Raw genomic sequence first — 56,526 nt, 5'->3', positions numbered from 1 at the left:
GAGGTAGGCGCGGGTTTCGCCGTCCGGGTAGCGCCGGGCAATGACGAAGCGCAGCAGCGGCGAAAACAGCTGGTCGTACTCCCGCGCGCGCTGGCCGCTGCGCCGGGTCTGCGAAATCACCAGCACCTCGAAGCTGCAGTCGCCGAGCTTCAGGGTCTCGCTGCCTTTGACCTCCAGTTCCAGGGTCGTCTTCGGGAAGGGTTTTGAGTCGGCCACCGGGATGTAGGTCAGGCTGGCGCTGGCGCCCTTCTTCAGCTCCAGTTCCCAGGCCTCCAGGTCGGCGCCCAGCATCATGTTGGCGCCGCGCTGGGAAAAGCGGCTGACCGCCAGCAGGCCGTCGTAGTAGAGGTCGGTCTGCACCACGCCGTCCGGGTAGCGGGTGCGGGCCTGCACGAAGTGGTCGTCCAGGTGCCGCACCTCGGTTTCGGCGGTGCTGCCGCGCAGGAGGAAGCCCTTGGCGACGGTGGCTTGCGTGGGGCAGGCGGCCTGCGCCGCGGCGGGGGCGGCGATCAGCATGCACAGGGCAAGTGCGACGGCCCCCTTGGTCATAAGAGAAGGCATAGTCCGGTAAGATCCTGTTGGTCTGTCGCTGGGTGAATTCGCCGGCCAGCATACCCGGATCGCGTGCGCGCCGAAAGGCGGGGGCCGTCGGCCGCCCAGGGGAAAAGCGGAGGTTGAGGTGTCGGCGCGGGGGCGCTATCCAGCAGCATGATCGAGTTCTTTGCCGCCATCGCCGTCTTCCTGGCCGCCCATGTGCTGCCGGCGGCCACGGGCCTGCGCGCCCTGCTGATCGACAAAATGGGCCGGCCGGCCTACCTGGCGCTCTATTCGCTGGTCTCGCTGGCAAGCATCGCCTGGGTGATCGCCGCGGCCCTGGGCGCGCCCTACGTCGAGCTCTGGGCGCCCAGCCGGGGGACGGCCCTGGTGCCGCTGATCGCCATGCTGCCCGCCTGCATCCTGCTCGCCGGGGCGCTCTGGCAGCCGAGCCCGCTGTCGGTCTCCTTCCGGGGTGGCCTGGCCGATCCGCGCCGCGCCGGCCTGGTGGCCCAGGTCCGCCATCCGGTGCTCTGGGCCTTCTTCCTCTGGGCCGCCAGCCACCTGGTGGCCAACGGCGATCTGGTGAGCTTCATCCTCTTCGCCAGCCTGGCGGCCTTCAGCCTGGCCGGCATGAAGCGCATGGAGCGGCGCGCGCGGGCGCGGCTTTCAGAAGCGGACTATGCGGCGGCGACGGCCCAGACGGCCGGCGGCCCGGGCGCGCGGCTGCGGCGGGTGGTGCGGCTCTTTGCTCTGATCGACCTGCTGGCCGGGGTCCTGCTCTACGCCGCGCTGCTGCACCTGCACGAGCCCGTCATTGGGCTCAATCCCCTGGCTTGGCTTTAGGGGGCCTGGCTCCGCTAGCGCCTAGTCTTCGCCGGTGTAGAACTCCGGCCAGTCGCGCTTGACGATGGGGCTGTCGGTGGCGAAGGCGTGGCAGGTCTCCAGCAGGCCCGGCCGCTGACCGGGCGGCCGCTTGGCGGCCTTGGCGGCGCGCACCGGATAGAGGGTCTGGAAGGCGACCGTGGCCATGGCGATCAACAACTCGACCAGATGGGTACAGCCTTCGACGCCGCCCAGCTGGCGGCGCACCTGCTGGGTCCAGCCGGCCTTGATCTCGCTGCCGATCATGCGCTTGAAGTTCGGGGTGATGTTGGGGCAGAGGCGGAAGGGACTGAAGTCGGTCACCGCCTCGATGTCGTGGACCTTGAAGTCTTCGTCGATGGTCAGGCGGATCGACATGTCGTGCAGCGCCTCGCCCGCCGGGATTTCGCCGCGGTCCCGGTTGCTGAAGGGATAGGTCTTGGTGTCGACGATGCGCCCTTCGATGTCCCACAGGCCGTCGGCGCGCTGATAGCCCTGGAAATCGTACTTTCGATTATGCAGACAGCTGCGCTCGGCGGGGGGCGAGAGGGGCATGACCGGGTACCACGTGGTTCTGGACAGGGAACCCGCGACTATAGGTCGCCGGGCCCCCCCGTCAAGCAAGGGGCGTCAAGCGAACCCGGGCAAGTCAGCCGTTCAGCTTGGGGGTCAGCCGGTGCCGTAGCCGGTGTCGAAGATGAAGGCCTCGCGCTGCTGCAGGTCTTCTTCCAGTTCGCGCTTGGCCGCGGCGTAGAGGTCGCGCAGCGAGACGATGCCGACCACCTCGCCGTCCTCGACCACCGGGACGTGGCGGTAGCCGGAGGTGCGCATGCGCTCCAGGGCCAGGGAGGCCAGGTCGTCGGGGCCGACCGTGTCGGGATCCGCGGTCATCACCGCGCTCAAGGGCGTGCCGTCGGGATCGAGGCCGCGCGCCACGACCCGGATCAGCAGATCGCGTTCGGTGAAGATGCCTTCCAGCCGTCCGCCGCTGCCGACGAGCACCGCGCCGATATGGCGCTCGGCCATGTTGCGGGCGGCAGCGCGGACCAGGGTGCTGCTGGGCAAAAGCTCGATCTTCTGCTGATCGACAATATCGGGCACAACCTTACGGTGCATGTCGTTTCCTCCCGCTCGCAAAGGCCAATTTGGAAGACTCAGGGAATTCAAGGGCCTGAGCCTGTGTTGCAAGGCGCTATACGGGGTGCAATTGCTTGCACGGAGACTCTACCGGTCTCTTGATACAACCAATTGTGCAGGGCATCGGAATCGGGGTCAAGCGGCACCAAAGGGGCATCGGCTCAACCGGCGCGCGAACCAGGCGCCGGCGTGATCAGCCTTGTGCCGCCTGCTTGCCGCCGTCGTCCTTGGCCGCCGCGTCGTCGGTCGGGCTGATCCGCACCGAGGTGATCTGGTTGCGCTTGCGCCCCAGGATCTCGAACTTGAAGCCGTGGAAGGTGAAGACCTGGCCGGCGTCGGGGATGCAGCGGGCCTCGTGCAGGATCAGGCCGGCGATGGTGGAAGCCTCCTCGTCGGGCAGGCGCCATTCGAAGCGGCGGTTCAGGTCGCGCAGGGTGACCTTGCCGTCGACGATCATGGTACCGTCGCGCTGCAGCTGCACGCCCTCGATGTCCACGTCGTGCTCGTCGGAGATGTCGCCGACGATCTCCTCCAGAATGTCTTCCAGGGTGACGATGCCCAGCATTTCGCCGTACTCGTCGACGACGATGGCGAAGTGTTCGTGGCGGCTGCGGAAGGCCTGGAGCTGCGACAGCAGGTCCGTGGTTTCGGGAATGAACCAGGGCGCCGCGGCGATGGCCTTGACGTCCAGCTTGTCCAGGTCGGTGCCGGCCGCCTGCACGGCGCGCAGCAGCGCCTTGACGTGCAGCACGGCGACGATGTTGTCCGGGTCCTCCTGCCACAGAGGGATGCGCGTGAAGGGGCTGGCCAGCACCGCCTCGACGATCTCCGCCGGGGGCAGGTCGACGTCGATGGCCACCACCTCCTTGCGGTGGACCATGATCTCCTCCACCCAGACGTCGCCGAGGTCGAGGATCGAGCGCAGCATCTCTCGCTCGTGACGTTCCTCCTCGCCTTCGCCCTGGTGCAGGTCGATGGCGCCGCGCAGCTGTTCCTCGGAGGCCTCGGCGGTCAGCGCGTGGCGGACCTCGACGCCGAACCCTTTCAGCGCCACGCGGACGATCATCTGGATGACCAGCGAGAAGGGCTTCAGCACCACGACGATCACGTGCATGACCGGCGCGACGGCCAGGGCCGCCCGGTCGGCGTTCTGCAGCGCGTAGGTCTTGGGCAGTACCTCGGCGAAGACCAGCACCAGGATGGTCATGCCCAGGGTCGCGTAGACCACGCCGGTGTCGCCGAACAGGGTGATCAGCACGCTGGTCGCCAGCGCCGAGGCCAGGATGTTGACCAGGTTGTTGCCCAGCAGGATGGCGCCGATGAGGTGCTCCTTCTCGTGCCAGAGGTCGTTGACCACGTTGGCGCGGCGGTTGCCGGACTGGGCGAGGTTGTGCAGGCGCGGGCGCGAAGCGGCGGTCAGCGCCGTCTCCGAGCCGGAGAAAAACGCCGAGAAGACCAGCAGCGCCAGGATGGCGCCGAAGGTGATGGCGAGGTCGATGTCCATGGGCGATCTATTCAGGTTGCTGCAGAGGCGTCATGTGTTGCGGGCGGCCCCGAACGCTGGCCCCAAAACGCTGGCGTTCATGGGCCGGGCTCTCCGCGTTCAACTGCCGAGGGTGGCGCGGGTCGTCACGCCGGGGGCTTCGTTCTCCCGGGCGAGCTGGTCGGCGTCGTTCAGGGCCGCGGTCAAGAGGGCGCGGACCTCGTCGAGCTCGACGGTGTTGTCCAGATAGGCCTCGCCGATGCCGCGCACAAGCACGAAGGTGATGCGTCCGCCGCTCACCTTCTTGTCGCGCGACATATGGGTGATCAGGCGCTCCACGTCCCAGTGGCGCGGCGCCAGGTCGGCAAAGCCGGTCGGCAGGCCGACGGCGGCCAGGTGGCGGCGCACCCGGTCGGCGTCTTCCGGCGGGCAGTGGCCGCGCTGCACCGAGAGGTCGAAGGCCATGACCATGCCCACGGCGACGCCTTCGCCGTGCAGCAGCTCGTCGCCGTAGCCGGTCTCGGCCTCCAGGGCATGGCCGAAGGTATGGCCGAGGTTCAACAGGGCGCGCTGGCCGCTCTCGCGCTCGTCGGCGGCCACGACGTCGGCCTTGGCGCGGCAGCTTTCCAGCACGCCGTGCTGCAGCTCGGCGCGCTCGCCCTGGACCAGGTCGGCGCCGTGCGCCTCCAGCCAGTGGAAGAAGCCGGCATCGCGGATCAGGCCGTACTTCACCACTTCGGCATAGCCCGCCAGCATCTCGCGGCGCGGCAGGGTTGTGAGGATCGAGGTGTCGGCCAGCACCAGGCGCGGCTGGTGGAAGGCGCCGATCAGGTTCTTGCCCTGAGGCGCGTTGATGCCGGTCTTGCCGCCGACGGAGCTGTCGACCTGGGCCAGCAGGCTGGTGGGGATCTGCACGAAGTCGATGCCGCGCAGGGTCACCGCCGCGGCGAAGCCGGCGAGGTCGCCGATCACGCCGCCGCCCAGCGCCACCAGGGTGGTCGAGCGCTCGACCTTCATCTCGAGCAGGCGTCCGACCAGGGCGCCCAGCTGGTCCAGGCTCTTGGAGCCGTCGCCCGGCGGCACGACGAGGCTGTCGTGCTGCAGGCCGGCGTCGTCGAGGGCGCGCTGCAGGCGCGCCAGGTGCAGCTCCGCCACGTTGGCGTCGGTCACGACGATCACGCGCTCGCTCTTCAGCACCGGGCGCATCAGCTTGCCGGCCTCGGCCAGCACCGTGGTGCCGATCAGGATGTCGTAGCCGCGCTCGCCCAGCTCGACGCGCAGGGACTGGTGCGGGCTCATTGCGAGGCGCTCCGGGGCGCCGCGCCCTGTGCCGCCGCGCCGCTCTCCTCGAAGTGGCGCCGCAGTCCTTTTATGACGCGCGCCAAGGTCGTTTCCGGCGGGCCGTCGACTGAATCGACCACGACATCGGCCTCGGCGTAGACGGGGTAGCGCTGCTCGATGAGGTCGTTGAGAATCTGGCGCGGGTCGCCACGTTTCAACAGCGGGCGGTTGTTGCGCCGGGAGGTGCGGCGCAGCAGCAGATCGACGTCGGCGCGCAGCCACACGGAGGTGGCGCGCTCGCGGATCAGCTGGCGGGTCTCCGGGTCCAGGAAGGCGCCACCGCCGGTGGCCAGCACCATCTTCGGTTCGTCGAGCAGGCGGGCGATGACCCGGCGCTCGCCGTCGCGGAAGGCCTCCTCGCCGTGGGCGGCGAAGATGTCCTCGATGGAGCAGCCGGCGGCGGCCTCGATCTCCTTGTCGGCATCCACGAAGGGCAGGTCCAGCGAGGCGGCGAGCAGGCGGCCGATGCAGGATTTGCCGGCGCCCATCAGCCCCACCAGGGCAATGGTGCGTGGCACGGCCAGGGGGCTGTCCCCGGCTTCCGCCACCTCTCCGCTTGTATGAACCACCAAGACTCGCCTGCTGATCGTTGCAACGTTGAAAGACCCTAGGTAAACTGCCGCATTCGCGCCAGATTCGGACCTTACCATAAAACCATCTTGACGGCACAAGTAGACAGTGTTGCCCGACCAGCGGCCGGCTCCGGCGCGGAAAAGCGTGACACTGCTGCCATTCCTGTTCACGCAGTCTTCAGCCGCACGCGACGTATTTGATGAAAAAGACCACCCTTGTTGCTCTTGTCGTTCTTGCCGGTCTCATTGTCTCCGGCGGCTTCTTTCTGCTGACCTGGGACATCCCGCCGCCCTCGGCGCCGGTCGAGAAGGTGCTGCCCGATGAACGCTTCCCCCGCTAGCCGAGGGCGCCGCCAGCTTCCGCGCGCCGCCGCCCTGTGTTGCGCGAGCGCTCTCTGGGCCGCTCTCTGGGCCGCCGCCCCCGGCGCTGTGGCGCAGGAGGCCCCGATCTCCCTCTTCCCGCCGACCGTGGCGCCGGATACGCCGCCGGCCACGGAGGGTGACCAGCCGTCGCTGCCGTCCGAGCGCGCCGCCGAGACACCCCAGGTGGAAGGCGCGGGGGCCGAGGGCATCGAGATCGACCGCCTGGGCGAGCTGGACCCCGAGGCGCTGGGCATCCTGGACCTGGGCAGCGGCGGCATGGGCCCGCGAGTCTGGGCCGGCAGCGCGCGCCCGCTGATCGAGGCCCTCGTGGCCGGGCTGCCCGCCGACATCGCCTCGCCGACCCTCCACAGCCTGGCCGCTCGGCTGCTGTTGACCAGCGCGCCGCCGCCCGGCGGCGGGGCGGCGCCCCCCACTGGCCCGACCGTGGCCGATGCTCTCGCCACGGTCCAGAAGACCGAAGCCGGCGAAAGCGACTTCCTGCGGCTGCGCGCCGAGCGGCTCTATGCCCTGGGGGCGCTGGCCGGCTTCAACCGCCTGCTGGCCCTGGTGCCGCAGCGGGTCGAGGACCCCTGGCTGGCCCGGGCCAAGGTCGACGGCCTGCTGCTGGCCGGCAAGGAGAGCCGGGCCTGCGGCGAGGTGCCCTCGGGCCTGGCCCGCTACCCGCAGGACCTCTTTTGGGCCAAGGCCCAGGTCTACTGCCAGTTTCTCGCCGAGCAGAGCGACCAGGCGCTGCTCGGGCTGGACCTGCTGCGCGAGCAGGCGCCGGACAGCGACCTCGCCTTCTTCACCCTGGCCAACGGCTTCATCAGCGGCACGCCCGGCGCGGTCGAGGCCGACGGTCTGACCCCGCTCAACCTGGCGATCCTGCGCAAGACCGGCGGCGCGGTCTCGCCCGAGACCGTGGCGAGCGCCACTCCGGCGCAGCTGCACGGCATCGCCCAGCTCACCGGGGGCGACCACGCCGTCCACGCCGCGGCGGTGGAGCGCCTGGCGGAGGTCGGGGCCCTGCCGGGCGAGCGCCTGGCCGGGGCCTACGCCGCCTTCGAGTTCACCGATGCCGACCTGGCCGACGCCCTGGTGCAAGCCGAGAAAATGGCGGCCCAGGGCGATGCCGTGCGCGGCCGCGCCCTGCTGTACCGGGCCGCCAACCGCGAGAACATGGCGGCGGCCAAGGCGGAGATCCTGCGCGCCGCGTTGCTCTCAGCGGAGGCGGACGGCCGTGCCAACGCCATGGCCCGCGCCCTGACGCCGCTGCTCGGCGAACTGGCGCCGAGCCCGGAGCTGGCGTGGTTCGCGCCCCTGGCGGCGCGCACCCTGTACCGCATCGGCCAGTTCGAGCGTGCCGGCGGTTGGATGTCGGTGCTGCGCATTGACGGCCTGAAGCATCCGGAATCGCAAGCGGCCTACGACGAGTTGACGCCGCTGCGCCGGCTCGCCGGCGGGACCGAGCCCCTGAGCGCCGGGCCCCTGAACGCCGAAAGCGCCGCGGCGGAGAGCCCGGCCGCCGCCGAGCAGCGCCTGCTGGCGCTGATGCTGTCCCGGGCGCTGGGGCAGAAGGAGCCGCTGACCTGGAACCAGCTTGCCCGCGACGAGGCGGCGACGTCGCGGCCCCTGGAGCGTCTGCCCAGTCTGCTTGCGTTGGGCGACGCGGCCGCGGAAGGCAAGCGCGGCGAGAGCGTGCTGCTGGCCGTGGAGGCGCTGGGCGTCGCGGCGCCGGCCGACAGCCATCCCCTGGCGCTGGGCTACGCCGTCTCGGCGCTGGCCGCCGTCGGCCTCGGCAACGAGGCCCGCGCCCTGGCCATCGAGGCGGCGCTGGCCGCCCGGCTCTAGGCCGATTCCATGCCCTCCGGGCCCGCCAGGAGCTCCAAGGCCGAAGCGCTGATCGACGCCTTCCTCGAAATGCTGGCCGCCGAGCGCGGCGCGGCGGCTAACACCCTGGAGGCCTACCGCCGCGACCTGGCGGCTTTTGCCGAGTTTCTCGGCAAGCGGCGGGCCCTGGAGGCGGCCACGGCCGACGACATCCGCGCCTTCCTGGGCCGTCTCGCCCAGGCGGGCATGGCGCCGCGCACCGCCGCGCGCCGGCTCTCGGCCCTGCGCCAGTTCTACCGTTTCCTGCTGAGCGAGAATTTGCGCGGCGACGACCCCAGCGCCGAGGTCGACAGCCCGCGCCAAGGCCGCGCCCTGCCGAAGATCCTGAGCGAGGAGGAGGTCGGCGCCCTGCTGGCCGAGGCGCAGGCGGGGGAGGGGCCCGAGGCGCTGCGTCTCGCCGCCCTGGTGGAGCTGCTCTACGCCACCGGCCTGCGGGTCTCCGAGCTGGTCGGCCTGCGCCTCGCCGCCGCCCAGCGCGACCAGCGTCTGCTGATCGTTCAGGGCAAGGGCGGCAAGGAGCGCATGGTGCCGCTCAGTCCGGCGGCGCGCGAGAGCCTCTCGGACTACCTGGCCGCGCGCGACCACTTCCTCGCGAATTCGGGAAAAGCGCCGGGGGGGAAAGGCGCCAAGGCGGTGAAGGCGGTCTCGCCCTGGCTCTTCCCCTCGCGCAGCGCCGCGGGACACATCACCCGCCACCGGGTCGCCCAGCTGCTGAAGGATCTGGCCCGCCGGGCGGAGATCGACCCGGCCAAGGTCTCCCCCCACGTGCTGCGTCACGCCTTCGCCAGCCACCTGCTGGACCACGGAGCAGACCTGCGGGCCCTGCAGAAGATGCTGGGCCATGCCGACATCTCGACCACGCAGATCTACACCCACGTGCTCAGCGAGCGCCTGAAATCCCTGGTTCAGGACCATCATCCTCTGGCGGCCGGTCGGAATCGGCCGGGTTGAGCGGGCGCGTCGATTCTTCCGGTTGACAAGACCCATTGGTATGACCAGTTTCCGCAGCTGAGTTGGCTGGGCTTTAGCGCCCCCGGGCAGGCCGACATTCAGCAATAGCGTTCTCTGACAAAGCAGGGGAATTTCCATGAGCTTTACCATCGTCGAGCAGGCTCCCGCGCGCCTGAACCGCAGCGAGCTGGCTGTCCCGGGCAGCAACCCGAAACTCTTCAAGAAAGCGGCGGAATCCGATGCCGACGTCATCTTCCTCGACCTGGAGGACGCGGTGGCGCCGGACGACAAGCCGCAGGCGCGCAAGAACATCATCAAGGCCCTGAACGAGATCGACTGGGGCAACAAGACCATGTCGGTGCGCATCAACGGGCTCGACACCCACTACATGTACCGCGACGTCATCGACATCATCGAGCAGGGCGGCGAGCGCCTGGACCTGATCATGATCCCCAAGGCCGGCACCGCCGCCGACATCTATGCCGTCGACATGCTGGTGACCCAGGCCGAGGAAGCGGTCGGCCGCAAGAAGAAGATCGGCTTCGAGATGATCATCGAAACCGCGTTGGGCATGGCCAACGTCGACGAGATCGCCAAGGCCTCGCCGCGCAACGAAAGCCTGCACTTCGGCGTCGCCGACTACGCCGCCTCCACCAAGGCCCGCACCACCGTCATCGGCGGCCCGAACGAGCTGTACGGCGTGCTGACCGACCCGGACGACAAGGGCGAACGCCTCTATCACTGGGGCGACATGTGGCACTACGCCGTCGCGCGCATGGTGGTCGCCGCCCGCGCCGCCGGCCTGCGTCCCATCGACGGCCCCTTCGGCGACTTCTCCGACCCCGAGGGCTTCCGCGCCCAGGCGCGCCGCGCCGCGGTGCTGGGCTGCGAGGGCAAGTGGGCCATCCACCCGAGCCAGATCGGCCTGGCCAACGAGGAGAACAGCCCCTCCAAGGCCGAGGTCGACAAGGCCAAGCGCATCCTCAAGGCCATGCGCCAGGCCCAGAAGGAAGGCAAGGGCGCGGTCTCGCTGGACGGCCGCCTCATCGACATCGCCTCCATCAAGCAGGCCGAGGTCATGGTCAAGAAGGCGCGCCAGATCGCCAAGGGCTGATCCGGCCCCTTCCAGACCTTTCGGTGCGACCTTTCAGAGCCGGCGGTCCCCTCTGCGTTGGGGGAGCCGCCGGCTTTTCCGTTCGGCCGTCGTGATCGGCCTCACTTGATTTGCCTCGCTTGATTCCGGAGAAAAATTGCGGCAAAGGGTTTCGCCGGCCGCCTCGCGCCCTACATTTTCGGGCGACAGTTAGGCGTGCCAGACGCGAAATGCTGTGTTAGATAGAGGCCCATGCACAATTTTCTCGACTTCGAAAAGCCGATCGCCGAGCTCGAAGGCAAAATCGAAGAACTGCGGCATCTCTCCGACGACGGGGAGATCAACATCGCCGACGAGGTCGAAAAGCTGCAGGGCAAGGTCGACCGCCTGCTGCGCCAGACCTACGGCAAGCTTTCCGCCTGGCAGAAGACCCAGGTGGCCCGCCACCCCGACCGCCCGCATTTCCAGCACTACATCTCGGCCCTGTTCGAGGACTTCACGCCGATGGCCGGCGACCGCCTGTTCGGCGAGGATCACGCCATCGTCGGCGGTCTGGGCCGCTTCCGCGGCTATTCGGTCATGGTCATCGGCCACGAGAAGGGCGCCGACCTCAATTCGCGCGTGAAGCACAACTTCGGCATGGCCCGGCCCGAGGGCTACCGCAAGGCGCAGCGCCTGATGCGCATGGCCGAGCGCTTCGGCCTGCCGGTCATCACCCTGGTCGACACCGCCGGCGCCTATCCCGGCATCGGCGCCGAGGAGCGCGGCCAGGCCGAGGCCATCGCCCGTTCCATCGAGGTTTGCCTGAACGTCGAGGTGCCGCTGCTGTCGGTGATCATCGGCGAAGGCGGCTCCGGCGGCGCCATCGCGCTGGCCGCGGCCAACCGCGTCTACATGCTGGAACACTCGATCTACTCGGTGATCTCGCCGGAAGGCTGCGCCTCGATCCTCTGGCGCTCCGGCGAGCAGGCGCAGGAGGCCGCGGAGGCCCTGCGGCTGACGGCCCAGGACCTCTTACGCCTGGGCGTCATCGACGACATCATCCCGGAACCCCTGGGCGGCGCCCACCGCGCGGCCAAGATGACCATCAAGGGCGTCGGCGACAAGCTGGAGGCAGGCCTGCGCGAGCTGGTCCGCGACAACGGCCTGCAGTTGAAACAGGCCCGCCGCCAGAAATTCCTGGATATGGGCCAGAAGGGCCTCGGCTGAGCCTCTCCGCCCGGAGGCTTCTCCCCACCAAATTGCAGAGCGTTGCGGCGATCGCAGCCGCCGAAGCCGGAATCGCGGCCTTTCTCCCCGGGCCGCCGGTCCGGGGCACGCGCGCCGCAACCCTTCGTCGCAATTTGGCACAGCATGGCTCTTGAATCACACCGGCGAAGGGGGACTAATAGACGGACCACCTGCGCAACAAGACTGGAATGCCGCGGCCAGCCCGCAGGTGGGGGAGGCTTTTCATAAACGGAACGGGAGAACTCAAAAGATGCTTCTCAAGAACTTTAGACGCGCCGCGCTGGGCTTCGGCTTGGCCGTGGCGCTCACCGGCGGCGCGCAGGCCGAAAAGGTCCTGCGGGTCGGCAACGACGGCGAACCGCAGTCCATGGACCCGCACTACATCTCCACGGTGCAGACCAGCCGCCTCTCCGACGACATGATCATCGGCCTGCTGACCTACGGCCAGGACGGCCAACCGATCCCCGGGGCCGCGGAAAGCTGGACCATCAGCGAAGACGGCAAGACCTACACCTTCAAGATCCGCGACCACGTCTGGTCCGACGGCACGCCGGTGACAGCCGGCGACTTCGTCTATGCCTGGCGCCGCCTGCTGGCGCCCGACACCGGCGCCGAATACGCCTCGCTGCTCTACATCGTAAAGGGCGCCGAGGACCTGAATACCGGCAAGGCCGGCCCCGAAGCCCTGGGTGTCGAGGCGGTCGACGACCAGACCCTGCGTGTGGAACTCACCGCAGCGGCGCCTTATTTCCTGGCACAGCTTGCCCACCAGACCGCCTTCCCCGTGCCCAAGCATGCGGTCGAGAAGTACGGCCGCGACTGGACCAAGCCCGAGAACATCGTCGTCAACGGTCCCTACATCCTGACCGAATGGCAGCCGAAGGTGCAGGCCACCCTGGTCAAGAACGACAAGTTCTATGACGCCGACAACGTCGCCATCGACAAGGTCATCTACTACGCCATGGAAGATCGCACGGCGATGCAGAAGCGCTTTCGTGCCGGCGAGATCGACATTGCCCGCGACATCGCCTCCGAGCAGATTGACTGGCTGCGCGAGAACATGGCCGACAGCCTGCGCATCGCGCCCTATGCCGGCATCTACTACTACGTCTTCCGCTCCGACAAGGAGCCCTTCACCGACGCCCGGGTGCGCAAAGCGCTCTCCATGGCGATCAACCGCGAAGTCATCACCGACAAGGTGCTGCGCACCGGCGAGCTGCCGGCCTACAGCTTCGTGCCGCCGGGCACCGGCAACTACGGTGAGCCAAAGTACGCCGACTTCAAAGGCAAGTCCTACGGCGAAGCGGTAAAGGAGGCCAAGGCCCTGCTGACCGATGCGGGCTACGGCCCGGACAAGCCGCTGAACATCACTCTGCGCTACAACAACTCCGAGAACCACAAGCGCATTGCCGTGGCGGTGCAGAACATGTGGAAGCAGATCGGCGTCAATGCAGAGCTGTTCAACACCGACGGCAAGATCCACTACGCCGACCTGAAGCAGGGTGATTTCCAGGTCGCCCGCGCCGGCTGGATCGCCGACTACAACGACGCCCAGAACTTCCTTTTCCTCATGGAGAGCAAGAGCGGGCCGATCAACTACTCGAAGTTCAACAACGAGAAGTTCGACGGCCTGATGGCCGAGGCGGAAGCGGTCTCGGACCTGGGCCAGCGCGCCAAGATCCTGGGCGAGGCCGAGGCAGTCGCCATGGACGGTCAGCCCGTGGCGCCGATCTACTACTACGTCTCCAAGCAGTTGATCTCGCCGAAGGTGATCGGCTGGGTCGACAACGCGCCGGACAAGCACCCGACGCGCTTCCTGGACCTGGAGCAGTAATCGCAGCTTCCTGAAGATGGACGGCGGATCCTTGGACTGGGGGTCCGCCGTCCCCTTCGCCGTTCTTCCAAGGGAGTCTGCTGGTGCTGTCCTATGCGCTGAGACGACTCGTGACCGCGGTGCCGACGCTTTTCGTCATCATCACCGTGGCCTTCTTCATGATGCGGCTGGCCCCGGGCGGGCCCTTCGACTCGGACCGCGCGCTGCCGCCGGAGATCGAGAAGAACATCAACGCCGCCTACGATCTCGACAAGCCGCTGGTCGAGCAGTACCTCATCTACCTGGGCCGTATCCTCAAGGGTGACTTCGGGCCTTCGCTGAAGATCCGCGATTTCTCGGTCGGCGAGCTCATCGCCTCCGGCGCCCCGGCCTCCATGGAGCTCGGTTTCTCGGCCATCCTCCTGGCCCTCGTCATCGGTGTCAGCTTCGGTACCCTGGCGGCCCTGCGCCAGAACAGCGGCACCGACTTCTCGGTCATGTCGGTCTCCATGATCGGTATCGCCGTGCCTAATTTCGTCATGGCGCCGCTGCTTTCCCTGGTGCTGGGCGTCTATTTCGACCTGCTGCCGACCTCCGGCTGGGGCAGCGGCGAGCTGCGCTACAAGGTGCTGCCGGTGGTCGCCCTGGCCCTGCCGCAGATCGCCTACGTCGCGCGCCTGACCCGCGGCTCCATGGTCGAGGTGCTGCATTCCAACTTCGTGCGCACCGCCCGGGCCAAGGGCCTGCGCGAGCAGCTGGTGGTGGTGCGCCATGCGCTGAAGGGCGCGATGATGCCGGTGGTCTCCTACCTCGGGCCCGCCACGGCGGCGGTGATGACCGGCTCGGTGGTCATCGAGACCATCTTCGGCGTGCCCGGCATCGGCACCTACTTCGTCAACGCGGCGCTGAACCGCGACTACCCCCTGGTGATGGGCGTGGTCATCGTCTACGCGGTGCTGATCATGCTGCTCAACCTGGTGGTCGACCTGCTCTACGCCGTGCTCGACCCCAAGGTGAGGTACGGCTGATGATCCACACCACGGCACCCGGCGACGGCCTGGCCGCCCTAGAGGAAGTCAAGGGGCGCAGCCTGTGGCAGGACGCCCTGGCGCGCCTGCTGCGCAACAAGGCGGCGGTGGTCTCCATCGTGGTGCTGGGCATCATCGCGGTCATGGCGATCTTCGCGCCGCTGTTGAGCCCGCACCCCTACGACGAGATCTACTGGGACCGCATCCAGGCGGGCCCCGATTTCGCCAACGCCCACTGGTTCGGCACCGACGGCAACGGGCGCGACATGTTCATCCGCGTGCTCTACGGCGCCCGGGTGTCGCTGGCCGTCGGCCTGCTGGCCACCACGGTCTCCCTGGTCATCGGCGTGACCTATGGGGCCATCGCCGGCTTCATGGGCGGGCGTATCGACAACCTGATGATGCGCATCGTCGACGTGCTCTATTCGCTGCCCTTCATGTTCTTCGTCATCATGCTGATGGTGGTCTTCGGGCGTAACATCTTCCTCATCTTCGTCGCCCTGGGCGCGGTGGAATGGCTGACCATGGCGCGCATCGTGCGCGGCCAGACCATCTCGGTGAAGCGCAAGGAGTTCATCGAGGCGGCCCAGGCCGGCGGCGTCTCCAACACCAAGATCATCTTCCGTCACGTGATCCCCAATGTGCTGGGGCCGGTCATCGTCTATATGACGCTCACCATCCCCCAGGTGATCCTGACGGAATCCTTCCTCTCCTTCCTGGGCCTGGGCGTGCAGGAGCCGCTGACCTCCTGGGGCGTGCTGATCTCTGAAGGCGCCAAGGTCATGGAGTTCGCGCCCTGGATGCTGTTCTTCCCGGCGGCCTTCCTGGCGGTGACGCTCTTCGCCTTCAACTTCATCGGCGACGGCCTGCGCGACGCCCTCGATCCGAAGGACCGCTGAGATGAGCAACATCCTAGAGGTCAGCAGCCTGGACACCCGCTTCGCCACGCCGGAGGGCGAGGTGCACGCGGTCAACGATGTCTCCTTTCACATCGAGGCGGGCGAGAGCGTCGGCGTGGTCGGCGAGTCCGGCTCCGGCAAGACGCAGATCTTCCTCTCCATCATGGGCCTCCTGGCCAAGAACGGGCAGGCCACGGGCTCCGTGCGCTACCGCGGCAAGGAGATTCTCGGCCTGCCGTCCCGCGAGCTGAACAAGATCCGCGGCGTCACCCTGTCGATGATCTTCCAGGATCCCATGACCTCGCTGAACCCTTACCTGCGGATTTCCAAGCAGATGACCGAGGTGCTGGTGGAGCACAAGGGCGCCGGCGAGGCCGAGGCGCGGCGGCGGTCCATCGAACTGCTGGACCGGGTCGGCATTCCCTCGGCCAAGGATCGCTTCGATCTCTATCCGCACGAGTTCTCCGGGGGCATGCGCCAGCGCGTGATGATCGCCATGGCGCTGCTCTGCGAGCCCGACCTGCTGATCGCGGACGAGCCGACCACGGCGCTGGACGTGACCATCCAGGCGCAGATCCTGGACCTCATGGCCGACCTGAAGCGTGACTTCAACACCGCCATCATCATGATCACCCACGACCTGGGCGTGGTCGCCGGGCTCTGCGACCGGGTCATGGTGATGTACGCTGGCCGGGTGGTGGAGACCGGCGGGGTGCGCGATATCTTCTACCGGCCGCAGCACCCCTACAGCCTGGGCCTGCTGAACTCCACGCCGCGCCTCGACGAGGCCGGGGCCACCCAGCTTTCCACCATTCCCGGCCAGCCGCCGAACCTGCAGGCCCTGCCGACCGGCTGCGCCTACCAGGAGCGCTGCCCTTACGTCTTCGAGGCCTGCCGCAGCCGAGAGCCCGCCTTGCAGTCCTTCGGGGAAGGCCGCGCCAAGGCCTGCCATCTGGAACGCCTGGAAGGAAAACGCCTGAAAGAAGGGGAGCCGGCATGAGCGAGACCCTGCTGTCGGTCGACGACCTGAAGGTCCACTTCCAGATGCGCGTCGGCGGCATCTTCGTCGGGCGCTACCGGCCGCTGAAGGCGGTGGACGGGGTCAGCTTCGACCTCCAGGCCGGCGAGACCCTGGGCATCGTCGGGGAGTCGGGCTGCGGCAAGTCGACCTTGGGCCGCGCCATCCTGCGCCTCATCGAGCCGACCGCCGGACGTGCCGTCTGGCTGGGCGACGACCTCGCCGCGCTGGATCCCAAGGCGATGCGGGCCCGGCGCCAGGACATGCAGATCATCTTTCAGGATCCCCTGGCCAGCCTCAACCCGCGCATGACCGTGGGCGAGATCATCGCCGAGCCGCTGCGCACCTTCGAGCCGGGCCTGGGCCGCCAGGCGGTAAAAGCGCGGGTGAAGGACATGATGGCCAAGGTCGGCCTCTTGCCGCAGATGATCAACCGCTACCCGCACGAGTTCTCCGGCGGCCAGTGCCAGCGCATCGGCATCGCCCGGGCCATGGTGCTGGGACCGAAGCTGATCGTCTGCGACGAGCCGGTCTCGGCCCTCGACGTCTCCATCCAGGCGCAGATCGTGAACCTCTTGATGCGCCTGCAGCGGGAATTCGGCCTGACGCTGATCTTCATCAGCCACGACCTCTCCGTGGTGCGCCACATCAGCCACCGCATCATGGTGCTCTACCTGGGCAAGGTGATGGAGATCGCCGACCGCGAGGCGATCTACTCGCGCGCGCGCCACCCCTACACCCAGGCGCTCATCTCCGCCGTGCCGATCCCCGACCCGGACAAGGAGCAGGCGAAGCAGCGCCTGGTGCTGCAGGGCGACCTGCCCTCGCCGCTGGCGCCGCCTTCGGGCTGCGTCTTCCGCACCCGCTGTCCCAGGGCGACGGAGCTCTGCGCGCAGCAGGCCCCGCCGCTGGAGGAAGACGGCAGCGGCGACCTGCATAAGGTCGCCTGCCACCACTGGCGCGAGTGAGCGACCTTTTCAGGCCGCTTGCCCCGCGGCTTTGAAGCCGCCCTGGATCTTCTTGGCCTGCTTCATGGCCTTGGTCGCTTCCTTCGAGGTCACCGCGACCGTAGTGTGCAGATCGGTGACGCCGCCGGTCGCGGCCGCCACGAAGAGTACCGACATGAGGTCGGTGAGGTTCTTGTCGCTCTCCATGACCACCAGGAAATCGTACTCGCCGAAGGTGACGTAGTAGTTGAGCAGCTTGCCGCCCGCGGCCTTGACCAGACCGGCGACAGCTTCTGCTCGGTCCTCTGGCTTTGCGACCATGCCTCTGATCGCTTCGCGGCTGTAATGGCCTTGTGTGATGTAGATCGTCATCTGTTCTCTCCCGACCTTGTCCCGATCAGAACCAGATGGTTTGCGAACCGACGTTCTAGAGGTTAGCACCGGCGCGGCGCGGCCCACAGCGGAAACCGCGCAGCTAGGCCAAAGCGTGGCGGCGGCTTGACCGGCCCCCACTCCGGCCCGGATACTTCCTGCAAAATGCAACGGGAGGGAAGAGTCGCCATGACACGGCTGACTGAGGCGCAGGAAGGCATCCGGGAAAAGGCGCGGGAACTGGCCGAGGCGGTGATCGCCCCGCGCGCGGCGGAGGTCGACCGCGAGGAGGCCTATCCCTGGGACAACTGCCGGGCCCTGCGCGAGGCCGGCTTCTTCGGCATGACCATCCCGAAGGACTACGGCGGCCCGGGCCTCGGCTTCCTGGAGGTGGCCCTGGTCATCGAGGAGATGGCGCGGGTCTGCGGCGTCACCGGGCGCATCGCGGTGGAGGCCAACATGGGCGCGGTCAGCGCCATCATGGCCTACGGCAGCGAAGCGCAGAAGCAGATCGCGGCGAAACAGGTGCTCTCCGGCGACAAGCCGGCGATCTGCATCACCGAACCCGGCGCCGGTAGCGCCGCGACCGAGATGACCACGCGGGCCGACAAGAAGGGCGACCGCTATATCCTCAACGGCGGCAAGCACTGGATCACCGGCGGCGGCGTCTCGCAGCTGCACCTGATCTTCGCCCGTGTCTTCGAGGACGGGGTCGAGCAGGGCATCGGCGGCTTCATCGCGCTGCGCGATCCGGAAAAGGGCACGCCCAAGGGCCTGCGCATCGGAAAGCGCGAGCCCACCATGGGCCTGCGCGGTATTCCCGAGACCGAGATCCTCTTCGAGGACCTGGAGATCCCGGAGGACAGGCTGCTGATGCCGCCGCAGGGTCTCAGCCGCGGCTTCGGCGCGCTCATGTCCGCCTACAACGCCCAGCGCGTCGGCGCGGCCACCGTGGCCCTCGGCATCGCCCAGGGCGCCTACGAGCAGGCCCTGGCCTACGCGGGCAAGCGCGAGCAGTTCGGCCGCCCGATCGCCGAATTCCAGGGTCTGCAGTGGATGCTGGCCGACATGGCGACGCAGCTCGCCGCCGCCCGCGCCCTGATCCACAAGGCCGCCGACTGCGGCAAGGGTTTCCCCGACGTGCTGGAGGCGGCGCAGGCCAAGGTCTTCGCCTCGGAGATGGCGATCAAGGTCACCAACGACGCCCTGCAGGTCTTCGGCGCCGCCGGCTACTCGCGCAACAATCCGCTGGAGCGCATGGTGCGCGACGCGCGCATGTTCACCATCGGCGGCGGCACCGCGCAGATCCTGCGCACGGTCATCGCCTCGCGCATCCTGGAGCGCAAACTGCCGCAGACGCGCGACGGCTACCTGAACCTGCCGCGGGCGGGGGAGTAGCCGCACAAGCCGTCATGCTCGGGCTTGACCCGAGCATCCATTTCCATGAAGGACCGGCTCGTGGAGGCGGCACCATGGACCCTCGGGTCAAGCCCGAGGGTGACAATTATGTCTGGGAATGAGGGTAGGCTAAGCCTTCAGCCCAGCTTGCCGTGGCAGTGCTTGTATTTCTTGCCGGAGCCGCAGGGGCAGACGGCGTTGCGCGAGACCTTGCCCCAGGTGGAGGGGTCGCGGGGATCGATCTCGGCGGCGGCGGCGCGGCTGGTGGTCGGCTGGGCCACGGCGCGCGGCTGCGGCGCTTCCGCCGGCTCGGCCCCGGCGCCCGCCGTCGCCATGGCGACGTCCTGGCGGCCTTCGTGCATTTCCTGCTGCGGGCGCGGCACGTCGATGGGCTCCTGTGGGCGCAGCTCGACGCGGCTCAGCAGGCTTATGGTCTCCTCGCGCACCTCGGCCAGCATGCTCTCGAAGAGGTCGAAGGCCTCGCGCTTGTACTCGATCAGCGGGTCGCGCTGGCCGTAGGCGCGCAGCTGCACGCCCTGGCGCAGGTGGTCGAGGGACAGCAGGTGGTCCTTCCACTGGCGGTCCAGCACCAGCAGCAGGATCTGCTTTTCCAGGCCGCGCATGACCTCGGGGCCGAAGTTGGCGGTCTTGGCCGCCATGCGCTGCTTCACCGTGCTGGCGATGCGCTCCTTGATCTCCTGGTCGGCGATGCCCTCTTCCTTGGCCCAGTCCCGGATCGGCAGGTCCAGGCCGAAGAGACGCAGCACCTCTTCGTGCAGCGAGTCGACCTGCCACTGCTCGGAATAGGCCTGGGCCGGAATGAAGCGGCTGACCAGGGCATCGATGACGTCGGCGCGCATCTCCTCGACGGTTTCCTGCACGTCGTCGGCGCGCATCAGGTCCTTGCGCTGCTCGAAGACCACCTTGCGCTGGTCGTTCATGACGTCGTCGTACTTCAGCAGGTATTTGCGGCCTTCGAAGTGGCGGGCCTCGACCTTCTGCTGCGCCTTTTCCAGGGCCTTGTTGACCCAGGGGTGGACGATGGCCTCGCCCTCCTGCAGGCCCAGCTTCTGCAGCATGGAGTCCATGCGCTCGGAGCCGAAGATGCGCATCAGGTCGTCTTCCAGGGAAAGGAAGAACTTGGAGGCGCCGGGGTCGCCCTGGCGGCCGGCACGGCCGCGCAGCTGGTTGTCGATGCGCCGGCTCTCGTGGCGCTCGCTGCCGACGATGTAGAGGCCGCCGGCGGTCAGCGCCTGCTGCCTGGCGGCGGCGATCTCGGCCTCGATCTCGGTGATCTTCTTTTCGCGGGCGGCTTCGTCCTCGATGTGCGCGGCTTCCTGCGCAATGCGCATTTCCAGGTTGCCGCCCAGCTGGATGTCGGTGCCGCGGCCGGCCATGTTGGTGGCGATGGTGACGGCGCCGGGCACGCCGGCCTGGGCGATGATGAAGGCTTCCTGCTCGTGGAAGCGGGCGTTGAGCACCTGGTGCTTGATGCCTGCCTTCTTCAGCATCTCGGCGAGCAGCTCCGACTTCTCGATCGAGACCGTGCCGACCAGGATCGGCTGGCCGCGCTCCTGGCAGTCGCGGATCTGCTCAAGGATCGCCTGGTATTTTTCCTTGGCGGTGCGGTAGACCTCGTCGTCGGAGTCCTCGCGGACGACCTCGACGTTGGTCGGGATCTCGATGACTTCCAGGTTATAGGTCTCCAGGAACTCGCCCGCCTCGGTCATGGCCGTGCCGGTCATGCCGGCCAGCTTGGGATAGAGGCGGAAGTAGTTCTGGAAGGTGATGGAGGCCAGCGTCTGGTTTTCCTGCTGGATGGTCACGCCTTCCTTGGCTTCCAGGGCCTGGTGCAGGCCTTCGGAGTAGCGACGCCCTTCCATCATGCGTCCGGTGAATTCGTCGATGATGACGACCTTGTCGTCCTTGACGATGTAGTCGGTGTCGCGGCCGAACAGCTTGTGGGCGCGCAGCGCCTGGTTGGCGTGGTGCAGCAGGCTGACGTTCTGGATGTCGAAGAGGCCGCCCTCTTCGATATGGCCGGCCTCGCGCAGCAGCTCTTCCATGTGCTCGGCGCCGACTTCGGTAAAGGTCACGGAGCGCGCCTTCTCGTCCTTCTCGAAGTCTTCCTCCGTCAGGCTGGGGATCAGCTTGTTGACGGCGATATAGGCCTCCGAGGAGTCCTCGGCCGGGCCGGAGATGATCAGCGGCGTGCGGGCCTCGTCGATCAGGATCGAGTCGACCTCGTCGACGATGGCGAAGTTGAACTCCCGCTGGACCAGGTCCTCCAGGCGGAACTTCATGTTGTCGCGCAGATAGTCGAAGCCGAACTCGTTGTTGGTGCCGTAGGTCACGTCGGCGGCGTAGGCGGCGCGGCGCTCGTCCTCGCTCAGGCCGTGGACGATGCAGCCGGTGGTGAGGCCCAGGAAGCGGTAGATCTGGCCCATCCACTCGGCGTCGCGCTTGGCCAGGTAGTCGTTCACCGTGACCACGTGGACGCCCTTGCCGGAGAGCGCGTTGAGGTAGACCGCCAGGGTGGCCACCAGGGTCTTGCCTTCGCCGGTCTTCATCTCGGCGATCTTGCCCTGGTGCAGCACCATGCCGCCGACCAGCTGGACGTCGTAGTGGCGCTGGCCGAGGGTCCGCTTGGCGGCCTCGCGCACCGTGGCGAAGGCGTCGGGAAGGATGTCGTCCAGGCGCTCGCCCTGGGCCAGGCGGCCGCGCAGCTCGGCGGTGCGGGCGCGCAGGGCCTCGTCGCTCAGTTCCTGGAGCTGCGGCTCCAGGGCGTTGATCGCCGTCACCGTGGGGTTCAGACCCTTCAGGAAGCGGTCGTTCGCAGACCCAAAGAGCCGCTTGGCGAGCACGCCGAACATGCGAGATCCTTACGATTTGGTGAGTGGCGGCCGGAGCCCCCTTTTTTACGTGGTGTGACACATAGGGCCCCGGCTTCAGGCTGTCAACGATGCTCCCGGGGGTGTCGCCCGGGGCCGCCCGCGCTCTACCCGGGGTCGATGCGCCGGCAGGCGCCGGAACGCCTGGATCCGCCCCCGCCGCCCCCTTGCGAACCCTTGTGATATGGCCCGCGCCGTGCATGATGCGTAGCCATGGCGCGTCGCAGACCCCAGAGGATTTCCCCTTTTGCGCAGAGGCCCCGGATTTCCGGCCTTTTCAGGCGCCGTGGCCGCGCTGCGGCCGTGCTGCTGCCGACCCTGCTTTCGGTGCTGATCGCGGGGGCCGCGGGCCGGCCGCTGCAGGCGCAGGAAGGGGGCGATCCCCTGCCGCTGACCCTGCCAACGCCGGGCGGCGAAGGCGAGGCCTCCGAGGCCGAGGTCGCCCGCCTGAAGGACGCGCTGAAGGAAATGAACGCGCAGAATCCCGTGGTGGCGCGGGTCAACGGGCACGGCATCCGCTGGGCGGAGGTGGTGGCCTCGGCCCAGGACCTGCCGCCGCGCTACCGCGATCAGATCGAGTCGGTCTTTCCGGCCCTGCTCGACCGCCTGGTCGACCTGCGCCTGCTGGCCGACGCGGCGCGGGCCGAGGGCCTGCGCGACGATCCCGTCGTCCGCGAGCGCCTGGCGAGCTTCGAGGACCGGGTCCTGTCGAGTGTCCTGCTGGAGCGCTATCTGAACGAGAAGGTCTCCACCGCCGACCTGCGGGCGCGTTACGACGCCCTGGTGGCGGCGCGGCGCGGCGACCAGGAGATCCGCGCCCGGCACATTCTGGTCGAGAGCGAGGAAACGGCCGAGGAAGTCATCGCCCGCCTGAACCAGGGCGAAGTCTTCATCTCCCTGGCCAAGGAACTGTCCACAGGAGCCTCGGCCGCGCGCGGCGGCGACCTGGGCTATTTCCATCCCAGCCGCATGGCGCCGGCTTTCGCCGCGGCCGCCCTGGCGCTGGAGCCCGGCGAGTACACCGCCGCGCCGGTGCGCACCGAATTCGGCTGGCACGTCATCCTGCTGGTCGACCGGCGCGCCGATAACATTCCTTCCTTTCTGGACATGCAGGACAAACTGCGCGAAGAGGCTAGGAAAGAAGCCGTCGACCAGCTGGTCTTCAGCCTGCGCCGCGAGGCCTCTGTTGAGATGTTTCCCGAGGACGGCACGTCCGGGGCGGGAAGCGCCCAATGAGCCGCCGCCCCGCAGTCTGCGAGAGAGAATTCGAGCCCGTGGAAGTTTCCGCAAAAAAAGCATAGTCGGGCCGTTGTTCATCGGGCCGCCGGGGTACGCGGCCCTTCAAGGAGAATTTTTTCATGTCTAAATCGTCTTCCGTCGTCGCCGTGGTCGTCGCCCTGCTGGTAGGGGCCGCCGGGGGCTATGGCATCCAGACCTACCTGGCCAAATCTGGCATGACCGGGCCGGGCATGGCCGGATCTTCCATGAACGAGCCGGAGGCCGCCGCGGAGTCCGAAGAGAGCCAGATGGCCGCCGAGGGCGAAGGCGCCGGCGATGAAGGCGATCCCATCGCCATCGTCAACGGCCAGAACCTTTACGAGTCCGACCTCGTCGCCTTCCTCCAGCGGCTGCCCCCGCAGCTGCAGGCCCAGGCCCAGATGCTGATGCCGCAGATCCTGGAGCAGGTGGTGAACAACGAACTGGCGACCCAGGCCGGCCACAAGGCCGGACTGGCCCAGGACGCCGAGGTGATGAGCCAGCTCGGCAAGGTCGAGGACCTCATCGTCGGCCAGACTTACCTGCAGCGCGCCATCGACGAGCAGGTGACCGACGACAAGCTGGAGACGGCCTACCAGAAGTACCTGGAGGAGAACCCGCCGCAGCGTGAGCTGAAAGCGCGCCACATCCTGGTGGAGACCGAGGACGAGGCCAAGGCGGTCATCACCGAGCTGGACGGCGGCGCCGATTTCGCGGAACTGGCCAAGGAGAAGTCGACCGGGCCGAGCGGCGCCAACGGCGGCGAGCTGCCGCCCTTCCAAGAGGGCCAGATGGTGCCCGAGTTCTCCGACGCCGCCTTCGGCATGGAGGTCGGCACCTATTCAAAGGAACCGGTGAAGACCCAGTTCGGCTTCCACGTCATTCTGCTGGAAGAGAGCTCCATGACCGAGCCGCCGACCAAGGAGGCCGTCGAGGGTGAGCTGCGCGACCAGCTTTCCCAGGAGGCCGCCGCGGCGGTCATCGCCGAGCTGCGCGAGGGTGCCGAGATCGAGGTCCTCTTCGGCCAGCCGGAGGAAGAGGCGACGCCGCAGGGCGGCGGCGAGGCCGATACCGATCCCGCGCCGGAGAACAACTAGGCCGGCCCAACCCAACCGACCAGGGATGCTGAAGATGCCTGCGACGACCTGCCGGGAAGCTTTGCCATGGCTTTAGAGGTCTCTCCCCTTGCGCCGAAGCGCTTTCCGGGCCTGCCGGAGATCGACGGCCTGCAGTTTGCGACGGCCGCCTGCGGCGTAAAGTACAGGGGGCGGCCGGACGTCTGCCTCATGGTGCTGGATCCGGGCAGCACGGTCGCCGGCGTCCTCACCCGTTCCAAGACCGCCTCGGCGCCGGTGGAGTGGTGCCGGGCGCAGCTGCCCCACGGCCGCGCCCGTGCTGTCATCGTCAACTCCGGCAACGCCAACGCCTTCACCGGCAAGACCGGGGAGACCTCGGTCAAGCGGGTGGTCCAGGCGGTTGCCGGCGCCCTGGGGTGCCGGCCGCAGGACGTGCTGGCGGCCTCCACCGGCGTGATCGGCGAGCCGCTGCCCACCGAGCGCATCATCAAGACCGTGAGGGGCCTGCCAAAAAAGCTGAAGGCCGACGGCTGGAAGACCGCGGCGCGGGCGATCATGACCACCGACACCTATCCCAAGGGTGCGCTGCGCAAGGCGGAAATCGGCGGCAATCCGGTGACGCTGGCGGGCATCGCCAAGGGCTCCGGCATGATCGCGCCGGACATGGGCACCATGCTCTCCTTCGCCTTCACCGACGCGCGCCTGCCGGGCCCGGTGCTGCAGGCCCTGCTGCGCCAGGCGGCGGACAGGACCTTCAACTGCATTACCGTCGACGGCGACACCTCGACCAGCGACACCCTGCTGCTCGGCGCCACCGGCAAGGCGAAGCATCCGCGCATCAGTGATCCGCGCGATCCGCGCCTGGCCGATTTCCGCCGGGCCTTGGAGGACCTGCTGCGCGACCTCGCCCAGCAGGTGGTGCGCGACGGCGAGGGTGCCAGCAAGTTCATCACCATCAACGTGCGTGGCGCCGCCTCGCAGGGCGCGGCCCGGCGCATCGGGCTGGCGATCGGCAATTCGCCGCTGGTGAAGACGGCCATCGCCGGCGAGGATGCCAACTGGGGGCGTATCGTCATGGCCGTGGGCAAGTCCGGCGAGCGCGCCGACCGCGACCGCCTGTCGATCGCCATCGGCGGCGTGCAGGTCGCCGAGGCCGGCGAAGTTGTGCCCGGCTACGACGAGGCGCCGGTGGCCGCCCACATGAAGGGCAGCGACATCGACATCGATGTGGACATCGGCATCGGCCGCGGCCGGGCCACGGTCTGGACCTGCGACCTGACCCACGGCTACATCTCGATCAACGCCGACTACCGGAGCTGAGCGCCGTGAACGAGGCAGCGGACGACGCCGGATGCTGGCAGGCCGACGAACGCGCCGCGCCGGCCAGGCCGATTCTGCTGGTCGCCGCGGCGGCGCTGGTGGACATCGACGGCCGGGTGCTGATCGCCCAGCGCCCGGAAGGCCGTTCCATGGCCGGCCTCTGGGAGTTTCCCGGCGGCAAGGTGGCCGAGGGCGAGACCCCGGAAGCCGCGCTGGTGCGCGAACTGCACGAAGAGCTGGGAATCGACACGCGGCAAAGCTGCCTCGCGCCCATCGCCTTCGCTTCCCACGCCTATGACGACTTCCACCTGCTGATGCCGCTCTTCGCCTGCCGCAAGTGGGAGGGCCAGCCGCACGGCCGCGAGGGACAGGCGCTGGCCTGGGTGAGGCCGGCGCGGCTCAGCGACTACGACATGCCCCCGGCCGACGTGCCGCTGGTCGCCCTGCTGCGCGACCTGCTGTAACACGGCCCGGCCCTGGCGCCGTTGCCTTCTGCGACATTTCCGTGAGCGAAACGAGAAAACTTGCTACTGGCGGTTGCTGGCGGGTAGAATGTTCAGTGCAAGTTTCTGCTCAATATTTTTATGTGATTGCTCAAGTGTCTCGTGTCTACGCTTATTAGCCGCAATATTACACTCGCGGATCGGCGAACGAGCATCCGCCTGGAACCAGAGATGTGGGACGCACTGACCGAGATCTGCACTCGGGAAGGGCGCAGCCTGCACGACATCTGTGCCCAGGTGGACAAGGAGCGTGACCAGTCCGGGCTCACCGCCGGCGTGCGGGTCTACATCCTCAACTATTTCCGTGACGCGGCGACCGAGGAAGGCCACGCCCTGGCCTTGCAGCGCCGCAACCACAACAGTGGCAACAGCGGCAAGAGCGACGGTCACGGCTGACCGGTTTTCGCGCGGGCGCGGACGGAGGGTGAATCAGCGCTTCGGGTCGGCCTTGTCGCCGCTCGGCAGTTCCGCGCTGTCCAGCGCCTCGGCCAGGCGCGCCTGCGCGCTGCCCGGGGCGAGCGGGCGCTGCTGGGAAGCGTGGGGCGTCCAGCCGGTCAGGTAGAGAATCTCAAAGGTGGCGGGGATACGCCCCTCGCTGTCCGCGTGGCGCTCCTGGTACAGCGCGGCGGCGCGCAGCAGGGTTTCGCGCCGGCTGAAGCCGCGCCGCCGGTTGCGGTCGGCGCCGCTCTCCCCCATGCCGCGCAGGTCGCCCATCAGCTTAAGCGCCGTGGGATAGGTGACGGTGATGCTGTCCATGTCGGCGACCGGCAGGGCGAAGCCGGCGCGCTGCAGCAGGCCGCCCAGGTCGCGCAGGTCGGCGAAGGGCGAGACGCGCGGCGAGACGCCGCCCTCGACCTCGCTTTCGGCCTGCATCAGCGCCGCGCGCAGCTCCTTCAGGCTCTCACCGCCGATCATCGCGGCGAGGAACAGGCCGTCCGGCTTCAGCATGCGGGCGATCTGCAGCAGCGTGCCCGGCAGGTCGTTCACCCAGTGCAGGCTGAGCACCGAGAGGACGAGGTCCAGGGAGCCCTCGGCGAAGGGCAGGGCCTCTTCGTCGGCGACCAGGCTGGGCGCGCGCGCCGCGGCCAGGCGGGCCATGGCCGGGGAGAGGTCGGCCTGGACCAGGGTCTCGATGCCGCCCAGGCCCGCCGGGTATCCGGCCAGCAGTTCGGCGACCACGCCGTGGTGGCAGCCCAGGTCCAGCGCCAGGGGGAAGCGGCGGCGAATGTCCTGCAGCCGGTCGAGCAGGCGCTCGGCCACCTCGCGGATCAGGAAATCGTGCTCGCCGATCGCGGCCGCGGCCCGCTCGCGGTGGCGGCGCAGGCTGGCGCGGTCGAAGATCTCCGGCGAGGCATTGGAGAGGCTGTCGCTCATGGCCGCACTATGGCGCGCCGGGCCGTCTGCGGAAAGGCTCCACCCGGCAACACCGCAGATTGACCGGCGACCAGGGCTCGGCCACCATCGCGGGATGTGGGGGATCAAGCAGACGATTGCGACAGAAGCGCCGCCGCGCGGGCAGGCGCCGGGGCCGCGCTTCCCCCTGCTGCGCCCCGTGGTGCGCGCCCTCGACCTGGTGCTGCCGCCGCGCTGCCTGGGCTGCGGCGACCTGGTCGAGAACCAGGGCGCGCTCTGCCCGGCCTGCTGGTCGGGCATCACCTTCCTGGCCGAGCCGCAGTGCCGGCGCTGCGGGCTGCCTTTCGCCTATGACGAGACGGCGGGTGACGAGACGGCGGGTGACGGGACGGCGGGCAGTGCCGAGGGGGGCGGCCTGGCGTGCGGCGCCTGCCTGGCCGAACCGCCGCCTTTCGAGCGGGCCCGCGCGGTGATGCGCTACGACGAGGGCAGCCGGCCGCTGCTGCTGGGCTTCAAGCACGGGGATCGCACCGAGGCGGCCGCGCCCTACGCCGCCTGGATGGCGCGCAGCGGCCGCGACCTGATGGCGGCGGCGGAGGTCGTGGCGCCGGTGCCGCTGCATTGGCGCCGCCTGTTTTCCCGGCGCTACAACCAGGCGGCCCTGCTGGCGCGGGCCCTGGCGCGGCGCCAGGGCCTGCCGGAGGTCCCGGACCTGCTGCTGCGCCGCCGGGCGACGCCCAGCCAGGGGCGCCTCACCCGCAGTGAACGCCAGCGCAACGTGGCCGGCGCCTTCGCGGTGAACCCGCGCCGCGCGAAGCTGTTGAAGGGCCGCCGCCTGCTGCTGGTCGACGACGTGATGACCACCGGCGCGACGGTCGCGGCCTGCAGCCGCGCCGCCTTGAAGGCCGGGGCGGCGGCCGTCGACGTGCTGCTGCTGGCCCGGGCGCTGCGGGATTGAGCGGGCGCCCTGAACAAGGCCCGGTCTGGACAAGCGCGGGGGGCGACACCATCTTCTCCCCTTGGGCCCCTTTGCGGGGCCGGGTCAGTCGATGGGATGGGTACCAGGACACCATGGCGAAGGTTGAGATCTATTCGAGCATGCTCTGCGGCTTCTGCTACCGGGCGAAGAAGCTGCTGGAGCAGAAGGGCGCGGAATTCACCGAGATCGACGTGATGGTGAACCCCAAGCGCCGCTCCGAGATGGTCGCGCGCAGCGGCGGGCGCACCTCGGTGCCGCAGATCTTCATCGATGACCGCCACATCGGCGGCTGTGACGAGCTCTTCGCCCTGGAGTCCAGCCACAAGCTCGACGCGCTGCTGCAGCCCGGCGCCTGAGCGCCCCTATTCCCCAGCTTCCGTTTCCTCTTCTTCCGCCGGGGCTCGCGCGCAGAGCCGCTGCACCGCCGCGGCTTTGGGCTGTTCGACAACCACGTTCTCGTAAGCGATGACGTCCAGGCGGCCCTGGAAGGCTTCCAGCAGTTCGCCGGCATACAGCAGGAAGTGCGGGTTGCTCGGCTTGCCGAAGCGCTCGTTGCCCTTGGCGAAGGTTTCGTAGATCAGCACTCCGCCGGGGGCCAGCGCCGCCGCCAGCGGGCCGAAGAGCGGCCGGTGGAGGTAGTTGGTGACCACGATGCCGCCGAAGCGCCGTTCGAGGAAGCTCGGCGGCGGGCCGCCCTCCAGGTCGCAGGTCAGGGCTTCCAGGCGCGGATCGTCGGCCAGCGCGCCCAGGCGCGAGAGGTCACGGTCGACCGCCAGCACCGGGTGGCCGCGCTCCAGGAACAGTCGGCTGTGCCGCCCGCCCCCGCAGGCCAGGTCCAGGACCGGCGCCCCAGCGGGCACAAGGGGCGCGAAACGCCGCACCCAGGGCGAGGGACCGCCGCTTCCCGGGTGTTTTTGCCCGCCTTCCGGGCCTTTCGTGGTGCTTTGACTATCGGCCTGTTTCACCCTATTTCTTTCCTGTAAGGGTTCTTGATTGGCCCCTTGGCGGACCTGTGATGGGAACTTCCGGATCGCAATGATCGTCTACGACCTCAAATGCCGTAAAGACCACGTCTTCGAGGCGTGGTTTCCCGATAGCGCCAGCTTCACCGCCCAGGCCGAGGCGGGCAAGGTCGTCTGCCCGGTCTGCGGCAGCAGGAAAGTGACCAAGGCGCTGATGGCGCCGGCGGTTGTAACGAGCCGGCGCGGCAAGGCCGAGCCGGCGGACCGCGCCCAGGAAACGCCGCAGGAGTCGCCCCGGGAGAACGGTCCCGCCGCCGCGGCCCTGGCCGACAGCGAGAAGGCCGGCGAGCTGCGCCGCATGTTGCGCGAGTTGCGCGACCATGTGGAGAAGAACTGCGACTACGTCGGCGACCAGTTCGCCGAGGAAGCACGCAAGATCCACTACGGGGAAAGCGATCCGCACGGGATCTACGGCGAAACCTCCGATGCCGAGGCCAAGGAATTGCAGGACGAGGGCATCGAGGTGGCGCGGGTGCCCTGGCTGCCCCGAGAGAACTCCTAAGAGGGAAAACTCCCAGGGGCGAAGTCTGCCAGGCCCTCAGCCCTTTCCTGCGGCCTCAGGGCGCGCGGCCACCAGCATGTAGTTCACGTCCAGATCGCGCGGCGCCAGGCGCCAGCTGTCGGTCAGCGGATTGTAGGCGACGCCGGTCATCTCCGTGACCTCCATGTCGGCCTGGCGCAGGGCGCGGGCCAGTTCCGAGGGGCGCAGAAAGCGGCGCCAGTCGTGGGTCCCCCGCGGCAGCCAGCGCAGCAGATACTCGGCCCCGACGATGGCCAGCAGAAAGGCCTTCGGCGTGCGGTTCAGGGTGGCCAGGATCATCAGGCCGCCGGGCCGCACCAGGGCCGCCGAGGCGCTGAGGAAGGACTCCACGTCGGCGACGTGCTCGACCACCTCCATGTTCATGACGGCGTCGAAACGCCCACCGCTCTCCGCCAGGGCCTCGACGCTGCCGTGGCGGTAATCGATGTTCAGCCCCGCTTCCGCCGCGTGCAGGCTGGCGATCCGGATGTTCTTCTCGGCGGCGTCCAGGCCGGTGACCTCAGCGCCCAGGCGGGCCAGCGGCTCCGACAGCAGCCCGCCGCCGCAGCCCACGTCCAGCAGCTTCAGGCCTTTGAGGGGGTTCTCGGCCAGGGGATCGCGCCCGAAATGGGCGCAGAGCCGGTCACGGATGAAGGCCAGGCGCACCGGGTTGAAGCGGTGCAGCGGGCGAAACTTGCCCTCCGGGTCCCACCAGGCCTCCGCCATGGCGGAAAACTTGGCGATCTCCTCCGCATCGACGCTCGCCGCGCCGGCGCCAGGCTGTCGTTCCGTCTCACCCATGCTTCCCTGCCTCAAACCTGTGCCTCGATCCTGCGTCCTGCACCCGTCGCGGGCGGCCGAAACCCGCCTTGCTCTTGCACTGCGGCATCGCTGCGAGTATGGATAGCCGCCGCTTTTCGGGCAACCGCCAAGGCTAGGCGCCGAAGCCCGGACGGGGACGCTGAGATCCGCCCTATCCGAGGGACTCTATCTCGCAGCATTTCGGGGGCAAGACGGCTGGGACGACCATGGCCCGTATTGTGATGAAGTTCGGGGGCACTTCGGTTGCCGATCTGGAGCGCATCCGCCGCGCGGCCTCGCGCGTGAAGGCGGAGGTCGAGCGCGGCAACGAGGTTGCGGTGGTGGTCTCCGCCATGGCCGGGGTGACCAATTCCATGGTCCAGCTGGTCAGCGACGCCGCCAACCTCGCCGATCTGCGCGAATACGACGTGGTGGTCTCCTCCGGCGAGCAGGTGACCTCCGGCCTCATGGCCGTCGTGCTGCAGTCCATGGGGGTGCCGGCGCGCTCCTGGATGGGTTGGCAGATCCCGATCCGCACCGATGATTCCCACGGCTCCGCGCGCATCGAGGAAATCGACGTGCAGGACATGGTGCGCCGCTTCGGCGAGGGCCAGGTGGCCGTGGTCGCCGGCTTCCAGGGCATCGACCCCCAGGGCCGCATCACCACGCTGGGCCGCGGCGGCTCGGACACCTCGGCGGTCGCGCTGGCGGCGGCCCTGCAGGCGGAGCGCTGTGATATCTACACCGATGTGGACGGCGTCTACACCACCGACCCGCGCATCGTTGCCAAGGCCCGCAAGCTGGATAGAATCACCTACGAGGAAATGCTGGAAATGGCCTCCCAGGGGGCCAAGGTCCTGCAGACCCGCTCCGTCGAGATGGCCATGAAGCACCACGTGCGGGTTCAGGTGGTGTCCAGCTTTGAAGATTCTCCCGGAACCCTAGTCGTCGACGAGGATGAGATCGTGGAACAAGCCCTTGTATCCGGCATCGCCTACAGCCGCGACGAAGCCAAGATCACGCTGCTGCGCGTGCCGGACCAGCCGGGCGTCGCCGCCAAGATCTTCGGCCCGCTGTCACAGGCGGCCATCAACGTCGACATGATCGTGCAGAACGTCTCGGCCGAGACCGAGCGTACCGACCTGACCTTCACGGTCAGCCGGGCCGACCTGGGGCGCGCCGAGCAGGTGCTGCGCGACCGCCAGGCGGAGCTCGGTTTCGACCAGCTGTTGTCCGATCCCAATGTGGTGAAGGTTTCCGTCATCGGCGTGGGCATGCGCAGCCACGCGGGCGTCGCCCAGCAGATGTTCACGGCACTGGCCGAACGCGGTATCAATATCCAGGTGATCTCCACCTCCGAAATCAAGGTCTCGGTGCTGATCGCCGAGGAATACACCGAACTGGCGTTGCGCGGTCTCCACACCGCCTACGGCCTGGATGCGGCCTAGAACGCCTCACGCAACACGGCGGAAACGCCGGGGGACCGGATCATGACGGGCCCGACAGGCACGGATCACGGCTGGGCGGGATCGCGCCGCTTGCTGCGGCTGCTGCGCGATCTGATGAAGGGCGGCGGCTCCAGCCAGGTGCGTCTGGACAAGGTCGTCGACCTGATCGCCCAGGATATCGTCGCCGAGGTCTGCTCCATCTACGTGATGCGCAGCGGCGAGGTGCTGGAACTCTTCGCCACCAAGGGCCTGAAGCCGGCCGCCGTGCACAAGCTGCGGATCCGGGTCAACCAGGGCCTGGTCGGCCTCATCGCCGCGCAGGCGCGCCCCGTCGCCCTGGCCGACGCCCAGAGTCACCCCAACTTCGCCTACTTCCCGGAGACCGGTGAAGAGGTCTACCAGTCCCTCATGGGCGTGCCGATCATGCGCGGCGGGCGGCTGCTCGGCGTGCTGGTGGTGCAGAACCGCACTCAGCGCAACTACACCGAGGAAGAGGTCGAGGCGCTGGAAACCGTGGCCATGGTCCTGGCCGAGCTGCTGGCCGGCGACCGTCTGCTGGACCTCACCGCCGCCACGCCGGGCGGCGAGGGCGGCGCCATGCCGGGCCGGCTCAGCGGCATGGTGCTGAACGAGGGCCTGGCCATCGGCACCGCCGTGCCGCATCAGCGCGGCATCGTCATCACCCAGGTGGTGGCCGAGGATCCGGATGCCGAGCTGACGCGCCTGGACGACGCCCTGGGCGAGATGCGCGACGCCCTGGACGTCATGCTGGCGCGCAGCGAGGTGGCGCGCGACGGCGAGCACCGCGAGGTGCTGGAGACCTATCGTATGTTTGCCGACGACCGCGGCTGGCTCAGGCGCATGCACGACGCCGTGCGCGGCGGCCTGACCGCCGAGGCGGCGGTGCAGAAGATCCAGAACGAAACCCGCGCGCGCATGGCCGCCATCAAGGACCCCTATCTGCGCGCGCGCCTGGCCGACCTGGACGACCTGGGCAACCGCCTGCTGCATCACCTGCTGCGCCTCGACGAGCGGCAGCGCGAAGAAGAGCTGCCGGATGACATGGTGCTGATCGCCGCAGACCTGGGGCCGGCCGAACTGCTGGACTACGACCCGAGCCGCCTGCGCGCGGTGGTCCTGGAGCATGGGGCGCCGACCTCCCACGTCGCCATCGTCGCTCGCGCCCTGCAGATCCCCATGATCGGGCGCTGCGCCGGCATCACTACGGAGGTGCGCGAGGGCGACCAGATCATCGTCGACGGAGAGACCGGGCAGGTGCTGCTGCGTCCCAGCGAAGCCGTGCGCGCCGGCTTCGTCGAGAGCATGGCCGCCAAGGAACGCCAGAAGGAAGCCTTTCGCGCGGTGCGCGACCTGCCCTCGGTCTCGCGCGACGGCGTCGACATCACGCTGCTGATCAATGCCGGCCTGATGATCGACCTGCCGCACCTGGAGGAGGGCGGCGCCGAGGGCATCGGGCTCTACCGCACCGAAGTGCCCTTCATGATCCGCGACTCCTTTCCCGACGTGCCCACCCAGACCGATATCTACAGCCGCATCCTGGACGCGGCCGAGGGTAAGACCGTGGTCTTTCGCACCCTCGACGTGGGCGGCGACAAGGTGCTGCCTTACTGGCGCGGCCACGACGAGGACAACCCGGCCATGGGCTGGCGCGCCATCCGTATCGGCCTCGACCGCCCGGCGCTGCTGCGCCGTCAGCTGCGCGCCCTGCTGCATGCGGCGGCCGGGCGCAGCCTTTCGGTCATGTTCCCCATGGTCAGCGATGTCGCCGAGTTCGAGGCGGCCAAGGAGCTGCTGCAGCGCGAGATCGACCGCGAAAAGGCCTTCGGCGACCGCCTGCCGGCGGAAATCAAGATCGGCGCCATGCTGGAGGTGCCGGCGCTGGCCCTGCAACTGCCGCAGCTGCTGCCGCGCTGCGACTTCGTCTCGCTGGGCACCAACGACCTGGTGCAGTTTCTCTTCGCCGCCGACCGCAACAACCCGCGGTTGGCCCGGCGCTATGACACACTGTCGCCGGCGGTGCTGACCTTCGTGCGCAATATCGCCCAGCAGGCTGCCGAACACGGCGTGCCGCTGACTGCCTGTGGGGAGATGGCCGGCCACCCGGTGGAGGCCATGGCGCTGATCGGTTGCGGCGTGCGCCGCCTCTCCATGGCGCCCCAGGCCGTCGACCAGGTAAAGACCATGGTGCGCGCCCTGGAAGTTGAGCCGCTGCAGGACTCCATAAAGCAATTATTAACTTTGCCGGATCACAGTATTCGGGAGAAGTTAAGGTCTTACGCATCGGATCGCGACATCCCGATCTAACGCGTTGCTGCGGCAGAGAGAAAATTGTTAATGTTCAGGCATGCAGTGCCGGCGAAGACGACTGCCAAGCGCGTAGCGGTCTCGACGCGCCAAAAAATTGGCGCCTGATCACAGATTTGGCGCAGTCCCCAGTCCGGAACTTGTGAGAACCCGTGGCACACCCGTTGAAGAAGAGCGAACGTAAGCGCGAAGAGCCCAAGCTCGGGGAACCGACGCAGGGTGAACCCAAACTGGGGGAACCCAAGCTGGTCGAGCGGGAAGACGCGCCTGAGATCGCCATCAAGCAGGAATTCCAGGGCGAAAGCGTGTCGGATACCCTGATCCGGGCACGCCAGCAGGTCGGCCAGGACCTGCGCTCCATCGCCGAAGTGCTCTGCATCCGCTATTCCTACCTCGACGCCATCGAGCGCGGCCAGTACGAGAACCTGCCCGGCGCGACCTACGCGGTCGGCTTCGTGCGCAGCTATGCCGACTACCTCGGCCTGGACGGCGAACAGGTGGTCGAGCGCTTCAAGAGCGAGGTCGAGGGCCTGGACAGCCAGACCAAGCTGCATTTCCCGACCCCGGCGCCCGAGGGCAAGATGCCCGGCGGCGCGGTCTTCCTGGTGGCGGCGCTGCTGTTCGCCGGTGCTTACGGTGTGTGGTTCTACCTGTCCAACAACGGCGAAAGCCTCGGCGACCTGGTCGCCCCGGTGCCCGAGCGCCTGCAGGAACTGGTCGACGGCGACCCCCGCGCCCAGGGCCACGGCGCAGACCGCGGGCGCCGCCAAGGGGACCCCGGCCCCGGCGGCCCCTGCGGCCCCGGCGGCCGAGACGCCGACGCAGAGCGCCGCCCTGCCGGCCGAGGCGCCGGCCTCCGATACGTCAGAAACGGCCGCGACGGCGACCCCGGCCGAGGAAACCCCGGCCCGGGCGGCACCCGAAGGCGCCGCGCCGGCCCCTGAAACCCCGGCGGCGCCGCCCGCCGCCGAAGAGAGCGCCCCGGCGATCGCCGCGGACAGCATGGTGACGCAGCCGACCGCTCCCCAGGCGGACCCTCTGGCGGCCCCCCAGGCGGCCGACATCTCAGGCGCCGCCGCGGAAAGCGCACCGCAGGTGGCCGTGGCGGCCCCCGAAGCGCCTGAGGCGGCTGAAACGCCGGCCGCGGCCGGCGAGACTCCGGCGAGCAGCGAGCCCTACGCGATTCCGGCGGCGCCGGACAACGGCACCCCGGCGACGGCCTTCCTCACCAACCACGAGCCGCAGGTCTACGGCGCCGAGAACGCCGACGCCCGGATTGTCCTCAAGGCCAGCCAGGACGCCTGGGTGCAGGTCCGTGACCGCCAGGGCACCCTGCTGCTGACCCGCGTGCTGCGGGTGGGCGACACCTACCAGGTGCCCAATCAGGACGACCTGACCCTGCTGACCGGCAACGCCGGCGGCCTGGAGATCCTGGTCGACGGCCGCGCCCTGGCCCCGCTGGGCCCGGTCGGCGCCGTCCGCCGCAATATCCCGCTGAATCCGGAAGCACTGCTGGGCGGCGCGAGCAACTAGCAGGCGTCCCTTTCGGGCGAATCCAAGGACCCGAGGCCGGTCCCCGAAACGGGGCGCCGGCCTCTGTCATTTCCGGCTGCCGCCTTGAAGTTTCCGGCGTTTCGGCGCATGTTGCGCTCAGGTGCCAACCGGGGCGCCGCGGCCTCTGCCGCCGGCCCGCCCGCGTTACATTTTTAGGACAGTAGGCATGAGCGTTCGCCCCTATCGCGATATTCTGCGGCGCAAGTCGCGCCAGATTCACGTCGGCAAGGTGCCGGTCGGGGGCGATGCACCGATCACCGTCCAGTCCATGACCAACACGCTCACCAGCGACGTCCAGGCCACCATCGAGCAGGTGCGCGCGTTGGAGATGGCCGGGGCCGACATCGTGCGGATCTCCTGTCCCGACGAGGACTCTACGGCGGCGCTGAAGAAGATCATTCCGGAGGTGACGGTCCCCATCGTCGCCGACATCCATTTCCACTACCGCCGCGGCATCGAGGCGGCGGAGGCCGGCGCCGCCTGCCTGCGCATCAATCCGGGCAACATCGGCTCGCGCGAGCGCGTGCGCGAGGTGGTAAGGGCGGCGCGCGACAACAACTGCTCCATGCGGATCGGCGTCAACGCCGGCTCGCTGGAGAAGGAGCTGCTTGAGCGTTACGGCGAGCCCTGCCCCGAGGCCATGGTGGAGAGCGCGCTGAACCACGCGCGCATCCTGGAGGACGAGGACTTCTTCGAGTTCAAGATCTCCTGCAAGGCCTCCGACGTCTTCCTGGCCGTGGCCGCCTACATGGCGCTGGCCGAGGCCTGCGACTACCCGCTGCACCTCGGCGTGACCGAGGCCGGCGGCCTGAGGAGCGGCACCATCAAGTCGTCGATCGGCATCGGCAACCTGCTGTGGGCCGGCATCGGCGACACCATCCGCGTGTCGCTCTCCGCCGACCCGGTGGAGGAGATCAAGGTCGGCTTCGACATCCTGAAGGCGCTGAACCTGCGCCATCGCGGCGTCAACGTGATCTCCTGCCCTTCCTGCGCGCGCCAGCAGTTCCAGGTCATCAAGACCGTCGAGGTGCTGGAACAGCGTCTTTCCCACATCACCACCCCGATGACCGTCTCGGTGATCGGCTGCGTGGTCAACGGCCCCGGCGAGGCGCTGATGACCGACGTCGGCTTCACCGGCGGCGGGCGCGGCACGCACCAGGTCTACATCAACGGTCTGCCCGACCACCGCCTTAAGGACGGCGACATCGTCGACCATCTGGTGGAATTGGTCGAAGCCAAGGCGGCGGAGATTGAAGCGGCAAAGGCCGCCGAAGACGCCGAGGCGGAGGCCGGGTCCACGGCCCCCGCCGCGGCCGCCTCTTAGCCCCTTTCTGGAGCAGATCGCTTGAGCAGCCTGCAACCCGTCAGGGGCACCCACGACCTTTTGCCCGAGGCCATGCGCCGCCACCGCAAGGTGGTGGACAGCTCACGCGAGGTCGCCGCGCTCTACGGCTTCCACGAGATGGCGACGCCGATCTTCGAGTTCACGGAGGTCTTCAAGCGCACCCTGGGCGACACCTCCGACATCGTGACGAAGGAGATGTACACCTTCGCCATGGGCAGCGGTAAGGGCAGTGCCAAGGACGAAGAGAACGCCACCATCACCCTGCGCCCGGAAAACACCGCGGGGGTGGCGCGGGCCTTCATCTCCGGCGGCCTGGCCCAGCAGGTGCCGCTGAAGGTGTTCTACGCCGGGCCGATGTTTCGCCACGAGCGCCCGCAGAAGGGCCGCCAGCGCCAGTTCCACCAGATCGGCGTCGAGCTGATCGGCGTGCCGCAGCCGCTCGCCGACGTGGAGGTCATCGCCTGCGGGGCGCAGATTCTGGAAGTGCTGGGCCTGAAGGACGCGGTGACCCTGGAGCTGAACACCCTGGGCGATCCGGACAGCCGCGCCGCCTACCGCGAGGCCCTGGTGGCCTACTTTTCCGCGCACGTCGATGCGCTTTCCGAGGACAGCCGCGAGCGCCTGACCCGCAATCCGCTGCGCATCCTCGATTCCAAGGACGCGGGCGACCGCGAGCTGGTCGCCGGGGCGCCGCTCTTCGCGGACTACCTCAACAGCGAAAGCCGCGATTTCTTCGCTGAAGTCCTCCAGGGCCTCGACAACCTGGGCATCGCCTACACCCTGAACCCGCGGCTGGTGCGCGGCCTCGATTACTACTGCCACACGGCCTTCGAGTTCACCACCGACCGCCTGGGCGCGCAGAGCGCGGTCATGGCCGGCGGGCGCTACGATGGCCTGATCAAGACCATGGGCGGGCCGCAGACGCCGGGCGTCGGCTGGGCCTCGGGCGTGGAGCGCCTGGCCATGCTGCTGGAAGCGGACATCGCGGCGCCGCGTCCCATTGCCGTGGTGCCGGTGGGCGAGGCGGCGCAGGCGACGGCGCTGAAGGTAGCCCAGGGCCTGCGCCATGCCGGCTTCGTGGTGGAACTCGGCTATTCGGGCAACCTGAAGAAGCGCCTGCAGCGCGCCAACAAGATGAACGCCCGCGCCGCCCTGCTGTTCGGTGACGAAGAGCTGGCGGCAGACAGCACCACGCTGCGCGACCTCGATTCGGGGGAGCAGGAACTCGTCCCGCTGAATAGCCTGGCCGAGCGCCTGTCCCGCCTGTCTTAGCGGGCGCGCCATGTCCCTCTCGGCGCCGGAGACCACGGAAGATCCCCTGAACCGTCTGCTGCTGTTCGGCGTCAACGCCCGCACGGTCGCGGCGCCGCTGCGCGACGCGCTCTTCGCCGAGGACCCGGACCAGGCCAGCCTCATCGCGGCCGTGAAGAACCTGAACTGCGAAGAAGCGCTGGTGCTGGCCACCTGCGAGCGCCTCGAGTTCCTGGTGGTGCCGCGGCCGGGCCAGCGGGTCGCCGGCGCGCTGCTGCAGCTCATCGCCGCCGCCGCCGGCTGCGCCCCGGCCGACCTGGCCGGGCAGAGCTACAGCCACATGGGGCCCGACGCCCTGCGCCACCTGCTGGGCGTGGCCGCCTCCCTGGACAGCCAGGTGCTGGGCGAGCCGCAGATCCTGGGCCAGGTGAAGCAGTGCTACCGCGCCGCCCAGGAAGCCGGGACCGCCGGGCCCTTGCTGGCCGCCGCCGCCCAGGCGGCCTTCGCCGCGGCCAAGCGGGTGCGCCGCGAAACCCCGGTGGGCCAGCAGGCCAGCTCCATGACGCTGGCCGCGACCCAGGTGGCGCGCGACCTCTTCGGCCGCTTCGACGGCCTGAACCTCCTGTGGGTGGGGCTCGGCGAGATGGGCGAGATGCTGAGCGACGACTTCGCCGCCGCCGGGGTGACACAGCGCCTGCTCATGCACCCTTCGCCGCACCGCGCCGAGGCCATGGCCCGGCGTCTGGGCTGCAACTTCGCGCCCTGGGAAGAGCTTGAACAGCACCTTGCGGAAGCCGATATCGTCATCTCCGACGCCGGCACCGGCCGCTTCACCCTGGGCCACGCGCAGGTCGCCGCGGCCTTGAAGCGGCGGCGGCACCGTCCGGTGCTGCTGATCGACGCCGGGGTGCCGGCCGACATCGAGCCGGGCACCGGCGATCTGGAAGACGCCTTCGTCTACGACCTGGACGACCTGGAGCGCCTGGCCAGCCGGCAGTCGGGCGGCCGCGCCGCGGCCAGCGCTATGGCCTGGGGCATCGTCGAGGACGAATTGGCCGCCTTTCTGCGCGCCCAGGCCGAACGCCCGGCCATCCCCTCGGTGGTGGCGCTGCGCCACCATTTCGATGCGGTGCGTCAGCAGGTGCTGGAAAGCGGCGAGACCGATGCCGAAGCGGCGACGCGCCTGCTGGTCAACAAGCTGCTGCACGACCCTTCCGAGGCCCTGCGCCGGGCGGTGGCGGAAGATCCCGCCCTGGCCGTGCAGCTGGAAGACATGATCCGCCGCCTCTTCGACCTGCCGCAAGGCGGGGCCGGGGCGGACAAAGACTAGGTAGGACCCCCGTGAACCTGGACGACAGCCTGAACCGCGTACTCAGCCGCTACGACGAGCTGCAGGAGCTGGTGGCGAGCCACCCCAACCCCGGCTCGGCCGATCATACGGCCATGCTGAAGGAATACTCCGACCTCACCCCGGTGGTGCAGGGCATCGAGGAACTGCGCGGCGCCCAGCACGAGATGGCCGACCTGGCCGAGTTGATCGCCGACCCCGGCTCGGACGCCGAGATGCGCGGCCTGGCGGAGAGCGAGTTCCACGAGCTGAAGGCCAAGCTGCCGGATCTGGAGCACAAGCTGAAGATTCTGCTGCTGCCCAAGGACGAGGCCGACGAACGCAACGCCATCCTGGAAGTGCGCGCCGGCACCGGCGGCGACGAGGCGGCGCTCTTCGCCGCCGACCTGCTGCGCATGTATCAGCGCTATGCGGAGTTGCAGGGCTGGCGCTTCGAGATGATGGACGCCTCGGAGAACGAGCTCGGCGGCTACAAGGAGGCCAGCGCGCAGATCTCCGGCCCCGGCGTTTTCGCGCGCCTGAAGTTCGAATCCGGCGCCCACCGGGTGCAGCGCGTCCCGGTGACCGAGTCGGGCGGGCGCATCCACACCTCGGCGGCCACCGTCGCCGTCCTTCCGGAGGCCGAGGAAGTGGACGTGCACATCGAGGAAAAGGACCTGCGCGTCGATACCTACCGCTCCCAGGGCGCCGGCGGCCAGCACGTGAACACCACCGACTCGGCGGTGCGCATCACCCATCTGCCGAGCGGCGTCGTGGTGCAGTGCCAGGACGAGAAGTCGCAGCACAAGAACCGCGCCAAGGCCATGAAAGTGCTGCGCGCGCGCCTCTACGAGGTGCAGCGCCAACAGCAGATCGACGAGCGTGCGGCCAGCCGCAAGAGCCAGGTCGGCAGCGGCGACAGGTCGGAGCGCATCCGCACCTACAACTTCCCCCAAGGCCGCGTCACCGACCACCGCATCAACGTGACGCTCTACAAGCTGGACAAGGTGCTGACCGGCGAGGCGCTGGACGATCTGATCGATCCGCTGATCGCCGCCGACCAGGCCGAGAAGCTGGCGGAGCTGCAGTGACTCTCGCTGAGGCCGTCGCGCAGGCGGGCGCGCGCCTGGCCGCGGCCGGTATCGAAGACTCCCGGCGCGAGGCGCGCCTGCTGGTCTGCCGCCTGCTGGGCGGCGGGCCGGAACTGCTGCTGGGCTCCCCGGAGCGCGCGTTGACTGACGGCGAGACCGGGCGCATCGAGGCGGCGGTGAACCGCCGCGCCGCCCGCGAGCCGTTGTCGCGCATCCTGGGGGAGCGGGAGTTCTGGAGCCTGCCCTTCGCCCTCAACGCGGCCACCCTGGACCCGCGCCCGGACAGCGAGACCCTGGTGGAGGCGGTGCTGGCGGAGGTCGCCGAGCGCGACGCCGCCCTGCGTCTGTTGGACCTCGGCACCGGCAGCGGCTGTCTGCTGCTGGCGCTGCTCAGCGAGCTGCCGGCGGCGCAGGGGTGCGGCATCGACCTCAGCGCCGAGGCGGTCGCCCAGGCCGCCGCCAATGCGCAGCGCCTGGGCCTGGCGGCGCGGGCGCGCTTTCTGCGGCATTCCTGGGACGACGGCCTGGCGCTGGCGCCGACGCCTTGGGACGTCATCGTCAGCAATCCGCCCTACATCGCCAGCGCCGAGATCGCCGCCCTGGCGCCGGAGGTCGCGGGCTACGATCCCGCCGCGGCGCTCGACGGCGGCGCCGACGGACTGGAGGCCTATCGAAGCCTGATCCCGGCCGCCGCGGCGGTCCTGGCGCCCGGCGGATTGCTCGCTCTGGAGATCGGCCAGGGGCAGGCGGCGGCGGTGGAGGAACTGCTCGTCGCGGCGGGGCTCAGGCCGTTGCGGCGTGCGCGCGATCTCGCGGGAATCGAGCGCTGCCTGCTGGCCGTCGCAGCGGCGGGGGGCTGAACCGTGAGCAGGCCGCCAAAGCGCGGAATAATGCGGGTTCCAAGGCTGAAGAGAGCCGTGGATAAGTGAAAAAAAGAGTTGGAAAGCCGGGCAAAGCCCTCTACGTTGAATGGGCCGAGCCAAATGGCTCCCGCGTCTCGGGGAGACGCAACACCACCCAAAATTAACTTGTGTGTGGTTTAGAGCTAGCGAAATCGCCAAGTGAGCGATTCCGCAGGGCGCGAGTGGCAAGAAATCCATTCTGAAGCAAAAAAGCGAACGATGAGACAAGGTTCCAATAGCGGACGTCGGCCGCGTGGCCGCACAAATCGCAAACAGCACAGTGGTGGTGGCGGCGGCGGCGGACAGTCGCGGACCCACACATTCGACAGCAACGGCCCCGACGGTCGAGTCCGCGGCAATGCCCGTCAGGTCTACGAGAAGTACCTGACCCTGGCGCGGGATGCGACTTCTGCCGGTGACCGGGTCGCCGCTGAAGCCTATTACCAGCATGCGGAACACTATTTCCGCATCCTCAGCGACAGCACCGATCCGCAATCGGGCGGCCGCCGCCAGGAAGAGCGTCAGCCGCAGCAGCCCTATAGCGGCGCCGAAGGCGAGGAAGCCAACGGCAACGCCGTGGCGGATGGCGGGGAAGCGGCGAAGGACAACGGCGTGACGTCCGCGGCGGATCAGCCGGCGGCCGAGCAGCCCGAAGTCAGCCAGCCTGGCGCCGAGCAGCCCGAGATCGAGGCCGTGCCGGCTTCCGCTGGGGCCAACGGCCAGGACGGCGGCCAGGACGCTGGCGGCGAAGCCCCACAGAAGCCGCGCCGCAGCCGCGCGCGCAAGCCGCGGGCCAGCGAAGACGGCCAGCCGCGCAAAAAGGAAGCTTCTTCCGAAAGCGAGAGCGATCCGGTCGTTCCCTGAAGGCCGTATCCCTTAATTTCATTGTGCTGATTTTGCGGCCGGAGATCCGCTCCGGCCGGCTGCAGGAAGCCGGATAGGTCTCTCTGCCCGCCGGGTTGCGGCGACCCTCTAGGCGTCGCCGACCGTGTCGCCGACCGTTATTTCGCCGCCTTCCACCACCTCCGCATAGACCCCCATATCCATGTGGCCGAAGCCCTTGCGCAGGGTCAGCGGGATGTTCATGTCGCGCTCGGCGGTCTGCGGGTTCACGTTGGTGGCCGCGCAGCGCTGGATGCGCTCGATGATCTTCAGCTTGGCGCCGCCGATACGGATCTCCCGGTCCAGCCAGGCGAACTCGCCCCAGGCCGGCAGGCCGTCGATCAGGATGTTGGCGCGGAAGCGGCGTGGATCGACCGGCTGGCGCGCTACGCGCTCGAAGTCGCGCAGGCTGGCCAGATTGATGAGGGAGACGGGCGCGGGCCGGGCGGCCTCCTGGCCGATCTCCTTGAACGCGGGCGTGCCGCGCGGCGAGCCGGCCAGGAAGCCGGCGAAGAACTGGTTGAGCAGCATCTGCCCGGTCTGGTCGCTGGGCTTGGCCGTGACGACCTGGCGGCCCTGGCGGCTGATGGTGAGCGTCGGCCCCCCCGAATTGTCTCCCGGATCGTAGGCGATGCGCAGCTGGGCCAGCCGCTCCTCCTGGGTCAACTCGAAGAAGCCGGGCTTGGCACCGGTACCGCGGCCATAGGCGATGGCGTAGCGGCGGTCTTCGGGGATTCCCTCGCCCGGCGTCAGCATGACCCGTTCCAGGGGCTCGCCGTTCAGCCCCTTCACGGGGTAGCGGTAGATCTGTTCCACGGTGGTCGACATCGGGCCTGAATTTCCCTTCTCGGCCCGGAAAGGGGCACGCGGTCGTTACGGCTTTGCTGCAGCGCAGTTCATCGCGCCGCCCGCCGCCCTGTCAAGCGGCGCCCCGGCCCTGCGGCGTTCGGCCCGCCCCGGCGGCCTGTCGGACAGACCACGCACCCCTTCCGGGCCCCCGCTGAGGCCGGAAAACCAGCCAACTCCCTCTTTAGCGTTGCTATTGATAATCATTTGCAATTAAGAACGAATCGCCTTAGGGTCCCCCTCATGCTCTTCGCTGCCGTGCTCAAGGAGACATTCCCCAAGGGGAAAGACCGGGGGCTTCGGCGGGGTAAGCATTGATCTCTCCTGATCCTACTTTTGGGCAATGACCCGCCCCGGCCCCGCAGCAGCGGCGCCGGGGCTCTTTTTTTCTCGGACGGCGCGAATGGCCATGACGTGGTCGCCTGGGGCGAAAGCAAATCGGAAGTTATGCGCTAAAGGTTCCCGGGTCTGTCGCCGCCGGAGCTAATATCCGTAAGAAAAGTGAATATAGAATCGCCGGCAGGTCGGTTTGACCCGACGCATTGCCTTTGTATAGGCTCGCGGCCTGAGTAGTTCTTTAGCTGATATAGAGCGGTGGCAGGGGAACGCGGCCGCGCAAATATAACGGGAGCGCCTCATGTATAAGAAAATCATGGTTCCGGTCGATCTGCGCCACGCGGACAAGCTGGACAAGGCCGTGGCGACGGCCGCCGACCTGTCGAATCACTACAAGGCGCCGGTGCAGATGGTGGCGGTGACCGCTTCCGCGCCCTCTTCGGTGGCCCACAATCCCAAGGAATTCGAGGCCAAGCTCAGCGAATACGCCGCGGCGCAGGGCGCCAAGTACGGCATCGAGATCGGCGCCCACGCCATCGTCAGCCCGGACCCGACCATCGACCTGGACGACAAGCTGGGCCGCGAGGCGCACGAGATCGGCGCCGACCTGATCATCATGGCCTCGCACGTGCCGGGCTTCGCCGAGCATATCTTCTCCTCCAATGCCGGCTACCTGGCATCCCACACGGACATCTCGGTCTTTATCGTGCGCTAGGGCAACCCTCGATCAGGAGGACTCACCTGATCGAGGGGAAACTGATCTATCGTTGAAGTTTGGAGCAACCTATCCGCGCCCGTGCCGGCGCGGGTTGCTCCAGCGGAAAAAAGGCTCCGCCGGGCGGCGGAGCCTTTCTCAGTTCGGAGTGAGAAGGGCGGCTCGCGTCGCCCTTCTTCATTCCGGGGGGATTAATTCGTGGTCTGCGCCGAGTCCTTGCGCGCCCGGTTCAGCCCGATCAGCAGGCTGACGCACATCAGCAGCAGCACGATGGTGAAAGGAAAGCCCGTGGAGACCGCCATGGCCTGCAGGGCGGTCAGCGCGCCCGCGCCGCCGACCAGCAGCAGGGCCGCGGCCACCAGACCCTCAAAGGTGCACCAGAAGACGCGCTGGGACACCGGGGCGTCGGTCTTGCCGCCGGCGGTGATGGTGTCGATGACCAGCGAACCGGAGTCCGAGGAGGTCACGAAGAACACGATCACCAGGATGATGCCGAGGATCGAGGTCAGCCAGGCCAGCGGCAGGTGCTTCAGCATCTCGAAGAGCTTCAGCTCCAGGGAGGCGGACTGCACCGAGGCTTGCGGATCGGCGATCACCTGGTCGATGGCGGTGCCGCCGAAGACGGCCATCCAGAAGATGCTGACGATGGTCGGCACGAAGACGACGCAGATGATGAACTCGCGCACCGTGCGGCCACGCGAGACCCGCGCGATGAACATGCCGACGAAGGGTGACCAGGAGATCCACCAGGCCCAGTAGAAGGAGGTCCAGCCCTGGGAGAAGTTGGCGTCTTCGCGCCCGAAGGGCATGGACAGCGGCACGACTTCCTTGACGTAGGCGATGCCGCCGGAAACCACGGTCTCCAGAATCGCCGCCGTCGGGCCGACGGCGAGGATGAAGACCATCAGCAGCAGGGCCAGCGCGATGTTGATCTCCGAGAGCACCTTCACGCCGCCGTCCAGGCCGCGCAGCACCGAGATGAGGGCGGCGGCGGTGATCGCCGAGATCAACAGCACGCGCGCGCCGTTGCCCGTCGGTGTGTCGAAGAGGAAGTTCAGGCCGGCCAGCGCCTGCTCGGTGCCGAAACCCAGTGAGGTGGCGAGGCCGAAGAGCGTCGCGAAGACGGCCAGGGTGTCGATGATGTGGCCGACCCAGCCCCAGACCGCCTCGCCGAAGATCGGATAGAAGGCGGAGCGCAGGGTGAGCGGCAGGTTGTAGTTGTAGGCGAAGAAGGCCAGGGCCAGGGCGACCACGGCATAGATCGCCCAGGGATGCAGCGCCCAGTGGAAGATGGTCGCGGCCATGCCCAGGTTGCGCGCCGCCTCGATGTCGCCGGCCGCCGCGCCCAGCGGCGCCCAGTCCGTGCGCACGCCGTTCTCCAGGACGGTGCCGCCCATGGAGGAACCGAAGTGGGACATCGGCTCCGACACGCCGAAGAACATGAGGCCGATGCCCATGCCGGCGGCGAAGAGCATGGCGAACCAGCCGAGGTAGGAATACTCCGGCTTGGCGTCGGCGCCGCCCAGGCGCACCGACCCCAGAGGCGTAATCACCAGCACAATGCCGAAGAGGACGAAGATGTTGGCCGAGAGCAGGAAGAACCAGTCGAAGGTCGAGGTCAGGAAGGGCCTGAGCCAGCCGAAGAACGCGGTCGCCTCCGTCTGGAAGGCCAGTGTCAGCAGGACGAAGATGGTGATGCTTAGTGCGGAAACGACGAAGACGGGATTGTGAATATCGAGGCCGAAGGGCTGTATATTGTCTTGGCCGACTTCGTATTCAGTAACCTCGGGATTGCTCATGCTTTGCCCCCCTTTGACTTTCAGGCATCTTAAATAGAGATATAGAAATCCCACAGTACTAGTGCTGGTATTCCAGCATTATCAGGCCTACATGACTGTGCAATAACTGTCGCTTGGTATGTTTTGCCTGTTCTTATTGTGAGCGGCCATCCTACAATCTTTCGAACCTAGCAAATCGCTCAATACAGTATCAATGGTTGTCAATTCGCGACAGCCGGTGGTGCCCTTTCAGAGCGATGGCGGCGGGCAGGCGCGCTCCCGGCCGCGTTCTGCCGGCGGCTTTCCCGGCAGCACCGGGGGCGGCCGGAAAGGTGGCTTTTCCGGCGGATTTTTTTGCCCCTTTCAGCTCTTGTGTCTTTTTTGCAACAGCCCCATATCTCCTAAGGAAGCCGGGCCGCCACGGCCGGCAAAGGCGGGCGCGTGCCACTGGGATGGGCGCGATCGCTGCAGTATTATGGATCTGGTCACCTGCATGCCGCTCACCGGGTGCGGGAAAGGGGAAATAGATGGATCTCAATCGCTATACCGAACGCTCGCGCGGGTTCCTCCAGGCCGCGCAAACTCTCGCCAGCCGTAAGCACCACCAACGCCTCACTCCCGAACACCTGCTGAAGGTTCTGCTCGACGACGAGGAGGGCCTGGCGCGCAACCTCATCCGCCAGGCCGGCGGCAAGCCGGAAGCCGCGGTCAAGGCCATCGACGAGGCGCTGGCCAAGCAGCCGAAGGTCGAGGGCGCGGGCGCCGGCCAGCTCTACCTGGCGCAGGAGACCAACGACCTCTTCGGCCAGGCCGAGAAGCTGTCCGAGGAAGCCGGGGATTCCTACGTGACCGCCGAGCGCATCCTGCTGGCCATCGCCATGCTGCCCGGCACCACCGCCGCCAAGGCGCTGGCCGCCGCCGGGGTGACGCCGCAGTCGCTCAACCAGGCGATCAACGCCATGCGCAAGGGCCGGCGCGCCGATTCGGCCACCGCCGAGGACCAGTACGAAGCCCTCAACAAGTATGCCCGCGACCTCACCGAGGTGGCGCGCGAGGGCAAGCTGGATCCGGTCATCGGCCGCGACGAGGAGATCCGCCGCACCGTGCAGGTGCTCTCGCGCCGCACCAAGAACAACCCCGTGCTGATCGGTGAGCCCGGCGTCGGCAAGACCGCCATCGTCGAGGGCCTGGCCCAGCGCATCGTCAACGGCGACGTGCCCGACAATCTGAAGGACAAGCGCCTCATGTCGCTCGACCTCGGGGCCATGGTCGCCGGCGCCAAGTTCCGCGGTGAGTTCGAGGAGCGCCTGAAAGCCGTGCTGCAGGAGATCGCCGATGCCGGCGGGGAGATCATCGTCTTCATCGACGAACTCCACACCCTGGTCGGCGCCGGCAAGGCGGAAGGCACCATGGACGCCTCCAACATGCTGAAGCCGGCGCTGGCGCGCGGCGACCTGCACTGCGTCGGGGCCACCACGCTGGACGAGTACCGCAAGTACATCGAAAAGGACGCCGCCCTGGCGCGGCGCTTCCAGCCGGTCTTCGTGCCGGAGCCGAGCGTCGAGGAGACCGTCTCCATCCTGCGCGGCTTGAAGGAGAAGTACGAGCTGCACCACGGCGTGCGCATCACCGATGCCGCCATCGTCGCGGCGGCGACGCTCTCCAACCGCTATATCTCCGACCGCTTCCTGCCCGACAAGGCCATCGACCTGGTCGACGAGTCGGCCAGCCGCCTGCGCATGGTGGTGGACTCCAAGCCGGAGGAAATCGACGAGCTGGACCGCCGCCTTGTGCAGATGAAGATCGAAGAAAACGCCCTGCAGAAGGAAAGCGACAAGGCCTCCAAGGAGCGCCTGGAGAAGCTGACCGCCGAGATCGCCGAGCTGGAAGCCAAGACCGAAGAGCTGACCGGCCGCTGGAAGGCGGAGAAGGACAAGCTGGCCGGCGCCCAGAGGCTGAAGGAGCAGCTCGACCAGGCGCGCAGCGACCTGGAGATCGCCCAGCGCGAGGGCGACCTGAACAAGGCCAGCGAGCTGAAGTACGGCGTCATCCCCGGGCTCGAGAAGCAGCTCTCGGAGGCCGAGGCGGCCCAGGAGCACCAGATGCTGAACGAGGAGGTGACGGAGGACGACATCGCCGCGGTGGTGTCGCGCTGGACCGGCATCCCCGTCGACAAGATGCTCGAAGGCGAGCGCGAGAAGCTGCTTGCCATGGAAGACGCCCTGCGCGAGAGCGTGATCGGCCAGGAGGACGCCATCGTGTCGATCTCCAACGCCGTGCGCCGCGCGCGCGCCGGCCTGCAGGACCCCAACCGGCCGATCGGCTCCTTCCTCTTCCTCGGCCCCACCGGCGTCGGCAAGACCGAGCTGACCAAGGCGCTGGCGCGTTTCCTCTTCGACGACGAGACGGCCATGGTCCGCCTCGACATGTCGGAGTACATGGAAAAGCACGCGGTGGCCCGCATGATCGGCGCTCCGCCGGGCTATGTCGGCTACGAGGAAGGCGGCGCGCTGACCGAGGCGGTGCGGCGTCGGCCCTACCAGGTGGTGCTCTTCGACGAGGTGGAGAAGGCGCACCCCGACGTCTTCAACATCCTGCTGCAGGTTCTCGATGACGGCCGCCTGACCGACGGCCAGGGCCGGACCATCGACTTCCGCAACACCATGATCATCCTGACCTCCAACCTGGGCGCCGACATCCTGGCGGCCCAGCCGGAGGGCGAGGACAGCGACGCGGTGCGCGGCCAGGTCATGGAAGTGGTGCGCCAGGCCTTCCGGCCGGAGTTCCTCAACCGCCTGGACGAGGTGCTGCTGTTCCACCGACTGACACGCCCGCAGATGACCGGCATCGTCGACATCCAGCTGGAGCGCCTGCACAAGATGCTCGAGGACCGCAAGATCGCGCTGGAGCTGGACGAGCAGGCCAAGGCCTGGCTGGCCGACAAGGGCTACGACCCGGTTTACGGCGCCCGTCCGCTGAAGCGGGTGATCCAGCGGGAGCTGCAGAACCCCTTGGCCAGCATGATCCTGGAAGGCAAGATCGGCGACGGCGACAAGGTGACCGCCAGCGCCGGCCCCGAAGGGCTGGCCACCAAGGGAGAGATGGTGGCGGCGGCATAAGGCCCCCGCCGGGGAGAGATGGCGGCGGCGGCCTGAGCCACCGCCTGCGAAGGAGAGGTTCATGTTCTACGACACGCGGACCGGCGACCACGGCCTGCCGCACAATCCCTTCAAGGCTTGTGTGGTGCCGCGCCCGATCGGCTGGATCACCACCATGAACGAAGCGGGCCAGGTGAACCTGGCGCCCTACAGCTTCTTCAACGGCGTGGCCGGCGATCCGCCCGTCGTGATGTTCGCCGCCGGCGGCCGCAAGGCAGACGGGCCGCCCGACGGCTCCAAGGACTCGCTGGCCAATGCCGAGCGCACCAGGGAGTTCGTCTGCAACGTGGTGACCTGGGACCTGCGCGAGCAGATGAACATGACCTCGGCCTCCGCGCCGGCCGGCACCAACGAGGCGGAGATCGCCGGGCTGGAACTGGTGCCCGCCGAGCTGGTGAAGCCGCCGCGGGTCGCGGCCTCGCCGATCCACCTGGAGTGCAGCTACCTGCAGACCGTCGACCTGCCCTCCGACATTCCCGACTCCCGCAACGCCGTGGTCTTCGGGCAGGTGATCGGCATCCACATCGACGACTCGGTGCTGACCAACGGCCTGGTCGACATGGCCAAGGTGAAGCCCATCGCGCGCCTCGGCTACATGGACTACTGCCTGGTGGAGGAAGTCTTCTCCATCAAGCGTCCGGAGGGGCCGGTGAAGAGCCGCAGCGACGCGGCGGAGTAAACTCTACGGCGTTTCACGCAAAGACTCGGAGATTCACGTAAAGCCGATTGCGGCGCGAGGCTGAGCCCAAGGCGGCCCCGTGCCGGTGGAGAAGGTCGGCTGTCCGGTTCTCAGCGGACAGCTCCTGCTGCCCGATGTGACAGCAGTTTTTGACCCATAGGCGACAATGTTGAAGGCATCCTTGCCGAAGTTGATACCAGTGGATGCCAGATTGAAGATCGCTTTGTCCATCCTTGGGGACATGGCCATGGAATCTTCACGGATCCAGGCACTTGTCTTCGCAGTTAGCTTGCCGGAAGAAGCTGTCGACCTTTCACATTATCGGACGTATGAGTCGGGGCCTTTATCGCGATGAACCGGGTCATCATAAGCGGAGGAGGAAAGCTACCACCTCCTCAGGGTCCAGCACCAAGCTTTGCGGGTTCGGCGCCTGTGTCATTAAGGCAACCATCTCGGCCGATGCCGTCTCGCCGCGCAAATCAGCGAGAGCTCGGCGTAGGCGCAGCAAGAATAACGATCCGGCGGTCTCCCGGCCCACCCGGTATAACCAGTAGACGCGGCGGACATCCTCATGTTTTTCCCTCACATAGGTTTCATGGACGACCTCGTAGCAAGTATTCTTTGCACAAAGCCGCTCGCTGGTTCTGCGCGCCGGTATCCAAGTGTCGTCCAGCGAGGCTGACCCCATAAAGTTGATTTTATAATCGCTGAACTTCTGCTCCCGTCGTTCAGCTCGAACGAGGAAGAGACTGACCTTTCCGCCCTCTACATCGCTGTAAACCGCGAGCGACTGCGCCAGGCCGCCGCGGACCCTAGGGTGCCAGGGGGCTGCTGCATTCTTGTCCAGGGCCCAGCGGCCGACAACTTCGGGAAAGCTGGGGGCAGCCGGTGCCGGCGTCCCCGCAGCACCCGGGTTTGAGGTCAACAAAGGACCCGATACCAGAATCAGGGCACAGGTGAGCGGGACGGCCAGGTTTCGAGCCGCCGTGGCCGAGGGTGCAGCCGAAGTCGACTCGTGTAGCTCGACCTGGGGCTCGCTCTTCCTACCGGCGTGCGCGTGCAAGGCGAGGAGCAGAACAAGCAGCAGGACCCAGGACAAAATCTCGAAGGGGTGGTGAGCGGCAAGCTCCATCTGCGTATGGCTGAGGTAATCGTACGAGACGATCGCGACAATGCGCGCGGCATTGGCGACGACACCCAAGACAGCCCCTAGCACAGCGAATGTGACAACGCGCCATAGCGGCAAAACGCTCAAGGCACCGAAGGTGACCCCAAGCATCGCGCCGACGATCAGGTAGGACAATCCGGCACAGTCATCGACGATCACGTAGCGATTCTGATCGACGAAGAAGGTAAAGCCATCACGCGTAAAGTCGAGCCCGACCAGCGCGCTGTATCCTGCGACGATCTCAATCGCGAGATGCCGGAGCGGAAGGAGCAGGAACTGACCCGTCGGCACGATAAAAGGTACAAGCAGCAAGCATGGCAGGAGCTGCCGGAAGCGGCCGGCACCGCAAACGGCGAGCGTCAGGCACAGCAGTGCCGCGGCTAGCGCGAAATGGCGCACTTCGGCGATTGCCAGGATGTCCCCGGCGAGCCAAAGCGCGCTGGCAGCCACCGCGAGGGCCGGTCCCCACAGGCTGGCGCGCGGCAAGCTCCGGGTGATCACGTGGCGGCGCGTCCACAGCAGAAAGGCGGCCGTAGGCATGACGATCCAACCAAAGTTGTAGGTCTTCGATTTGGACCAAATGTCGGTGATCTCGGCGATCTCCCGGTGGAACGCAAAACCAAACGCAAGCAGGGCGAGGCCGATCCCGAGTAATGTCGGGAACCAGGCCTTACAGGGTACACCGGGCGAACGCGCGGTAGAGCGCCTTGCCAGGGGCGGTTCCGGCTTGGCGTGCGGTACGACACTCATCCCCAAGTCTCCAGATTCTCAGCCTGGCCGCCCCGTTCGAGCGCGCCTTGCCCGGCCGCAGGCCGTTGTTCAGTCGGGGCCGGCAGAAAGGGCTGCAGAAGCACGCGGTCGAGGCGAGCGGAACGGGCGTCTCGGAAGTACTCAAGTCCGAGACGCTGCCGGCCACGGCTCTTCGCCACTTCCTGCCGAAAGGTCTTAAACACACGGTCCCAAAGCGTCAGCAAGATGCCGTAGTTGCTGTTGGTCTCAGGCGGGTCTGCCGAGTGGTGTATGCAGTGCACCCTTGGTGTCACGATCAGCCAGGAGAGCCGTCGGTTGAAGGCCGGGCCGAGTTCGACGTTGCTATGAGAAAACAGCGCCACGATCGACCCCAGCAGCACATAGACCCCGACGGCCAAGTCCGGCACGCCCAAGATGAAGACAGCCGACGGAAGAAAGAGCATGGAAACGCAGACTTCGAGCGGATGATGGCGCTCTGTCGTGGTGAAATCCACGTCCACGTCCGAATGATGGACCCTATGGAGCCGCCACAGCAGCGGCACGCCATGGAACAATCGGTGCTCGATATACTTCCAGAAATCCAGAAACAGCACACCGAGTGGCACGGCGATAGCTGCTTGCAAGCTCAACTTCTGGAACAAGCCACTCCCCAGCTCGCCCGCCGCCTGCGCTGCGATCAGGGCGGTGAAAGGCAGCAGCATCCGATGAATGAGGAAACCAAAGAAGAAAAGCGCAAGATTAGTCAGCCAGCGACGCCCGATCGGGGAGGTCGGGGCGCGCGCAGGCGACAGGCACTCGGCGACCGCGAATAGCGCCGCTGCACCAAAGAAAAGCGTTCCTGTCAGCGTGGCAAGGCTTTCCATGCCCTGTGTTTTCTGCAGCCGTAGTGCGAGGGTGGCTGCGGCTTACAAAAGCCGCTCCTTCAAGCCCCGGACTGATCTCAGTTGGACAGCCTACTTCTTACGGCGGGTAAGCCAGATGCCGCCGATCACGCCGGCTGCGGCAATGGCCGCCAGGCCACCGTCCACAACGGGAACAATCGTTCCGAGTTGAACCTGAGCGAATGCAGGAGACAGGGTTGCTAGCAAGCCGAGAAGGCTGAGAACCGCTAAACGCATATCAATTTCTCCCAAGGCATAATTTGGCCGTTATTTGTGTGCCACAAACAGTGTTCAGCAATATTCGTTCCATCTTGCCAAGTTATTGATTTATCGAGGATCTGCTTGCTCATCAAACAGGCCACTGCAAACAAATTTTACAGCTTCCCTGACTTGCCCCTGGTACCACTCGCTGGTTCAGACTGTTGTGTTCTGGCGGCAGGCGGCGATCTGCGCGGAGCCCTCCCTCAAAAACCGGCGCAAGTCTATCCCCTGCCTTGAAGCTGCGCAGAATGTCCGCCAGTGGCACAAAGCGGCTGTCGTCTTTCCGCCACGGATGGGGCCGCTTATTAGTGCTTAGCTGACTTCGGCGGACAGGGGCGGTGAGTGTGGCGGCCTGCTGATGTGAAGCGCCTCAACTTCCCAGGCTCGCCTAGCTAAGCTGGCTGATTACGAGGCTGACCGCCAGGGCGGCCATGACGCAGCCGACGAAGCCGTCCAGCAGCCGCCAGGCGGCGGGCCGGGCGAAGAGCGGGGCCAGTTGGCGCGCCCCGTAGCCGAGGCCGTAGAACCACAGGCCGGAGGCCGCCATGGCGCCCAGGGCGAAGGCCAGGCGCTCCTTGCCCGGGTATTGGGCGGCGAGGCCGCCGAGCAGCACCACCGTATCCAGATAGACGTGCGGATTGAGCAGGCTGAGCGCCAGGGCCGTCACCAGGGCGGCCCTGAGGCCGGCACCGCCGGGTGCGGCGCCCTCGGCCTTCAGGCTGCCGGGGTGCAGCGCCGCGGCGAAGGCGCGCAGGCTGTAGCCGGCGAGGAAGATCGCGCCGCCCCAGGCGGCGATGCGCGGCAGGTTCGGGAAGGCGTGCAGCAGGCTGGCAAAGCCGCCGGCGCCCACCGCGATCAGGGCGCAGTCGATAAGGAAACACAGGCCGGCGACGGCGAAAACGTGCTGCCGGCGCAGGCCCTGGCGCAGCACGTAGGCGTTCTGGGCGCCGATGGCGATGATGAGGCCGGCGCCGAGGCCGAAGCCTTCAAGCGCCGCTGAGGCGCTTGGAAAAAAGGCCGCAAACATTTCTGGAAATCTCCACTCAAGAAGTCGGGCGAGGCAGGCGGAAGCGGCGCCCCGCCCGCTCCCCTCTGCGGAGAGCAAGGCGGTGGCGCGAGGCTAGCCTCGGCGACGCGAGCGTTTTTCCAGGTAGTCGGCGACGATGAGGGTCATGGGTGGGGCTCAGCAGTCCCGGTCGACGGCCGAGCCCTGCTCGACCATTTCGCCCTGCGGCTCACAGGCGCGCTGCACCATCATGACACCACCCTGGGCGAGGGCGATCTGGCGCTCGATCTCGCTGCGGGTCGAGGCGAAGTCGGCCAGCTCGGCCTTCTTCAGCTTCTCGCCGCGCGGCATGGCCACCTTCAGCGGATTGACCTGCTTGCCGTCGACCATGACCTCGTAGTGCAGGTGCGGGCCGGTGGAGCGGCCGGTGGTGCCGACGTAGCCGATGACCTGGCCCTGCTTCACGCGGGCGCCCTTCTTGATGCCCTTGGCGAAGCCCTTCATGTGGGCGTAGGCCGTCATGTAGCTGCCGCCGTGGCGGATGCGCACGTACTTGCCGTAGCCGCCCTTGCGCCCGGCGAATTCCACCACGCCGTTGCCGGCGGCGTAGATCGGCGTGCCGCGCGGCGCGGCGAAGTCGGTGCCGCGGTGCATCTTCGAATAGCCGAGGATCGGGTGCTTGCGCATGCCGAAGCCGGAGGAGAGGCGCGCGCCGTCGATCGGCGTGCGCATCAGGGATCGGCGCACCGAAGAGCCGTCGGCGGTGTAGAAGTCGGCGCTGCCGTCGGCACGCTCGTAATAGAACAGCTCGGTACGGCTGCCCGACAGCGTCATGGCGGCGTAGAGCAGATCGCCGGTGCGCACCAGGGCGCCTTCCTCGTCGACGAAGATCTCGTAGAGAAACTCGAAGGAGTCGCCCTTCTGGATCTCGCGCTGGAAGTCGACGTCGTAGCTGTAGGCGCGGATCGCTTCGACCAGCACCGGGTTCGGCACCCGCTTGTCCGAGGCGGCGACCGACAGGCTGCTGGAGATCGAGCCCTCGGCGTAGGCCAGCTGGCGGGCCACCGGGCGGTCGATGGATTCGGCGAAGAACTCGTCGCTGTCGCTGGAGCGGCTGATCTCGATGTCGCGCTCGCGGCTGGGGCTGAAGCTGATGGACAGCAGCGCGCCTGGCTCGGCGGCGCCGCTGTCGGCGAAGGCGATCTTCAGTTCCTGGCCGGGCATCAGGCGGCGGGGGCTGTAGACGGGCTCCATGGCGGTGACCGCCTGGTGCGCCTGGACGCGCTCCGCGCCGGCCTTGATCAGCAGGTTCATCAGGGTGTCGCCCGGGGCCACGGTGATCTCGCGGACGATGGTGGCGGGTTCCGGCTCGACCTCTTCGACGGCCTGGATCTCCTCGGCCGCTTCGTCGGCGGGCGTCAGGGCCGCCTGCTGCAGCAGCGCCGGCGCCGCCCCTGAAGCGGTCTCGGCATCGCTCTCGCCGGGCAGGCTGTCCCGCGCGGACGAATCCTCGGTGGCCGGGGCCAGGGACGTGGGGCCGGGGACCTCGGAGGCCGCGCCGCCCTCGGCGTCGGCCGAGGTTTCCATCGGGGTGCCGCTGGCCGCCAGCGGCGTCGCCGCTGGCGCCGGCGCGCCGGCCGGCTCGACTTCGGCCTGGGCGGTCTCCGCCGTCGACCAGGAAGCTGCGACGGCTCCACCGATGAGAGGAATGGCTAAGATGGCGGGAAAACTGACCTTTTTGGCGAATCGAATCAGCGATTCGGCCTCGAATTTATGACTCGTCACGACCGACAATAGCTCCGTGGCTCGACGGGTTGGATGGCTGCCCCCCTAGGCAGAACGGATTGGCGGTAAATGTTCTACCATCAAATCGTTAACCAATTTTTGAAAATGGCTGGTCATACAAGGAGTTGTCAACCTTAAAGGCGGTTAACAGGTGGGCTTTGGGCCCTCCGAGTCCAGTTTCTGCGCGAACAGCGTAAAAAAGTTTTCATAAAGAGTTTGACAGTCCCCCGGGGGCGGCCCTATAACCCGGCCTCCCGGCAGCAAACGGCCCCCGGCCGAGCGCTGCCGCTCTGCTGTTTGACATTGTAGATTTGGAAGGGATACGCGGGCGGCGGATTGTGTCGTTTGGCATGATCCGGAGGTTCTCGGTATAGGCACTGGGG

50 protein-coding genes and 1 pseudogene (1 of these 51 only partly in view) are annotated in these 56,526 nt (G+C 67.8%); 33 read left to right on the top strand and 18 right to left on the bottom strand.

The window, feature by feature from the left end:
* Window positions 1-561, bottom strand: the 5' portion of a protein-coding gene (locus H7X47_RS10215) for a hypothetical protein (RefSeq protein WP_193368574.1). It extends 18 nt beyond the left edge of the window; only the first 561 of its 579 coding nucleotides appear in the window; the start codon lies at window positions 559-561; its stop codon lies off the left edge, out of view.
* Window positions 562-708: 147 nt separating this feature from the next.
* On the opposite strand from H7X47_RS10215, the gene H7X47_RS10210 reads away from it, so the two are divergent.
* Complete coding sequence (locus H7X47_RS10210; protein ID WP_193368573.1) at window positions 709-1,380, top strand: NnrU family protein; 672 nt, start codon at window positions 709-711, stop codon at window positions 1,378-1,380.
* A 21-nt stretch (window positions 1,381-1,401) separates the two neighbouring features.
* On the opposite strand, the gene H7X47_RS10205 is transcribed toward H7X47_RS10210, so the two are convergent.
* The 5 genes and pseudogenes from H7X47_RS10205 to H7X47_RS10185 form a co-directional block, all read right to left on the bottom strand.
* Entirely contained in the window at window positions 1,402-1,953 is a 552-nt protein-coding gene (locus tag H7X47_RS10205) for a DUF2889 domain-containing protein (protein ID WP_193368572.1), read from the bottom strand.
* Window positions 1,954-2,067: 114 nt separating this feature from the next.
* A complete protein-coding gene (locus H7X47_RS10200; protein ID WP_193368571.1) occupies window positions 2,068-2,514 on the bottom strand; it encodes a CBS domain-containing protein in 447 nt (148 codons plus the stop codon).
* 214 nt (window positions 2,515-2,728) lie between these two features.
* Window positions 2,729-4,039, bottom strand: a complete 1,311-nt coding sequence (locus H7X47_RS10195; RefSeq protein WP_193368570.1) for an HlyC/CorC family transporter — start codon at window positions 4,037-4,039, stop codon at window positions 2,729-2,731.
* A 171-nt stretch (window positions 4,040-4,210) separates the two neighbouring features.
* Window positions 4,211-5,317: pseudogene (gene aroB / locus H7X47_RS10190) on the bottom strand (3-dehydroquinate synthase); the annotation flags it as partial.
* The gene (locus tag H7X47_RS10185; RefSeq protein WP_437126580.1) at window positions 5,314-5,847 is read right to left on the bottom strand and encodes a shikimate kinase; all 534 of its coding nucleotides are present in this window, start codon (window positions 5,845-5,847) and stop codon (window positions 5,314-5,316) included. The pseudogene aroB and the gene H7X47_RS10185, both read right to left, overlap by 4 nt.
* Before the next feature lie 284 nt (window positions 5,848-6,131).
* Here H7X47_RS10185 and H7X47_RS10180 point away from each other — a divergent pair, with 284 nt between their 5' ends.
* The 10 genes from H7X47_RS10180 to H7X47_RS10135 all read left to right on the top strand — a co-directional run bounded on the left by H7X47_RS10180 (window position 6,132) and on the right by H7X47_RS10135 (window position 17,184).
* The gene (locus H7X47_RS10180; protein WP_193368567.1) at window positions 6,132-6,272 is read left to right on the top strand and encodes a hypothetical protein; all 141 of its coding nucleotides are present in this window, start codon (window positions 6,132-6,134) and stop codon (window positions 6,270-6,272) included.
* Between the two features lie 88 nt (window positions 6,273-6,360).
* Complete coding sequence (locus H7X47_RS10175; RefSeq protein WP_193368566.1) at window positions 6,361-8,145, top strand: hypothetical protein; 1,785 nt, start codon at window positions 6,361-6,363, stop codon at window positions 8,143-8,145.
* 9 nt (window positions 8,146-8,154) lie between these two features.
* Window positions 8,155-9,135 carry a site-specific tyrosine recombinase XerD gene (xerD, locus tag H7X47_RS10170; protein ID WP_193368565.1) on the top strand — a complete coding sequence of 327 codons (981 nt, stop codon included), beginning with the start codon at window positions 8,155-8,157 and terminating at the stop codon, window positions 9,133-9,135.
* A gap of 136 nt (window positions 9,136-9,271) precedes the next feature.
* The gene (locus H7X47_RS10165; protein ID WP_193368564.1) at window positions 9,272-10,249 is read left to right on the top strand and encodes an HpcH/HpaI aldolase/citrate lyase family protein; all 978 of its coding nucleotides are present in this window, start codon (window positions 9,272-9,274) and stop codon (window positions 10,247-10,249) included.
* A 231-nt stretch (window positions 10,250-10,480) separates the two neighbouring features.
* Window positions 10,481-11,437: an acetyl-CoA carboxylase carboxyltransferase subunit alpha gene (locus H7X47_RS10160; RefSeq protein ID WP_193368563.1), complete on the top strand. Its 957-nt coding sequence runs from the start codon at window positions 10,481-10,483 to the stop codon at window positions 11,435-11,437.
* Window positions 11,438-11,708: 271 nt separating this feature from the next.
* Window positions 11,709-13,292, top strand: coding sequence for a peptide ABC transporter substrate-binding protein (locus tag H7X47_RS10155; protein WP_193368562.1), 1,584 nt, complete (start codon window positions 11,709-11,711; stop codon window positions 13,290-13,292).
* Between the two features lie 83 nt (window positions 13,293-13,375).
* Entirely contained in the window at window positions 13,376-14,299 is a 924-nt protein-coding gene (gene oppB, locus H7X47_RS10150; RefSeq protein ID WP_193368561.1) for an oligopeptide ABC transporter permease OppB, read from the top strand.
* Complete coding sequence (locus H7X47_RS10145; RefSeq protein WP_193368560.1) at window positions 14,299-15,198, top strand: ABC transporter permease subunit; 900 nt, start codon at window positions 14,299-14,301, stop codon at window positions 15,196-15,198. Before oppB ends, H7X47_RS10145 begins: the two co-directional genes overlap by 1 nt.
* A 1-nt stretch (window position 15,199) precedes the next feature.
* Window positions 15,200-16,198, top strand: a complete 999-nt coding sequence (locus H7X47_RS10140) for an ABC transporter ATP-binding protein (RefSeq protein WP_193368559.1) — start codon at window positions 15,200-15,202, stop codon at window positions 16,196-16,198.
* Window positions 16,195-17,184 (top strand): ABC transporter ATP-binding protein, encoded by a 990-nt coding sequence (locus H7X47_RS10135; RefSeq protein WP_193368558.1) that lies wholly within the window; start codon window positions 16,195-16,197, stop codon window positions 17,182-17,184. Before H7X47_RS10140 ends, H7X47_RS10135 begins: the two co-directional genes overlap by 4 nt.
* Window positions 17,185-17,193: 9 nt before the next feature.
* On the opposite strand, the gene H7X47_RS10130 is transcribed toward H7X47_RS10135, so the two are convergent.
* The gene (locus tag H7X47_RS10130) at window positions 17,194-17,535 is read right to left on the bottom strand and encodes a GYD domain-containing protein (RefSeq protein WP_193368557.1); all 342 of its coding nucleotides are present in this window, start codon (window positions 17,533-17,535) and stop codon (window positions 17,194-17,196) included.
* 189 nt (window positions 17,536-17,724) lie between these two features.
* Between H7X47_RS10130 and acdA the strand changes: the two genes are divergently transcribed.
* Window positions 17,725-18,933, top strand: a complete 1,209-nt coding sequence (gene acdA, locus H7X47_RS10125; RefSeq protein WP_193368556.1) for a 3-sulfinopropanoyl-CoA desulfinase — start codon at window positions 17,725-17,727, stop codon at window positions 18,931-18,933.
* Window positions 18,934-19,070: 137 nt separating this feature from the next.
* Here acdA and secA read toward each other — a convergent pair whose 3' ends face one another.
* Window positions 19,071-21,806: a preprotein translocase subunit SecA gene (gene secA / locus H7X47_RS10120; protein ID WP_193368555.1), complete on the bottom strand. Its 2,736-nt coding sequence runs from the start codon at window positions 21,804-21,806 to the stop codon at window positions 19,071-19,073.
* A gap of 321 nt (window positions 21,807-22,127) precedes the next feature.
* On the opposite strand from secA, the gene H7X47_RS10115 reads away from it, so the two are divergent.
* The 5 genes from H7X47_RS10115 (at window position 22,128) to H7X47_RS10095 (ending at window position 26,376) form a co-directional block, all read left to right on the top strand.
* Entirely contained in the window at window positions 22,128-23,060 is a 933-nt protein-coding gene (locus tag H7X47_RS10115) for a peptidylprolyl isomerase (protein ID WP_193368554.1), read from the top strand.
* Between the two features lie 122 nt (window positions 23,061-23,182).
* On the top strand, window positions 23,183-24,178 hold the full coding sequence (locus H7X47_RS10110; protein ID WP_193368553.1) for a peptidylprolyl isomerase: 996 nt from the start codon (window positions 23,183-23,185) through the stop codon (window positions 24,176-24,178).
* Between the two features lie 66 nt (window positions 24,179-24,244).
* Window positions 24,245-25,477, top strand: coding sequence for a bifunctional glutamate N-acetyltransferase/amino-acid acetyltransferase ArgJ (gene argJ / locus H7X47_RS10105; protein WP_193368552.1), 1,233 nt, complete (start codon window positions 24,245-24,247; stop codon window positions 25,475-25,477).
* A gap of 71 nt (window positions 25,478-25,548) precedes the next feature.
* Window positions 25,549-25,941, top strand: coding sequence for an 8-oxo-dGTP diphosphatase MutT (gene mutT / locus H7X47_RS10100; protein ID WP_437126579.1), 393 nt, complete (start codon window positions 25,549-25,551; stop codon window positions 25,939-25,941).
* 210 nt (window positions 25,942-26,151) lie between these two features.
* Window positions 26,152-26,376, top strand: coding sequence for a ribbon-helix-helix domain-containing protein (locus H7X47_RS10095; protein WP_437126575.1), 225 nt, complete (start codon window positions 26,152-26,154; stop codon window positions 26,374-26,376).
* Window positions 26,377-26,409: 33 nt separating this feature from the next.
* Here H7X47_RS10095 and H7X47_RS10090 read toward each other — a convergent pair whose 3' ends face one another.
* Window positions 26,410-27,354 (bottom strand): methyltransferase domain-containing protein, encoded by a 945-nt coding sequence (locus H7X47_RS10090; protein WP_193368549.1) that lies wholly within the window; start codon window positions 27,352-27,354, stop codon window positions 26,410-26,412.
* Here H7X47_RS10090 and H7X47_RS10085 point away from each other — a divergent pair.
* Window positions 27,353-28,291 carry a ComF family protein gene (locus H7X47_RS10085; RefSeq protein WP_227010365.1) on the top strand — a complete coding sequence of 313 codons (939 nt, stop codon included), beginning with the start codon at window positions 27,353-27,355 and terminating at the stop codon, window positions 28,289-28,291. The genes H7X47_RS10090 and H7X47_RS10085 overlap by 2 nt on opposite strands.
* Before the next feature lie 113 nt (window positions 28,292-28,404).
* Window positions 28,405-28,668 (top strand): glutaredoxin 3, encoded by a 264-nt coding sequence (grxC, locus tag H7X47_RS10080; protein WP_193368548.1) that lies wholly within the window; start codon window positions 28,405-28,407, stop codon window positions 28,666-28,668.
* Window positions 28,669-28,674: 6 nt separating this feature from the next.
* Here the strand turns inward: grxC and H7X47_RS10075 are convergent, their stop codons facing one another.
* Entirely contained in the window at window positions 28,675-29,277 is a 603-nt protein-coding gene (locus tag H7X47_RS10075) for a class I SAM-dependent methyltransferase (protein ID WP_227010364.1), read from the bottom strand.
* A gap of 70 nt (window positions 29,278-29,347) precedes the next feature.
* Here H7X47_RS10075 and H7X47_RS10070 point away from each other — a divergent pair, with 70 nt between their 5' ends.
* Complete coding sequence (locus tag H7X47_RS10070) at window positions 29,348-29,836, top strand: DUF1178 family protein (protein ID WP_193368547.1); 489 nt, start codon at window positions 29,348-29,350, stop codon at window positions 29,834-29,836.
* A 36-nt stretch (window positions 29,837-29,872) separates the two neighbouring features.
* Here the strand turns inward: H7X47_RS10070 and ubiG are convergent, their stop codons facing one another.
* Window positions 29,873-30,655 (bottom strand): bifunctional 2-polyprenyl-6-hydroxyphenol methylase/3-demethylubiquinol 3-O-methyltransferase UbiG, encoded by a 783-nt coding sequence (gene ubiG, locus H7X47_RS10065; RefSeq protein WP_193368546.1) that lies wholly within the window; start codon window positions 30,653-30,655, stop codon window positions 29,873-29,875.
* Between the two features lie 227 nt (window positions 30,656-30,882).
* Here ubiG and H7X47_RS10060 point away from each other — a divergent pair, with 227 nt between their 5' ends.
* The 10 genes from H7X47_RS10060 to H7X47_RS10015 all read left to right on the top strand — a co-directional run bounded on the left by H7X47_RS10060 (window position 30,883) and on the right by H7X47_RS10015 (window position 42,762).
* Window positions 30,883-32,103 carry an aspartate kinase gene (locus tag H7X47_RS10060; RefSeq protein WP_193368545.1) on the top strand — a complete coding sequence of 407 codons (1,221 nt, stop codon included), beginning with the start codon at window positions 30,883-30,885 and terminating at the stop codon, window positions 32,101-32,103.
* A 42-nt stretch (window positions 32,104-32,145) separates the two neighbouring features.
* Window positions 32,146-34,428 carry a phosphoenolpyruvate--protein phosphotransferase gene (gene ptsP / locus H7X47_RS10055; protein WP_193368544.1) on the top strand — a complete coding sequence of 761 codons (2,283 nt, stop codon included), beginning with the start codon at window positions 32,146-32,148 and terminating at the stop codon, window positions 34,426-34,428.
* Between the two features lie 152 nt (window positions 34,429-34,580).
* The gene (locus tag H7X47_RS10050) at window positions 34,581-35,372 is read left to right on the top strand and encodes a helix-turn-helix domain-containing protein (RefSeq protein ID WP_193368543.1); all 792 of its coding nucleotides are present in this window, start codon (window positions 34,581-34,583) and stop codon (window positions 35,370-35,372) included.
* A gap of 58 nt (window positions 35,373-35,430) precedes the next feature.
* Window positions 35,431-35,961, top strand: a complete 531-nt coding sequence (locus H7X47_RS10045) for a RodZ domain-containing protein (RefSeq protein ID WP_193368542.1) — start codon at window positions 35,431-35,433, stop codon at window positions 35,959-35,961.
* 187 nt (window positions 35,962-36,148) lie between these two features.
* Window positions 36,149-37,306: a flavodoxin-dependent (E)-4-hydroxy-3-methylbut-2-enyl-diphosphate synthase gene (gene ispG, locus H7X47_RS10040; protein WP_193368541.1), complete on the top strand. Its 1,158-nt coding sequence runs from the start codon at window positions 36,149-36,151 to the stop codon at window positions 37,304-37,306.
* 21 nt (window positions 37,307-37,327) lie between these two features.
* Window positions 37,328-38,599 (top strand): histidine--tRNA ligase, encoded by a 1,272-nt coding sequence (gene hisS / locus H7X47_RS10035; protein ID WP_193368540.1) that lies wholly within the window; start codon window positions 37,328-37,330, stop codon window positions 38,597-38,599.
* Window positions 38,600-38,609: 10 nt separating this feature from the next.
* Window positions 38,610-39,908, top strand: coding sequence for a glutamyl-tRNA reductase (gene hemA, locus H7X47_RS10030; protein ID WP_193368539.1), 1,299 nt, complete (start codon window positions 38,610-38,612; stop codon window positions 39,906-39,908).
* Window positions 39,909-39,919: 11 nt separating this feature from the next.
* Window positions 39,920-40,996 (top strand): peptide chain release factor 1, encoded by a 1,077-nt coding sequence (gene prfA, locus H7X47_RS10025; RefSeq protein ID WP_193368538.1) that lies wholly within the window; start codon window positions 39,920-39,922, stop codon window positions 40,994-40,996.
* Window positions 40,993-41,856 (top strand): peptide chain release factor N(5)-glutamine methyltransferase, encoded by an 864-nt coding sequence (gene prmC, locus H7X47_RS10020; protein ID WP_193368537.1) that lies wholly within the window; start codon window positions 40,993-40,995, stop codon window positions 41,854-41,856. The genes prfA and prmC overlap by 4 nt, the downstream gene beginning before the upstream one ends.
* A 201-nt stretch (window positions 41,857-42,057) precedes the next feature.
* Window positions 42,058-42,762 carry a DUF4167 domain-containing protein gene (locus H7X47_RS10015; protein WP_319633575.1) on the top strand — a complete coding sequence of 235 codons (705 nt, stop codon included), beginning with the start codon at window positions 42,058-42,060 and terminating at the stop codon, window positions 42,760-42,762.
* Between the two features lie 108 nt (window positions 42,763-42,870).
* On the opposite strand, the gene H7X47_RS10010 is transcribed toward H7X47_RS10015, so the two are convergent.
* A complete protein-coding gene (locus tag H7X47_RS10010; protein WP_193368536.1) occupies window positions 42,871-43,608 on the bottom strand; it encodes an MOSC domain-containing protein in 738 nt (245 codons plus the stop codon).
* Window positions 43,609-44,263: 655 nt separating this feature from the next.
* Between H7X47_RS10010 and H7X47_RS10005 the strand changes: the two genes are divergently transcribed.
* Complete coding sequence (locus H7X47_RS10005; RefSeq protein WP_193368535.1) at window positions 44,264-44,677, top strand: universal stress protein; 414 nt, start codon at window positions 44,264-44,266, stop codon at window positions 44,675-44,677.
* A 191-nt stretch (window positions 44,678-44,868) separates the two neighbouring features.
* On the opposite strand, the gene H7X47_RS10000 is transcribed toward H7X47_RS10005, so the two are convergent.
* A complete protein-coding gene (locus tag H7X47_RS10000) occupies window positions 44,869-46,476 on the bottom strand; it encodes a BCCT family transporter (protein ID WP_193368534.1) in 1,608 nt (535 codons plus the stop codon).
* 506 nt (window positions 46,477-46,982) lie between these two features.
* Between H7X47_RS10000 and clpB the strand changes: the two genes are divergently transcribed.
* Window positions 46,983-49,574 (top strand): ATP-dependent chaperone ClpB, encoded by a 2,592-nt coding sequence (gene clpB, locus H7X47_RS09995; RefSeq protein ID WP_193368533.1) that lies wholly within the window; start codon window positions 46,983-46,985, stop codon window positions 49,572-49,574.
* Window positions 49,575-49,635: 61 nt separating this feature from the next.
* Entirely contained in the window at window positions 49,636-50,292 is a 657-nt protein-coding gene (locus H7X47_RS09990; protein WP_193368532.1) for a flavin reductase family protein, read from the top strand.
* Window positions 50,293-50,656: 364 nt separating this feature from the next.
* On the opposite strand, the gene H7X47_RS09985 is transcribed toward H7X47_RS09990, so the two are convergent.
* From H7X47_RS09985 to H7X47_RS26305, 5 genes are all read right to left on the bottom strand, one after another.
* Complete coding sequence (locus tag H7X47_RS09985; protein WP_193368531.1) at window positions 50,657-52,210, bottom strand: exosortase/archaeosortase family protein; 1,554 nt, start codon at window positions 52,208-52,210, stop codon at window positions 50,657-50,659.
* Window positions 52,207-53,073 (bottom strand): sterol desaturase family protein, encoded by an 867-nt coding sequence (locus tag H7X47_RS09980; protein ID WP_193368530.1) that lies wholly within the window; start codon window positions 53,071-53,073, stop codon window positions 52,207-52,209. Before H7X47_RS09980 ends, H7X47_RS09985 begins: the two co-directional genes overlap by 4 nt.
* 90 nt (window positions 53,074-53,163) lie before the next feature.
* On the bottom strand, window positions 53,164-53,328 hold the full coding sequence (locus tag H7X47_RS09975; RefSeq protein WP_193368529.1) for a hypothetical protein: 165 nt from the start codon (window positions 53,326-53,328) through the stop codon (window positions 53,164-53,166).
* 412 nt (window positions 53,329-53,740) lie between these two features.
* Window positions 53,741-54,379 (bottom strand): LysE/ArgO family amino acid transporter, encoded by a 639-nt coding sequence (locus H7X47_RS09970; RefSeq protein WP_193368528.1) that lies wholly within the window; start codon window positions 54,377-54,379, stop codon window positions 53,741-53,743.
* Between the two features lie 156 nt (window positions 54,380-54,535).
* Window positions 54,536-56,143 carry a M23 family metallopeptidase gene (locus H7X47_RS26305; protein WP_193368527.1) on the bottom strand — a complete coding sequence of 536 codons (1,608 nt, stop codon included), beginning with the start codon at window positions 56,141-56,143 and terminating at the stop codon, window positions 54,536-54,538.
* Between the last annotated feature and the right edge of the window lie 383 nt (window positions 56,144-56,526).

This window comes from Pelagibius marinus (assembly GCF_014925385.1).
Lineage (GTDB): Bacteria > Pseudomonadota > Alphaproteobacteria > Kiloniellales > Kiloniellaceae > Pelagibius > Pelagibius marinus.
Note: the sequence above shows the minus strand (reverse complement) of the source record. Positions and strands in the feature narration are given on the sequence as shown.

What these genes read in the sequence shown, in the direction of transcription:
- H7X47_RS10145 (WP_193368560.1), top strand. Translation starts at nt 14,299, where the DNA reads ATGATCCACACCACGGCACCCGGCGACGGCCTGGCCGCCCTAGAGGAA.
- H7X47_RS10090 (WP_193368549.1), bottom strand. Translation starts at nt 27,354, where the DNA reads ATGAGCGACAGCCTCTCCAATGCCTCGCCGGAGATCTTCGACCGCGCC.
- H7X47_RS09990 (WP_193368532.1), top strand. Translation starts at nt 49,636, where the DNA reads ATGTTCTACGACACGCGGACCGGCGACCACGGCCTGCCGCACAATCCC.
- argJ (WP_193368552.1), top strand. Translation starts at nt 24,245, where the DNA reads ATGGCTTTAGAGGTCTCTCCCCTTGCGCCGAAGCGCTTTCCGGGCCTG.
- ptsP (WP_193368544.1), top strand. Translation starts at nt 32,146, where the DNA reads ATGACGGGCCCGACAGGCACGGATCACGGCTGGGCGGGATCGCGCCGC.
- secA (WP_193368555.1), bottom strand. Translation starts at nt 21,806, where the DNA reads ATGTTCGGCGTGCTCGCCAAGCGGCTCTTTGGGTCTGCGAACGACCGC.
- H7X47_RS09985 (WP_193368531.1), bottom strand. Translation starts at nt 52,210, where the DNA reads ATGAGTGTCGTACCGCACGCCAAGCCGGAACCGCCCCTGGCAAGGCGC.
- H7X47_RS10205 (WP_193368572.1), bottom strand. Translation starts at nt 1,953, where the DNA reads ATGCCCCTCTCGCCCCCCGCCGAGCGCAGCTGTCTGCATAATCGAAAG.
- H7X47_RS10005 (WP_193368535.1), top strand. Translation starts at nt 44,264, where the DNA reads ATGTATAAGAAAATCATGGTTCCGGTCGATCTGCGCCACGCGGACAAG.
- grxC (WP_193368548.1), top strand. Translation starts at nt 28,405, where the DNA reads ATGGCGAAGGTTGAGATCTATTCGAGCATGCTCTGCGGCTTCTGCTAC.
- H7X47_RS10210 (WP_193368573.1), top strand. Translation starts at nt 709, where the DNA reads ATGATCGAGTTCTTTGCCGCCATCGCCGTCTTCCTGGCCGCCCATGTG.
- H7X47_RS10060 (WP_193368545.1), top strand. Translation starts at nt 30,883, where the DNA reads ATGGCCCGTATTGTGATGAAGTTCGGGGGCACTTCGGTTGCCGATCTG.
- ubiG (WP_193368546.1), bottom strand. Translation starts at nt 30,655, where the DNA reads ATGGGTGAGACGGAACGACAGCCTGGCGCCGGCGCGGCGAGCGTCGAT.
- hemA (WP_193368539.1), top strand. Translation starts at nt 38,610, where the DNA reads ATGTCCCTCTCGGCGCCGGAGACCACGGAAGATCCCCTGAACCGTCTG.
- H7X47_RS09975 (WP_193368529.1), bottom strand. Translation starts at nt 53,328, where the DNA reads ATGCGTTTAGCGGTTCTCAGCCTTCTCGGCTTGCTAGCAACCCTGTCT.
- H7X47_RS10070 (WP_193368547.1), top strand. Translation starts at nt 29,348, where the DNA reads ATGATCGTCTACGACCTCAAATGCCGTAAAGACCACGTCTTCGAGGCG.
- ispG (WP_193368541.1), top strand. Translation starts at nt 36,149, where the DNA reads ATGAGCGTTCGCCCCTATCGCGATATTCTGCGGCGCAAGTCGCGCCAG.
- H7X47_RS10010 (WP_193368536.1), bottom strand. Translation starts at nt 43,608, where the DNA reads ATGTCGACCACCGTGGAACAGATCTACCGCTACCCCGTGAAGGGGCTG.
- H7X47_RS10165 (WP_193368564.1), top strand. Translation starts at nt 9,272, where the DNA reads ATGAGCTTTACCATCGTCGAGCAGGCTCCCGCGCGCCTGAACCGCAGC.
- H7X47_RS10135 (WP_193368558.1), top strand. Translation starts at nt 16,195, where the DNA reads ATGAGCGAGACCCTGCTGTCGGTCGACGACCTGAAGGTCCACTTCCAG.
- H7X47_RS10130 (WP_193368557.1), bottom strand. Translation starts at nt 17,535, where the DNA reads ATGACGATCTACATCACACAAGGCCATTACAGCCGCGAAGCGATCAGA.
- H7X47_RS10140 (WP_193368559.1), top strand. Translation starts at nt 15,200, where the DNA reads ATGAGCAACATCCTAGAGGTCAGCAGCCTGGACACCCGCTTCGCCACG.
- xerD (WP_193368565.1), top strand. Translation starts at nt 8,155, where the DNA reads ATGCCCTCCGGGCCCGCCAGGAGCTCCAAGGCCGAAGCGCTGATCGAC.
- H7X47_RS10200 (WP_193368571.1), bottom strand. Translation starts at nt 2,514, where the DNA reads ATGCACCGTAAGGTTGTGCCCGATATTGTCGATCAGCAGAAGATCGAG.
- acdA (WP_193368556.1), top strand. Translation starts at nt 17,725, where the DNA reads ATGACACGGCTGACTGAGGCGCAGGAAGGCATCCGGGAAAAGGCGCGG.
- H7X47_RS10045 (WP_193368542.1), top strand. Translation starts at nt 35,431, where the DNA reads ATGGTGACGCAGCCGACCGCTCCCCAGGCGGACCCTCTGGCGGCCCCC.
- H7X47_RS10085 (WP_227010365.1), top strand. Translation starts at nt 27,353, where the DNA reads ATGGCCGCACTATGGCGCGCCGGGCCGTCTGCGGAAAGGCTCCACCCG.
- H7X47_RS10195 (WP_193368570.1), bottom strand. Translation starts at nt 4,039, where the DNA reads ATGGACATCGACCTCGCCATCACCTTCGGCGCCATCCTGGCGCTGCTG.
- H7X47_RS10110 (WP_193368553.1), top strand. Translation starts at nt 23,183, where the DNA reads ATGTCTAAATCGTCTTCCGTCGTCGCCGTGGTCGTCGCCCTGCTGGTA.
- H7X47_RS09980 (WP_193368530.1), bottom strand. Translation starts at nt 53,073, where the DNA reads ATGGAAAGCCTTGCCACGCTGACAGGAACGCTTTTCTTTGGTGCAGCG.
- clpB (WP_193368533.1), top strand. Translation starts at nt 46,983, where the DNA reads ATGGATCTCAATCGCTATACCGAACGCTCGCGCGGGTTCCTCCAGGCC.
- H7X47_RS10180 (WP_193368567.1), top strand. Translation starts at nt 6,132, where the DNA reads ATGAAAAAGACCACCCTTGTTGCTCTTGTCGTTCTTGCCGGTCTCATT.
- H7X47_RS10095 (WP_437126575.1), top strand. Translation starts at nt 26,152, where the DNA reads ATGTGGGACGCACTGACCGAGATCTGCACTCGGGAAGGGCGCAGCCTG.
- H7X47_RS10155 (WP_193368562.1), top strand. Translation starts at nt 11,709, where the DNA reads ATGCTTCTCAAGAACTTTAGACGCGCCGCGCTGGGCTTCGGCTTGGCC.
- H7X47_RS10160 (WP_193368563.1), top strand. Translation starts at nt 10,481, where the DNA reads ATGCACAATTTTCTCGACTTCGAAAAGCCGATCGCCGAGCTCGAAGGC.
- H7X47_RS09970 (WP_193368528.1), bottom strand. Translation starts at nt 54,379, where the DNA reads ATGTTTGCGGCCTTTTTTCCAAGCGCCTCAGCGGCGCTTGAAGGCTTC.
- H7X47_RS10185 (WP_437126580.1), bottom strand. Translation starts at nt 5,847, where the DNA reads ATGGGCGCCGGCAAATCCTGCATCGGCCGCCTGCTCGCCGCCTCGCTG.
- H7X47_RS10000 (WP_193368534.1), bottom strand. Translation starts at nt 46,476, where the DNA reads ATGAGCAATCCCGAGGTTACTGAATACGAAGTCGGCCAAGACAATATA.